Annotated in this window: 37 protein-coding genes, 1 tRNA gene, 2 rRNA genes, 1 other RNA gene and 7 pseudogenes (2 of these 48 only partly in view); 34 read left to right on the top strand and 14 right to left on the bottom strand. The window is 44.3% G+C overall.

Annotated elements, in window-relative coordinates:
• The 3 genes from GT348_RS00935 to GT348_RS00945 form a co-directional block, all read left to right on the top strand.
• Window positions 1–1654, top strand: a 23S ribosomal RNA gene (locus GT348_RS00935); it begins 1086 nt to the left of the window's first position.
• A gap of 85 nt (window positions 1655–1739) precedes the next feature.
• A 5S ribosomal RNA gene (gene rrf / locus GT348_RS00940) occupies window positions 1740–1854 on the top strand.
• 31 nt (window positions 1855–1885) lie between these two features.
• Window positions 1886–1962 (top strand) — tRNA-Met (locus GT348_RS00945).
• Between the two features lie 218 nt (window positions 1963–2180).
• Here the strand turns inward: GT348_RS00945 and GT348_RS09275 are convergent.
• A pseudogene (locus GT348_RS09275) lies at window positions 2181–2345 on the bottom strand (cysteine synthase A); the annotation flags it as partial.
• Between the two features lie 442 nt (window positions 2346–2787).
• On the opposite strand from GT348_RS09275, the gene GT348_RS00955 reads away from it, so the two are divergent.
• On the top strand, window positions 2788–3288 hold the full coding sequence (locus tag GT348_RS00955) for a hypothetical protein (RefSeq protein ID WP_369692607.1): 501 nt from the start codon (window positions 2788–2790) through the stop codon (window positions 3286–3288).
• 20 nt (window positions 3289–3308) lie between these two features.
• Here GT348_RS00955 and clpA read toward each other — a convergent pair whose 3' ends face one another.
• Window positions 3309–5624 carry an ATP-dependent Clp protease ATP-binding subunit ClpA gene (gene clpA / locus GT348_RS00960; protein WP_160618140.1) on the bottom strand — a complete coding sequence of 772 codons (2316 nt, stop codon included), beginning with the start codon at window positions 5622–5624 and terminating at the stop codon, window positions 3309–3311.
• A 52-nt stretch (window positions 5625–5676) separates the two neighbouring features.
• Window positions 5677–5994 carry an ATP-dependent Clp protease adapter ClpS gene (gene clpS / locus GT348_RS00965; protein WP_160618141.1) on the bottom strand — a complete coding sequence of 106 codons (318 nt, stop codon included), beginning with the start codon at window positions 5992–5994 and terminating at the stop codon, window positions 5677–5679.
• Window positions 5995–6273: 279 nt separating this feature from the next.
• Here clpS and GT348_RS00970 point away from each other — a divergent pair, with 279 nt between their 5' ends.
• The 8 genes and pseudogenes from GT348_RS00970 (at window position 6274) to GT348_RS01005 (ending at window position 14061) form a co-directional block, all read left to right on the top strand.
• Window positions 6274–7299 carry a D-alanyl-D-alanine carboxypeptidase family protein gene (locus GT348_RS00970; protein WP_408865154.1) on the top strand — a complete coding sequence of 342 codons (1026 nt, stop codon included), beginning with the start codon at window positions 6274–6276 and terminating at the stop codon, window positions 7297–7299.
• A gap of 93 nt (window positions 7300–7392) precedes the next feature.
• Window positions 7393–8192, top strand: a pseudogene (gene map, locus GT348_RS00975) (type I methionyl aminopeptidase).
• 35 nt (window positions 8193–8227) lie between these two features.
• Window positions 8228–10053 (top strand): annotated as a pseudogene (ggt, locus tag GT348_RS00980) (gamma-glutamyltransferase).
• A 63-nt stretch (window positions 10054–10116) separates the two neighbouring features.
• Window positions 10117–10214: signal recognition particle sRNA small type (gene ffs, locus GT348_RS00985), an RNA gene on the top strand.
• A 110-nt stretch (window positions 10215–10324) separates the two neighbouring features.
• Window positions 10325–12310 carry a DNA polymerase III subunit gamma/tau gene (locus GT348_RS00990; protein ID WP_160618143.1) on the top strand — a complete coding sequence of 662 codons (1986 nt, stop codon included), beginning with the start codon at window positions 10325–10327 and terminating at the stop codon, window positions 12308–12310.
• 18 nt (window positions 12311–12328) lie between these two features.
• A complete protein-coding gene (locus tag GT348_RS00995) occupies window positions 12329–12652 on the top strand; it encodes a YbaB/EbfC family nucleoid-associated protein (RefSeq protein WP_160618144.1) in 324 nt (107 codons plus the stop codon).
• Between the two features lie 30 nt (window positions 12653–12682).
• Window positions 12683–13282: a recombination mediator RecR gene (gene recR, locus GT348_RS01000; protein ID WP_160618145.1), complete on the top strand. Its 600-nt coding sequence runs from the start codon at window positions 12683–12685 to the stop codon at window positions 13280–13282.
• A 5-nt stretch (window positions 13283–13287) separates the two neighbouring features.
• The gene (locus GT348_RS01005) at window positions 13288–14061 is read left to right on the top strand and encodes an SDR family oxidoreductase (RefSeq protein WP_160619381.1); all 774 of its coding nucleotides are present in this window, start codon (window positions 13288–13290) and stop codon (window positions 14059–14061) included.
• Here the strand turns inward: GT348_RS01005 and GT348_RS01010 are convergent.
• Together GT348_RS01010 and GT348_RS01015 are read right to left on the bottom strand one after the other, a co-directional pair.
• Window positions 14040–14558: a hypothetical protein gene (locus GT348_RS01010; protein ID WP_160618146.1), complete on the bottom strand. Its 519-nt coding sequence runs from the start codon at window positions 14556–14558 to the stop codon at window positions 14040–14042. The two genes, GT348_RS01005 and GT348_RS01010, sit on opposite strands and share 22 nt — an antisense overlap.
• A gap of 99 nt (window positions 14559–14657) precedes the next feature.
• Entirely contained in the window at window positions 14658–15053 is a 396-nt protein-coding gene (locus tag GT348_RS01015; protein ID WP_369692609.1) for a TIGR02300 family protein, read from the bottom strand.
• 93 nt (window positions 15054–15146) lie between these two features.
• On the opposite strand from GT348_RS01015, the gene aroA reads away from it, so the two are divergent.
• The 6 genes and pseudogenes from aroA (at window position 15147) to GT348_RS01045 (ending at window position 26774) form a co-directional block, all read left to right on the top strand.
• Window positions 15147–16475 carry a 3-phosphoshikimate 1-carboxyvinyltransferase gene (gene aroA, locus GT348_RS01020; protein ID WP_160618147.1) on the top strand — a complete coding sequence of 443 codons (1329 nt, stop codon included), beginning with the start codon at window positions 15147–15149 and terminating at the stop codon, window positions 16473–16475.
• Window positions 16472–17116 (top strand): (d)CMP kinase, encoded by a 645-nt coding sequence (gene cmk / locus GT348_RS01025; RefSeq protein WP_160618148.1) that lies wholly within the window; start codon window positions 16472–16474, stop codon window positions 17114–17116. The genes aroA and cmk overlap by 4 nt, the downstream gene beginning before the upstream one ends.
• 327 nt (window positions 17117–17443) lie before the next feature.
• Window positions 17444–19150, top strand: coding sequence for a 30S ribosomal protein S1 (gene rpsA, locus GT348_RS01030; RefSeq protein ID WP_160618149.1), 1707 nt, complete (start codon window positions 17444–17446; stop codon window positions 19148–19150).
• A 233-nt stretch (window positions 19151–19383) separates the two neighbouring features.
• Window positions 19384–22725: a glycosyltransferase gene (locus tag GT348_RS01035; RefSeq protein WP_160618150.1), complete on the top strand. Its 3342-nt coding sequence runs from the start codon at window positions 19384–19386 to the stop codon at window positions 22723–22725.
• Between the two features lie 12 nt (window positions 22726–22737).
• Window positions 22738–25716 carry a glycosyltransferase gene (locus GT348_RS01040; RefSeq protein ID WP_160618151.1) on the top strand — a complete coding sequence of 993 codons (2979 nt, stop codon included), beginning with the start codon at window positions 22738–22740 and terminating at the stop codon, window positions 25714–25716.
• Window positions 25717–25788: 72 nt separating this feature from the next.
• Window positions 25789–26774 (top strand): annotated as a pseudogene (locus GT348_RS01045) (CgeB family protein).
• A 101-nt stretch (window positions 26775–26875) separates the two neighbouring features.
• Here the strand turns inward: GT348_RS01045 and GT348_RS01050 are convergent.
• Window positions 26876–29581: a M16 family metallopeptidase gene (locus GT348_RS01050; protein ID WP_160618152.1), complete on the bottom strand. Its 2706-nt coding sequence runs from the start codon at window positions 29579–29581 to the stop codon at window positions 26876–26878.
• A gap of 113 nt (window positions 29582–29694) precedes the next feature.
• On the opposite strand from GT348_RS01050, the gene GT348_RS01055 reads away from it, so the two are divergent.
• From GT348_RS01055 to GT348_RS01070, 4 genes are read left to right on the top strand one after another with little or no spacing between them, the layout of a single operon-like run.
• Window positions 29695–30216, top strand: a complete 522-nt coding sequence (locus GT348_RS01055) for a hypothetical protein (RefSeq protein ID WP_160618153.1) — start codon at window positions 29695–29697, stop codon at window positions 30214–30216.
• Window positions 30217–30272: 56 nt separating this feature from the next.
• The gene (locus tag GT348_RS01060) at window positions 30273–30887 is read left to right on the top strand and encodes a glycosyltransferase family 2 protein (protein ID WP_160618154.1); all 615 of its coding nucleotides are present in this window, start codon (window positions 30273–30275) and stop codon (window positions 30885–30887) included.
• 41 nt (window positions 30888–30928) lie between these two features.
• Complete coding sequence (locus tag GT348_RS01065; protein WP_160618155.1) at window positions 30929–31726, top strand: hypothetical protein; 798 nt, start codon at window positions 30929–30931, stop codon at window positions 31724–31726.
• Window positions 31727–31753: 27 nt separating this feature from the next.
• Entirely contained in the window at window positions 31754–32212 is a 459-nt protein-coding gene (locus tag GT348_RS01070) for an MliC family protein (protein ID WP_236646530.1), read from the top strand.
• A gap of 84 nt (window positions 32213–32296) precedes the next feature.
• On the opposite strand, the gene metE is transcribed toward GT348_RS01070, so the two are convergent.
• Window positions 32297–34630, bottom strand: a complete 2334-nt coding sequence (gene metE / locus GT348_RS01075; RefSeq protein ID WP_160618156.1) for a 5-methyltetrahydropteroyltriglutamate--homocysteine S-methyltransferase — start codon at window positions 34628–34630, stop codon at window positions 32297–32299.
• 317 nt (window positions 34631–34947) lie between these two features.
• Here metE and GT348_RS01080 point away from each other — a divergent pair, with 317 nt between their 5' ends.
• The 3 genes from GT348_RS01080 (at window position 34948) to GT348_RS01090 (ending at window position 37836) form a co-directional block, all read left to right on the top strand.
• A complete protein-coding gene (locus GT348_RS01080) occupies window positions 34948–35928 on the top strand; it encodes an ArsR/SmtB family transcription factor (protein ID WP_160618157.1) in 981 nt (326 codons plus the stop codon).
• A 15-nt stretch (window positions 35929–35943) separates the two neighbouring features.
• Window positions 35944–36822 (top strand): methylenetetrahydrofolate reductase [NAD(P)H], encoded by an 879-nt coding sequence (gene metF / locus GT348_RS01085; RefSeq protein WP_160618158.1) that lies wholly within the window; start codon window positions 35944–35946, stop codon window positions 36820–36822.
• Between the two features lie 84 nt (window positions 36823–36906).
• Window positions 36907–37836, top strand: a complete 930-nt coding sequence (locus GT348_RS01090) for an MBL fold metallo-hydrolase (protein WP_160618159.1) — start codon at window positions 36907–36909, stop codon at window positions 37834–37836.
• Between the two features lie 65 nt (window positions 37837–37901).
• Here the strand turns inward: GT348_RS01090 and infC are convergent, their stop codons facing one another.
• From infC to GT348_RS01110, 4 genes are all read right to left on the bottom strand, one after another.
• Entirely contained in the window at window positions 37902–38438 is a 537-nt protein-coding gene (gene infC / locus GT348_RS01095; protein ID WP_160619384.1) for a translation initiation factor IF-3, read from the bottom strand.
• A 121-nt stretch (window positions 38439–38559) separates the two neighbouring features.
• Window positions 38560–40506, bottom strand: a complete 1947-nt coding sequence (gene thrS, locus GT348_RS01100; protein WP_160618160.1) for a threonine--tRNA ligase — start codon at window positions 40504–40506, stop codon at window positions 38560–38562.
• A 103-nt stretch (window positions 40507–40609) separates the two neighbouring features.
• Window positions 40610–41584 (bottom strand): glycosyltransferase family 9 protein, encoded by a 975-nt coding sequence (locus GT348_RS01105; protein ID WP_160618161.1) that lies wholly within the window; start codon window positions 41582–41584, stop codon window positions 40610–40612.
• A gap of 23 nt (window positions 41585–41607) precedes the next feature.
• Entirely contained in the window at window positions 41608–42225 is a 618-nt protein-coding gene (locus GT348_RS01110) for a nucleotide exchange factor GrpE (protein ID WP_160618162.1), read from the bottom strand.
• Between the two features lie 270 nt (window positions 42226–42495).
• Here GT348_RS01110 and GT348_RS01115 point away from each other — a divergent pair, with 270 nt between their 5' ends.
• The 5 genes and pseudogenes from GT348_RS01115 to GT348_RS01135 all read left to right on the top strand — a co-directional run bounded on the left by GT348_RS01115 (window position 42496) and on the right by GT348_RS01135 (window position 49292).
• Window positions 42496–43275: a response regulator transcription factor gene (locus tag GT348_RS01115; RefSeq protein WP_160618163.1), complete on the top strand. Its 780-nt coding sequence runs from the start codon at window positions 42496–42498 to the stop codon at window positions 43273–43275.
• Window positions 43276–43402: 127 nt separating this feature from the next.
• The gene (locus tag GT348_RS01120; protein ID WP_272915419.1) at window positions 43403–45100 is read left to right on the top strand and encodes a sensor histidine kinase; all 1698 of its coding nucleotides are present in this window, start codon (window positions 43403–43405) and stop codon (window positions 45098–45100) included.
• Window positions 45101–45169: 69 nt separating this feature from the next.
• A pseudogene (gene rapZ / locus GT348_RS01125) lies at window positions 45170–46172 on the top strand (RNase adapter RapZ).
• A gap of 159 nt (window positions 46173–46331) precedes the next feature.
• Window positions 46332–47741: a sugar porter family MFS transporter gene (locus GT348_RS01130; RefSeq protein WP_160618165.1), complete on the top strand. Its 1410-nt coding sequence runs from the start codon at window positions 46332–46334 to the stop codon at window positions 47739–47741.
• A 124-nt stretch (window positions 47742–47865) separates the two neighbouring features.
• Window positions 47866–49292 (top strand): annotated as a pseudogene (locus GT348_RS01135) (sugar porter family MFS transporter).
• Window positions 49293–49356: 64 nt separating this feature from the next.
• Here the strand turns inward: GT348_RS01135 and GT348_RS01140 are convergent.
• From GT348_RS01140 to GT348_RS01150, 3 genes and pseudogenes are all read right to left on the bottom strand, one after another.
• Window positions 49357–50859, bottom strand: a complete 1503-nt coding sequence (locus GT348_RS01140; RefSeq protein ID WP_160618166.1) for a glycosyltransferase family 2 protein — start codon at window positions 50857–50859, stop codon at window positions 49357–49359.
• A 62-nt stretch (window positions 50860–50921) separates the two neighbouring features.
• Window positions 50922–53276 (bottom strand): mechanosensitive ion channel domain-containing protein, encoded by a 2355-nt coding sequence (locus GT348_RS01145; protein ID WP_160618167.1) that lies wholly within the window; start codon window positions 53274–53276, stop codon window positions 50922–50924.
• A gap of 61 nt (window positions 53277–53337) precedes the next feature.
• Window positions 53338–54404: pseudogene (locus GT348_RS01150) on the bottom strand (quinone-dependent dihydroorotate dehydrogenase).
• 117 nt (window positions 54405–54521) lie between these two features.
• Here GT348_RS01150 and GT348_RS01155 point away from each other — a divergent pair.
• The 4 genes from GT348_RS01155 to GT348_RS01170 all read left to right on the top strand — a co-directional run.
• Window positions 54522–54800 (top strand): hypothetical protein, encoded by a 279-nt coding sequence (locus tag GT348_RS01155; protein ID WP_160619385.1) that lies wholly within the window; start codon window positions 54522–54524, stop codon window positions 54798–54800.
• A gap of 114 nt (window positions 54801–54914) precedes the next feature.
• The gene (gene dusB / locus GT348_RS01160; RefSeq protein ID WP_272915424.1) at window positions 54915–55964 is read left to right on the top strand and encodes a tRNA dihydrouridine synthase DusB; all 1050 of its coding nucleotides are present in this window, start codon (window positions 54915–54917) and stop codon (window positions 55962–55964) included.
• An 11-nt stretch (window positions 55965–55975) separates the two neighbouring features.
• Window positions 55976–56749 carry a helix-turn-helix domain-containing protein gene (locus GT348_RS09280; protein WP_236646532.1) on the top strand — a complete coding sequence of 258 codons (774 nt, stop codon included), beginning with the start codon at window positions 55976–55978 and terminating at the stop codon, window positions 56747–56749.
• Window positions 56746–57671, top strand: the 5' portion of a protein-coding gene (locus GT348_RS01170) for a sensor histidine kinase NtrY-like (RefSeq protein WP_236646533.1). 1429 nt of this gene lie beyond the right edge of the window; only the first 926 of its 2355 coding nucleotides appear in the window; its start codon is at window positions 56746–56748; its stop codon lies beyond the right edge, outside the window. The genes GT348_RS09280 and GT348_RS01170 overlap by 4 nt, the downstream gene beginning before the upstream one ends.

Genomic DNA, 57671 nt, shown 5'->3' on the forward strand with positions numbered 1-57671 from the left:
GGTCTAATAGAAACCCTGCGCCGAAAATGTAACGGGGCTCAAGCCACGTGCCGAAGCTGTGGGTGCATATTTAAGATATGCGCGGTAGCGGAGCGTTCTGTAAGCCTGAGAAGGAGACGGGGTGACCCTCTCTGGAGGTATCAGAAGCGAGAATGCTGACATGAGTAGCGACAAACAGTGCGAGAAACACTGTCGCCGAAAGTCCAAGGGTTCCTGCGCAAGGTTAATCCACGCAGGGTGAGCCGGCCCCTAAGGCGAGGGCGAAAGCCGTAGTCGATGGGAACCAGGTAAATATTCCTGGGCCTGCTAGAAGTGACGAATGAGAAATGTTGTCAGGTCTTAATGGATTGACCTGGCTTTTGGACCATTCCGGGAAATAGCTCTAGCGAATAGACCGTACCCGAAACCGACACAGGTGGACTGGTAGAGTATACCAAGGCGCTTGAGAGAACGATGCTGAAGGAACTAGGCAAATTGCTCGTGTAACTTCGGGATAAACGAGACCCATGAGTGGGCAACCATTTATGGGTGGCACAGACCAGGGGGTAGCGACTGTTTAGTAAAAACACAGGGCTCTGCGAAATCGAAAGATGACGTATAGGGCCTGACGCCTGCCCGGTGCCGGAAGGTTAAGAGGAGATGTGAGAGCATTGAATTGAAGCCCCGGTAAACGGCGGCCGTAACTATAACGGTCCTAAGGTAGCGAAATTCCTTGTCGGGTAAGTTCCGACCTGCACGAATGGCGTAACGACTTCCCCGCTGTCTCCAGCATCGGCTCAGCGAAATTGAATTCCCCGTGAAGATGCGGGGTACCCGCGGTCAGACGGAAAGACCCTATGAACCTTTACTGCAGCTTTGCAGTGGCATCAGGAAAATTCTGTGTAGGATAGGTGGGAGGCTATGAAGCATGGGCGCCAGTCTGTGTGGAGCCAATCTTGAAATACCACCCTGACTTTTTCTGATGTCTAACCGCGGCCCATTAGCTGGGTCCGGGACCCTGCATGGCAGGCAGTTTGACTGGGGCGGTCGCCTCCTAAAGGATAACGGAGGCGCGCGATGGTGGGCTCAGGTCGGTCGGAAACCGACTGTCGAGTGCAATGGCATAAGCCCGCCTGACTGCGAGAGTGACAGCTCGAGCAGAGACGAAAGTCGGCCATAGTGATCCGGTGGTTCCACGTGGACGGGCCATCGCTCAACGGATAAAAGGTACTCTAGGGATAACAGGCTGATCTCCCCCAAGAGTCCACATCGACGGGGAGGTTTGGCACCTCGATGTCGGCTCATCACATCCTGGGGCTGGAGCAGGTCCCAAGGGTTCGGCTGTTCGCCGATTAAAGTGGTACGTGAGCTGGGTTTAGAACGTCGTGAGACAGTTCGGTCCCTATCTGCCGTGGGTGTAAGAGACTTGAGAGGATTTGTCCCTAGTACGAGAGGACCGGGATGAACGAACCTCTGGTGCACCGGTTGTCACGCCAGTGGCACAGCCGGGTAGCTAAGTTCGGAATGGATAACCGCTGAAAGCATCTAAGCGGGAAACCAGCCTTAAAACAAGGTCTCATAGAGCCGTCCAAGACCAGGACGTTGATAGGTCAGGTGTGTAAGTGTGGTAACATGCTGAGCTAACTGATCCTAATCGCTCATATCTCTCACACATCAAAACACATGCACAGTCATCTTTTACTCAAAAACACACTAACAACTTCTCCTCAGACCTAACTTTGTTAGGGTGAGCGGGAAGACCTGGTGGCTATGGCAAGGGGATTAGACCCGATCCCATCCCGAACTCGGCCGTAAAAACCCTTAGCGCCTATGATACTGCACCTTAAGGTGCGGAAAAGTCGGTCGCCGCCAGGTCCCCTCGCTCACCCAACTCTTTACCCACCCCCGCGGGGTGGAGCAGCCCGGTAGCTCGTCAGGCTCATAACCTGAAGGTCGTAGGTTCAAATCCTACCCCCGCATCCAATAGCTCTGACAGATTCCTATCTCATATCTATATGATCTGTTACTCTCTCTCTTATTATCAATCTATATATACTTCCAATAAAATACTTCCGTATAAAAATATAAAAATTACACAATACCTCCCATAGCACATATCACTAAAATTATATCTCCGGGTTCGACTATTTTCCTAGATCAAATGTATAAACCCCCCATTCTTACCAGAGGGGTTTATACTCCTAAATCCCATTAAATAAATTCGTCGATAAATAACGCTCAGCAAATGACGGCGCTATCACCACTATCTCCTTATCTCCATAATCTTCCATCCTCGCTAATTCTATCGCAGCATGCAAGGCCGCACCAGATGAAATACCGATAGGTACCCCCTCAGTGCGCGCACAAATATGTTCAGTCTCTATGGTGCAGGATAGCTATCTGCAAAGTAGTATTTTGGATTATTTGAAGTATTTTAGTAATGATAAGACTATATATTAAAGCTTAACTAAAATTGCAGATATGGTTATTATTTAGATTTGATTTACTTTAAAAAAATATTTTATGATATATATTGTTTAATTAAGTAATGTATATATTAATTTATAAAATATATGATGAATTTTTTTATTATAAGTTAAATTAAATAGTTTTTTTAAATATATTACCTTTATTGATAAAAATATCTTTAATAATTTTATTTTAAATATATGAATAATAATATTGCAAAAATCGTAACTTAACTGGTTTGCTAATTGGCTTATTCAAATATAAATAAGAAAGACCAAATATCTTTGAATTAAAGAAAAACATTAAAAAGCTGCCATGCGTCAAATAAGAGAGAGTAAAATGAAAATTTCGTCGTCACTTTCTGTAGGGTTAATGTTAGCTGGATTAATATCTGCGCAGGCCGCTATGGCAAGCTCAAATATTCGGTATGAGCATGATATGCCTGCCAGCTGTGATAACGCCCAATTTCAGCAAGATAGACAGTCATATATGCAGCGTTATAAACACTCTTCAGTATCTTATGGTCGGCATATAGAACTACCTGAACATGTTTGCGGTAAAGTTGTAAGAGTTTTTCGGGCTAGAAAAAGTCGTAGTGGATGGCACGGCTATTTTCTTTTATCGGTAGGGGAAGGCAAGCCCTTACGTATTGTTTCTAATCTTGATGAGATGAATGCGCCTCAGTGGCCATGGGTCAAAGAGGGTGATGAAATTGAAACAAGAGGTCGATTTTATTTTGATAGTCCCCGCCGTCAGGGATTAGATTGGACTCATCATGGTACAAGCCGCAAGTGGCCATGGGGCGGGTTTGTTAATGTTAACGGCGAACATTACGAATAAGGCGTTTTTTCTTGGGTCATTTATATAAGGGCTTTGCTCCTTTTCTTGAGAGGAGAAGGAGCCGGCTGCTTTTCAGTAATCGTAAAAGTAAGCTGGTTTTTTTGCACACCAACGGTAACTTTTCCACCTTTGGCAAGTTTACCAAAAAGAAGCTCTTCAGCTAAAGGCTTTTTGATTTGTTCTTGAATAAGTCGCGCCAAAGGACGAGCTCCATGAAGAGGGTCGTAACCCTCAAGGGTTAACCACTCATAGGCTTTTGGTGTGAGGTTAAGCTGAACATGCTTTGAGATGAGCAGGTCTTGTAACTGAGCTATAAATTTTTTGACAATATGACGCATAATCTCGGTTGAGAGCGGAGCAAAGGGAATAATGGCGTCAAGACGGTTACGAAATTCAGGTGTAAAAAGCCTTTTAATAGCTTCTTCATCTTCACCTGAGCGGCTATGACGTGCAAAACCTACAGCTTCTCTTGAAAGCTCCGCAGCTCCGGCATTTGTGGTCATAATTAAAATTACATTGCGGAAATCAACAACTTTACCATTATGATCGGTTAGTTTGCCGTGATCCATGACTTGAAGCAGCAGATTATAAAGGTCTGGATGGGCCTTTTCTATTTCATCAAGTAGTAAAACGCTATGCGGTGCCTGATCTATTGCGTCCGTCAGTAAGCCACCTTGCTCAAATCCTACGTAACCAGGAGGTGTTCCTATCAAACGTGATACCGAATGTGCCTCCATATATTCGGACATGTCAAAACGAATAAGTGGAATATCAAGAGTGAGGGCTAATTGTCGTGCGGCTTCGGTTTTGCCTACTCCTGTCGGACCTGAAAACAGGTAACTGCCTATGGGCTTATTATTGTCGCGTAGCCCTGCACGAGAGAGCATAATAGCCGAAGACAACATGTCTAAAGCTTTATCTTGCCCAAAAACTGCCTTGCGTAAATCTTGTGGCAAGTGACGCAGAGATTCTCTATCATCATTTGAAACACGTCTAGGCGGAATGAGAGCTATTTTCGAAACTGTTGCTTCTATTTCTGGAACACCAACAATAGAGCGCTTTTTCTTGGAGCTTGGCTGTAATTGCAGTGCTGCTCCGGCTTCATCTATAACATCAATGGCTTTATCTGGGAGCTTGCGCTCATGTAGATAACGCGTCGATAGCTCAACGGCCGCTTTGAGAGCTGCTTCGGTATAATGTACGTTGTGATGTGTTTCGTAACGTGATTTTAGACCGTGTAAAATACGAACTGTATCTGCCGAAGAAGGTTCTGTGACATCAATTTTTTGGAATCTGCGCGTTAAAGCATGATCCTTTTCAAAATATTGACGGTACTCCCTATAGGTTGTGGCGCCCATACAGCGCAATTTGCCCGATGCTAGTGCAGGTTTAAGTAAATTAGAGGCATCCATAGCCCCGCCTGTTGTCGCACCAGCTCCAATAAGGGTGTGAATTTCATCAATAAATAAAATTGCCTCAGGTTGGGCTTCTAGTTCCTGTATAATCGCCTTAAGGCGTTCTTCAAAATCACCACGATAGCGTGTGCCTGCAAGTAAACTACCCAAATCCAAATTATAGACAATTGAATTTTTTAATATGGAAGGAATAGTTTTTTCCACAATACGATAGGCTAAACCCTCTGCAATAGCAGTTTTCCCCACGCCAGGGTCACCGACGAGAAGTGGATTATTTTTTGTTCGGCGACATAAAACCTGAATAACGCGTTTCAGTTCTTTATCGCGCCCGATGAGAGGGTCAATTTGCTTGCTTTCTGCTCTTTCATTCAAATTGGCGCAATATGTTTTAAGAGCAGAATTTTCTTTTGCACTGGATGCGTGGGGTTCTTTTCCTCCCGAACTGGACTGAGGAGCAGAACGAGGTAAGCCACTAAAACCAAAAGCTGCGGCAGTGCCGTGAGAAAATGCGTGAATGGCATCAAGGCGATTCATACCTGACTGGAGAAGATAATAAACAGCATGGCTTTCTTGCTCGGTATAAAGAGCAATAAGGACATTTGCCCCCGTTATTACAGATTGGCCGGCACTTTCAATATGAATGGCAGCACGTTGAATAACACGTTGAAAAGCGGCTGTTGGTTGGGGTATTTCATCTTCTTTTAGCAAAGAAATCGTAGCAAAATTATCAGTTATGAATGTCTGTAATTCAGTTTTCAGATGCTCAGGGTTAACCTGACAGATTTCCATGACAGAGAGGGCATCTTTATCTTCGCATAAAGCGAAAAGTAGGTGTTCAAGTGTAATAAGCTCATGCTGGTGCTTCCCAGCAAGAGCGGCCGCACGTTTCAGTGTTTGCTCTAAAGTGGAAGACAACTGCATGAAACCCTCCTTAATAAAATAATAGGTTTGGCATATAGAAATAGTAAGCCGGTCAGGCTTTTTCCATGATGCCCTGTAAAGGATGATGATGACCACGCGCGCAATCATTAACCTGATTAACTTTGGTTTCAGCTATCTCCCGAGTAAAAATGCCGCAAACGCCACTGCCATTATGGTGAATATTCCAAGTAATTTGTTGAGCCTCTTCAGAAGATTTAGAAAAAAATCGTTCCAAAACGTAAATGACAAAATCAATTGGTGTAAAATCATCATTTAAAATAATGACTTTATACATTGAGGGATAGGCAATACGCGTTTTTGACTGCGTAAGGGTCTCACCGTGGGTAGAACTACTTGTAGCTTTTGGCATGAGAAACTCCTAAAGAGGCAAAAGCCTAAACCCTGAATAATAACCTTCTAGCTATAATATATGAGAGCCTATTAAGGGTTTGAGAAGAGGGCAATAAAAGGAAATTAAGAAAGAAAATAAGTCAATTTTCAAGAAGAAACAGATCCCAATTTAAGGAAGGTTTTAATATTATCTCATTTAGGGTAGATATAACAAACTTCATAAGACAGGCAGAATGGATTCTCGCACATAGCTAACATTTCTGCTTTCAAATGTTTCTTTTAATCTGGGTTGGGCATGATGCGTCTATCACATCGTTTTTTCCTCATGATGGTCCTTACTTTTGTTTTAGGCCTAACCAATGGGGCAGAAGCGCAATATGCAGGGCATATTTCCAGTTTTGTGATGAATGCTAAATCAGGAAAAGTGTTGCTCGCTTCTGATGCTGATTTACAACGTTATCCAGCATCTTTAACTAAGTTAATGACACTTTATATCACCTTCCGTGCTCTCTCAGAAGGAAATATAACCCTTGATCAGAAAATGCCTGTTTCGATCCATGCTTCTGTTCAGGAACCTTCCAAATTAGGAATGCGTCCTGGGAGCTATTTGATGGTTAAAAGCGCAATTTTGGCGCTTGTAACAAAATCTGCAAATGATGCAGCCTGTGCTTTAGGGGAGTATCAGGCTGGAGGGGACGAAGCTAAATTTGCCGTCGAAATGACACGTACAGCACGCCGGCTTGGGATGTCTAACACGACTTTTAGAAATGCTTCTGGTCTGCCTGATCCTAATCAGGTGACGACGGCGAGAGACATGGCTTTGTTAGCACGCCATCTCATGACAGATTTTCCGCAATATTATAAATATTTTAATGTAGCAAGTTTCCGCTTTGGTCGTCGTGTCATTCGTAACCATGATCCATTACTTGGTGTATATGCAGGGGCGGACGGTCTTAAAACAGGTTATACTAGTTTAGCAGGACATAATTTGGTTAGTTCTGCATGGCAAAATAACACGCGCCTTATTGGTGTTGTTTTAGGAGCACCAAGTAACTTTAGCCGTAATCATGCTATGATTGCCCTTTTAGATAAAGGGTTTATCGCAGAAGGTCAGATTCCGCTTCCTCTTATAAAATCTAAGAAACCGGTAAAAGCGAAAATTGCAAGGCGTGGCAAGGGCAAACGTGCTGTCATCAAAAGAGGGCATCGTCGTAAAGGTGTGCTGTTAGTTTCATATAAACCGCATAAAAAAGTAAAACCACGTAAACGACACGCTTTAGTGCATAAAACGCGTGTTTCTAAACGTGGGCACCATCGTTCTTAAGCTTTATTTGGTTAAAGAATTGAAGTTGTGCTCTTGCACTTCAAGCGCTGGGGCCGCATCTTAAGAGCCTTTTAGGCGACTAAGGTAGGCATTATGGGTTCGCAAACCAAACATGGCATAACAATATATACTCCCGAAGATTTTAAAAATCTGCATGTGGTAGGTAAGCTTGCAGCTGAAACACTTGATATGATTTCGGATCATGTTCGGCCAGGTGTTACCACGGAAGAACTTAACCAAATTATTCATAATTTTACGATAGAACGTGGAGCTGTTCCGGCACCACTTAATTATAAAGGCTACCCGAAATCATGTTGCATTTCGGTTAATCATGTCGTGTGCCATGGTATCCCTGGTGAAAAGAGACTTGAAGAAGGTGATATCGTTAATATAGATGTCACCTCCATTTTAGATGGCTGGTATGGTGATTCATCAAGAATGTATATCGTAGGCAAAGCGCCACGTAAGGCTGAAAAACTCGTTGAAGTCACCTATGAATGCCTTATGCGCGGGATTGAAGTTGTGAAGCCGGGGGCAACATTGGGCGATATCGGCCATGCTATCCAAACCCATGCTGAAAAAAACCGGTTTTCTATTGTAAGGGATTTCTGCGGTCATGGTATTGGCCGGACTTTTCACGAAGCCCAAATGTTTTGCATTACGGCCAACCAGGAAAAGGGACTATCCTCAAAGCCGGGATGGTTTTTACAATCGAGCCTATGCTTAATATTGGGAAGCCAGACGTAAAAATTTTAGCTGATGGTTGGACGGCAGTAACGCGTGATCGTACACTTTCGGCGCAATTTGAGCATATGTTAGGTGTTACTGAAGAAGGGTACGAAATTTTCACCCTTTCGCCACGTGGTTATACGAAACCGCCATATCAGTCTTAAAACAAGCCTAAATTAAGTCACAAAAAGAGTATTTTATGAAATTATTTTCTACGTCCTGCCTCGTAGCAGTGCTCTTTGCGGGGTCTGCTATGGCTGCTCCTTTGAGTGCAGCATCCGACCCTTTAGCCTTTGGCCCAGAAAATGTAAAACCTAGCATTTTAGTATCAGCGCCGCATGGTATGGTTGTCTCTGCCCAGCATCTGGCCTCGCAAGTGGGTGCAGATATTCTTAAGCAGGGGGGGAATGCCGTCGATGCTGCTGTAGCGGTTGGGTATGCTATGGCGGTAGTCTATCCTGCTGCTGGGAGTTTAGGCGGCGGCGGGTTTATGACCCTTTATTTGGGCCATAGAAATAATAATCCCGGTCCAGGCTTGTTAAGACATCATCGTACAGTTTTTGTCGATTTTCGCGAGCGTGCTCCTTTAAATGCGCGGCCTGATATGTTTGTCACTAAAGAGGGGCAGCTTGATAAAGAGGCTTCTGTAAAAGGATGGAAAGCTGTTGCGGTACCTGGCACTGTTGCTGGTCTTGAGGGGGTTCGTGCGCGCTGGGGGCGCCTAAGCCGCGCCAAGGATATGGCACCTGCCATTAAATTAGCGCGTGAAGGCTTTATTTTGGAAAAGGGAGATGTTGAGCTCTTACGCACTGGTACGTCCTATTTCCATCAAGATCCTTATGCGCGTTCCATATTTTTGCGTCCCGATGGCCAGGATTTGCAAGTTGGAGATCGCCTCGTACAAACTAATCTTGCCAATAGTTTGGGGCTGATTTCCCGTTATGGGCAGGATGCTTTTTATAATGGACTTCTTGCGGGTGAGATTTTAAAGGCCAGTAGCGAAAATGGGGGCATTTTAACTGGGGCTGACTTCTCATCTTACCAGATGCATTTACAGCCCTCTCTAAAATGCACCTATCGTGGATATGACATCCATACTGCCCCCCTCCGAGTGGAGGCGGTGTCGCGCTCTGTGAAATGCTGAATATCCTTCAGGGTTATAACCTTTCTGTCCTGGGTTTAAGATCTGTTCCAGCGATTCAGCATGAACTCGAAGCGATGCGTCATGCTTATTCTGATCGTCGTGATCTTGGCGATCCCTCTTTTGTTAAAAACCCTGTCGGTCATTTAACTGATATTCATTATGCTGATGAGGTTCGCCGTTATATCCCTGATAATAGAGCTATAGACTCAACGAGTTTAAAGCCTGGGCAGGCAGAAGCAGCGGCAAGTCAAGTGGTTGTTCCCCAATCATCAGAGAAAAAAGAAACGACACATTTCTCTGTCATTGATAAGCACGGAATGGCAGTTTCTGTGACTTATACGTTAAATGGCTGGTTTGGTGCTGGTGTTATGGCCGGCAATACAGGCATTTGGATGAATGACGAAATGGATGATTTTGCTGCCAAACCAGGCGAGGCCAATATGTTTGGCATTGTTGGGTCTCAGGCAAATGCCATAGCTCCTGGAAAAGCCCCCCTTTCTTCAATGAGTCCAACAATCATTACAAAGGGTAAAAAGGTAGTTGCTGTTTTAGGAAGCCCTGGGGGTTCACGCATACCTACGATTTTGCTGCATAATATTTTAGGTCTGGTGGATTATAATCTTGATTTGCGCCAGGCTGTTGATCTTCCACGTTTTCATGAACAGTGGCTTCCTTCTGTTGTCGAAATGGAACCAGGAGCTTTTCCTCTTACAGTGCAACAGGAGCTTGAGCGTGAAGGATATCAGTTCGTGCGTCGAAGCCCCTGGGGTATGATGGAAGGAATAATCGTTGGGGCACCTGCTCTTAATACGCCTCAAACAGGGTTAGTTTACGGTGTTGCTGATCCGCGGCACCCAGGTGGTGCGGCAATAGGAGAATAAATCTCGTATCTAAGTAGGTTAAGGGCTTGCCTTTAACCCCCTAATATGTGCTAGAAGCACATTGGAAGGTCAGCGCTGGACGGTTGGCTCGCGAACCCGGTCAGGTCCGGAAGGAAGCAGCCGCAGTGATTTCCAGTCGGGTCAGATGTTGGCCTTCCACCCTTATGAAGATTATTTTGTAAAATATTTCTGAAGGGGAAAAGGGGGGTCTTCATCCCGTTTCGTTGGCTCCTGCCTGGTTAGTCTGTACCGGAGGAGGGGTGTTTCAGTCATGATAGATGAGAATTTGCCTTTGCCCCAAGAAGGGGGAGATGGTTTATTCCCTGCTGCAGAAAATACAAACAGCATTGACCAGACAGCGGATAAATCAAAACTTTACAAAGTTTTAGCCAGAAAATACCGGCCTCAAAATTTTGATGACCTTATTGGTCAGGATACGCTTGTTCATATTGTGCGTAGGGCATTTGAGATAGGGCGTGTTGCTCATGCCTTTATGCTTACAGGTGTTCGTGGGGTTGGAAAAACAACAACAGCACGCATTATCGCGCGTGCGTTAAATTGTACTGGCATTGACGGAAAGGGTGGTCCTACCGCTAATCCTTGCGGGGTGTGCCCAAATTGCGTGGCGATTTTATCTGATCGCCACCCTGACGTTTTAGAAATGGATGCCGCGTCACGCACAGGTGTTGATGATGTGCGTGAGATTATTGAGGCTTCGCGTTTCCGTCCCATGCAAGGGCGTATGAAAGTCTTTATTATAGACGAAGTTCATATGCTGTCGCGTAATGCATTTAACGCTCTTTTAAAAACCCTTGAAGAACCACCTGCGCAAGTTACCTTTATTTTTGCAACAACAGAATTACGCAAAGTTCCTGTAACAGTGCTTTCGCGTTGCCAGCGTTTTGACCTGCAACGTGTCCCACAAAATCAGTTGGCGGATCATTTTAAGAAAATTGCTGAAAAAGAAGGGGCATATTTTGCGCCTGAAGCTTTAGCTCTTATTGCACGTGCTGCTGATGGTTCTGTGCGTGATGGTTTATCGTTACTTGATCAGGCTATTGCACAAGGCGCCGAAGATGCAGGGGCAGTAGCTTCAATGCTTGGTCTGGCAGATCGTGGTCTGATCTTTGATATGCTTGATGCTATCATGGAGGGCAGAGCTGATCAGGTTCTTTCTCTTATTGAGGATGTTTACGCGCAGGGTGCAGATTTACGCACTGTTCTGACTGATCTCATGGAAGGGGTGCATCTTCTTTCGAGATTTAAAATTGTTCCTCAGTTGCGTGATAGTCTGGATTTGCCGGAAATGGAGCGTATGCGAGGCGGCGCATTGAGCGATCGGCTTTCTATGAGCGTGCTCAGTCGTGCTTGGCAAATTTTGCTGAAAGGTGTTGCCGAAGTTGATACAGCACCTGACTGTCGTCAGGCTGTTGAGATGGTACTTATTCGCCTTTGCTATGGTAGTTTATTACCAACGCCTGATGAGCTAATTCGCCGTATAAATAATGATCCGCTCCCTTCTGTAGATGATCCTTCTTCTCCTGCATCTCGTCAATCAGGCCACAATAAAACCGGGTTAACGCCCCAGTCCGCTTTACCTCAGTCTTTTTCTCAGGAAGGTGAGCGCCACGGGGGGGCGCCTTCATCGGGAGCACCGCCACGGGCTGCTTTGAAATTAGTGGCTAATGGTGGAGCTGTTATTGACCAGGGGCAGCCGGACCATATTGTTGAAAAAGAAGAGCCCACTCATCTAACAGAGGTGCTCTCAGAGAGGCATTGGCCTGCAAGCTGGCGGGAAATGGTTGCTCTTATAGGGCAAGAAAAAGAAGCCTGGCTCCATGCTATTTTGCGTCATGAAGCCCATATTGTGCGTTATGAGCCGGGTTCTTTGTTGCTGCGGATTGATGATGCGGACGTGCGTTCACGTGTATTGCGTATTTTTTCAGCTTTATTAGAGCGTCTTTATCCGGGACGATGGGCATTAAATTTCTCAGATGAGAAGGGGGAGCCAACTCTTGATGAACAAGGAGCCCAAGTGGTGGCTCTGCATCAAAATGAAGCTCAGAACCATCCTCTTGTAAAAGCAATTTTGCAACGTTTTCCCGGGGCAAAGATTGCCTCTGTCCATGATCGTACATTAGATGATTATGGTCTTCCTCCCGAAGACGTCATGCCCTCTCTCGGGGAAGATATGCCACTTGATTTGGAATTTGCACCTTATGATGCCGATTCCATTGATGAGAATGATCTCGACTGACAGATAGGAAAGAAATTTATGAAAAATCTTGCTGGAATGATGAAGCAGGCAAGTCAGATGCAAGCACGCATGAAGGAAGCGCAAGATAATCTCACCAAGTTGGTTGTTGAAGGCGAATCGGGCGCAGGTCTAGTTAAGTTAACTTTGACAGGTAAAGGCGAAATGAAATCGCTGACTGTTGACCCTAAAATTGTGGATCCTGAAGAAGTTGAGATGCTGCAGGACCTTATTTTAGCGGCTTTTTCTGATGCAAAAAAGAAAGCCGAAGCTCTTAGTGCCGAGGAAATGAAAAAAGTAACAGGGGGCCTTACATTACCCCCTGGTTTGGATCTTCCTTTCTAACTCCATCACCCGCTTTTAGGGAAAAAGAACGTGCGTGCTAGTCCGGAAATTGAGGCGTTAATGTCTCGCTTGGCAAAACTACCCGGTTTAGGGCCACGTTCAGCCCGGCGTGCGACTCTGGCTTTGTTGCAGCAGCCAGAGACACGCCTTCAGCCTTTGGTAGAGGCGTTGCAAAATGCTGCCAGAACGGTGCAAACCTGCGAGTTATGCGGCAATTTAGATAGTCAAAATCCTTGCCTTATATGTCGTGATCAAACGCGTGATCAGAGCGTTATATGTGTTGTAGAGCATGTAGGTGATTTATGGGCTCTTGAGCGCTCCTCTGTGCATCGTGGTCTTTATCATGTGTTAGGAGGGACCCTGTCAGCATTGAATGGAACAGGGCCTCAGGACTTGAATGTGAGCCCTCTTTTACAACGTGCTGAGAAAGGCGATCTAAAAGAAGTTATCCTGGCCCTGGGAGCAACTGTTGAGGGTGCAACAACTGCTCATTGGTTAAATGAGCAATTGGCACCTTTAGGGGTAAAAGTAAGCCGTCTTGGTCATGGTATGCCAATGGGTGGTGCTCTTGAAGGTTTGGATGACGGTACTTTAGCAGCTGCTCTTATGGGTAGGCGGGAGCTTTCTTAGTGACGATTTTATCTTCAGAAATTCCAAAGGTTGCTCTTGTTACGGGGGGCGCCTTACGCTTAGGGCGCGCCATGGTTCAGGCGCTGGCGGCTCAAAATTTTTTAGTGGCCATCCATTGTAATCGCAATGTTGAAGCAGCTCATGAGCTATTAGCTAAAATAGATCATAAAGGCTGTGTTGTTCAGGCCGATTTATCTAAAGAAGAAAACCTTCTTCCTTTAATGCAGGAGGTAAAAGAAAAACTCGGTCCGGTTGGTGTGTTAATCAATAATGCGTCTGTATTTGAAAGAGATGAATTCGGGACTGTTAGTCGTGAAAGTTGGGATCGCCATTTAGAACCAAATCTTCGTGCGCCGTTTGTTTTATCGCAAGAGATGGTCAGAGCCTTACCTAAGGGAGCGAAGGGCTTTATTTTGCACATGCTTGATCAGCGAGTGTGGAACTTAACCCCTCATTTTGTGAGCTATACAATTTCGCGTTCTGCCCTATGGAGTCTTACACGCACAATGGCACTTGCCTTTGCACCGCAAGTGCGTGTGAATGCAATTGGTCCGGGGCCAGTGTTGCCAGCCGAGGGACAGTCCCGGGAGCATTTTGACCAAATGTGTCAGCAAACTCCTCTACAACATGGCTCAAGCCCTGAAGAAGTTGCTCAGGCTATTATTATGTTATTGGCCCTACCCTCAGTTACAGGACAGATGCTTGCCCTTGATAGCGGGCAGCATTTAAACTGGGGTCCCTCAAGTTCTGTAAAAGACTATGTGCTGGAAGCTCTATAACAAAGATGAGCGGCTTCGGCACTGTAACGCTCCAAAACGATAGAAAAGATTTTGTGATCTTGTTGCCGGCGTAATAGAGCGTGATGTTCTAAAACAAAATTCTCACTATGCCCGGTAGAATGAGGGTTATCGTTAAGGTAACGAGATTTTAAGGGTTGTCTCCTGAAAAAATCTTTTCCGATAGCGGCCCCAAAGGGGATCGTGCTTTTTTCCAAAAGACTTTGCGCTTCTGGGGCTAAATAGTCAGCTCTGTAAACGTTCCATGCTTCTGACAATAAAATATTTTCATCAAAAAGTCGGATATGTCGAAAATATAAGGGTGTTTTTTCAGTACTATTTGGCTCTAAATAATGAAGATAGTCTTTTAAGGGAAAAGGGGTTGGTGTGAGAAATTCTACACGCAATGATCTCGCACAAAAGCTCTGCAACATGGCCGTTGCGCTTATGCCCGTTTCTAAAAGCGTATTTAAAGATATTACAGCTTTTTGAAGAGTCATCTCACCTTATAACGATCGCAATGACAGGAGACGACAAACGCAGAACAATCTACCTCTAAAAGAGTGAAGATATGCCCTGCGTCTTATCAATAATATAATTTAGTTATCGTCTTGATCGTCTTTATCTGTGGTGACTTCGATATCACTACTGATGTCATCATCAAGATCATCATCAGTGATAACATCGTCATCATCATCGTCGCCTGTGTCTAGATCAACATCAAGATCATTCTCATGCTCATCTTGCGTCAATTTTCTCTCTTTGTCATCAGAGAGATCATCGTCGCGGTTTTTAAGGCGCGAATTATTTACCGGTTGCGTAGCGCCACATTTGGGGCATACGGGCGGTACGCGGTTAAGATCGTAAAAGCGCGAATTGCACTCAACGCAAGTTCGTTTCAGACCGAGTTCAGCTTTTGCCATAGTGTGGAAGCCTACCAATACCATCAGGAGGAAATGAAAGGGGCCATGCCATGTTAACGCCCGCTCTGTCAAATTTTTATGCTTAAGAAAATAAAATTTTTCAAACAAAATGCTTTTTATTTCGTAATATCTTCAAAGTTGGACCTTTTTTTGCAAAGACTGAATATGACCCAATCACGTCCTTTAACCGTTTCTGCTGCACAGACTGGCCTGAAGGGACAGGTTACCGTCCCTGGTGATAAATCAATTAGCCACCGTGCTCTTATGCTCGCTGCTTTGGCACAAGGTACGACTAAAATTTATGGCCTTTTAGAAGGCGAAGATGTCATTTGCACCTCTAAAGCTGTTGAGGCACTAGGTGCTAAATTACAAAGAAACAAAGATTTCTGGCTCGTTGAGGGATGCGGGGTCGGTCATTTAAAAGAGCCAGGTGACGTGCTCAATATGGGCAACTCAGGCACAGCAGCCCGCCTTCTTGCAGGTGTTCTGGCTACTCATCCTATTGTGAGCATGATGACCGGTGATGGGTCTTTACGGACACGCCCGATGGGGCGCGTTAGTGATCCTTTATCGGAGACAGGAGCAAAATTTGTCACGCGTGACGGCAAACGCTTACCCATGACGATTATTGGCACGGGAGATGGAAAGCCATTACACTATAAATTGCCGGTTGCATCAGCTCAGGTGAAGTCAGCCATCATGCTGGCAGGGCTTAACTGCACAGGACAAACATGTGTCGAAGAGCCTGTTGCTACCCGTGATCATACAGAAAATATGCTGCGTCATTTTGGCCTGGATGTCTCTGTAACGGAATCTGATAATGGGGGGCGTTTTATCAGGTTTGAAGGGCCAGCTTCGTTAAAGGCGCGTGATATTATTGTGCCGGGAGATCCGTCTTCGGCGGCTTTTCCAGTTGTTGCAGCCCTGCTGATTCCCAATTCAGAAGTTGTGATTGAAAATATAGGTTTAAATCTTTTGCGAACGGGGATTTTTACCACGCTTCTTGAGATGGGTGCGTCTATCGAAATTAAAAATGAACGCATTGAAGGCGGCGAAAAGGTTGGTGATCTTCATGTTAAAGCCAGTACGCTGCATGGCGTGACTGTTCCTGCTGAACGGGCACCTTCCATGATTGACGAATATCCGATTCTCTCTGTTGCCTGCGCTTTGGCTCAAGGGACGTCACGTTTGCAGGGTCTGGCAGAGTTGCGTGTCAAAGAAAGCGACCGTTTGGCTTCTACAGTGGCACTTTTAGAGAGTAATGGTGCAACGGTTTCTGTTGAAAATGATGATATTATTATCCAAGGACAAACCCATCTGGCAGGGGGTGGCCTAGTCAAAACACATATGGATCATCGTTTAGCTATGAGTGGTATCATATTGGGATTAGTGGCCCAAAAAGCGGTAAAAATTGATGATACGGCCTTTATCGAAACAAGCTTTCCTGGTTTTGTGACGTTGATGAATAACTTGGGAGCAGGGATTAAGGTATGAAGCGCCCCTCAAAACTTGTCATTGCTGTTGATGGGCCAGCGGCAGCCGGTAAAGGTACCCTTGCAAAAGCGCTCGCGCAGGCTCTAGGGCTTCCTTATTTGGATACAGGCCTGCTTTATCGTGCCGTGGCGCGCCGCACGCTTGATGCAGGGGCTGATCCTCGTGAGGATGCGACCTCTTTTGCAAAAGCGCTAGAGCCACGTGATTTGGAACGCAAAGATTTACGTGAGGCTGAAATTGACCAGGCAGCTTCTCTCGTCGCAAAACAGCCTGGTGTACGGGCCGCTTTATTAGAAAGGCAGCGTCATTTTGGGCAGGTCAGTGGGGCCGTTATCGATGGGCGCGATATTGGCACGGTTGTGTTTCCTCAGGCTGATATGAAGTTTTTTATTACGGCGTCTCCCGAGATCAGAGCTCAAAGGCGCTATTTGCAACGTTTTGGATCTTTGGCAGTAAGCCATGAAGGGCTCCAGAAAGAAATAGATGCCATTATTAAGCGTGACCAACAGGATGCTTCTCGTGATGTGGCGCCTTTAAAGCCGGCTCAGGATGCTGTTGAAATCCTGACAGATCAATTAAGCGCAGAAGACGTTCTGCAAAAAGCTCTTGAGATTATGCGTAAGCGTGGTTTTGTGGAGTGATTTAGGAGCTATAATTTCAGTCTGGCCTGTCTTGATCTCTCTCTTAAGGCAGGCTAGAAGCCTGAATTTTTTTGGCACAGCCTATAAAAATTTTCCGAGATAGGTTGACATCATCTGTCGGCGCGCTATTGGTGCAGGTAGTCGAGATAGTCAGTCATATCTTTCGACCGAGGCTGCTTATTCATTCTGCAACCTTATTTTATCTTTTAATAACTCTCTTTAAGACTGTTAAAAGAGAGGAGTCGTCGGCTCAGATATTTGAGAGCGGCGCATAACGCGGACTAAAATCATTATCAAGAATGATTGGTCCTGGAATGCTGGAATTACATGGCTTCTGCCACACAGACATCTCAACATGAAATTGAAGATTTTGCGGCTCTACTTGATGAGACCCTAGGTACTGATAGCGGTTTCGAAGGTTCTGTCGTTACAGGTCGTATTTTACGTCTTACCAATGATTATGCGATCGTTGATGTAGGCCTAAAGAGTGAAGGCCGGGTTGCCCTTCGCGAATTTGGTCCTCCAGGTGTTGCTCCTGACGTAAAGCCGGGCGATGTTTTAGAGCTTTATGTTGAGCGCTATGAAGACCGCGATGGCGCTATCGTTCTCTCTCGTGAGAAAGCACGTCGCGAAGAGGCATGGACAGCTCTTGAGCGCGCTTTTGCTAATAATCAGCGTGTTAACGGCACAATTTACGGGCGTGTTAAAGGCGGCTTCACAGTTGATCTTGGTGGCGCAATGGCGTTCTTGCCTGGCAGCCAGGTTGATATCCGTCCGGTGCGTGATGTTGGCCCACTTATGGGACAGCCCCAGCCTTTCCAAATTCTGAAAATGGATCGTGCACGCGGCAATATCGTTGTATCACGTCGTGCAGTTCTTGAAGAAACACGCGCTGAGCAACGTTCTGAGCTGATTCAGGGTCTTAAAGAAGGCATGATTCTTGATGGTGTTGTCAAAAACATCACAGATTATGGTGCATTCGTTGATCTTGGCGGTGTTGACGGGCTTCTGCATGTTACTGACATTGCTTGGAAGCGTATCAATCATCCTTCAGAAGCATTGCAAATCGGTCAGCCTGTTCGTGTTCAGGTCATCCGCTTTAACTCTGATACACAGCGTATCTCCCTTGGTATGAAGCAGCTTGAAGCTGATCCTTGGGAAAATGTTGCGATTAAATATCCAGTTAATGCCCGCTTCAGTGGTCGCGTTACCAACATTACAGACTATGGTGCATTTGTGGAGCTTGAGCCAGGCGTTGAAGGTCTTGTTCACGTTTCAGAAATGTCCTGGACGAAAAAGAACGTACACCCAGGCAAAATTGTGGCTACTTCTCAGGAAGTTGAAGTCATGGTTCTGGATGTTGACAGCTCCAAACGTCGTATCTCCCTCGGTCTGAAACAGGTTCAGCGTAATCCTTGGGAGCAATTTGCTGAAGAGCACAAAGTTGGCTCTATCATCGAAGGCGAAATCCGTAACATCACTGAATTTGGTCTCTTCATTGGCCTTTCTGCTGATATTGACGGCATGGTGCACATGTCTGACCTTTCATGGGATGAAGCTGGCGAAGCTGTCATGTCCCGTTACGAAAAGGGTCAGGTTGTCAAAGCTAAAGTTCTTGATGTTGATGCTGAGAAAGAGCGTATCTCTCTTGGTATTAAGCAACTTCAGGAAGACCCAGCTGCTGATACATTGGCACGCATCAATAAAGGTGACGTGGTAACATGTATCGTTACAGCTGTGCAGACAAACGGCATTGAAGTTAAAGTTGACGACGTTCTCACCGGCTTTATCCGCCGCAGCGAACTGGCTCGTGACAAAGCAGAACAACGTCCAGAGCGCTTTGCTGTGGGTGAGAAAGTTGATGCTAAAATCGTTGCTGTTGACCGTGCATCTCGCAAATTGGCTCTTACAATCCGTGGCCGTGAGGTCGAGGAAGACAAACAGGCAATTAGCGAATATGGTTCTTCCGATTCAGGTGCGTCTTTAGGTGATATTCTTGGTGCAGCGATCCGCCGCCGTAACACCGAAAGCTAAAATTTAAAGTCTTATAGTTGGTTTTTCCTACCGTAAGATTTGCTACATTGAAGGATGTCCTCATATAGAGGGCATCCTTTTTTGTCTTCAGGGGAGGACTTGTTTAGCGCCCCCAAATCTGATACATACGGTCCTAATTAATAAATAATATTTTGGTTAGAACATATAATTGTCTAATTAAGATTATTAATGCAGTAAGATGGGGAGTATGAGCACCAGGCTCAGAAAAACGAATGGCTGTTATTTACAATACGAATTACACGCACAATTCTAACTCTTATCTTACTCTGGCGATAAGTCGGGCAGCCGAAGTCATTTTTGGCAAAGAAAATATTGTCGTTGCTGATAATATGAATTTAGCGGCTTTGGCGGCGTCTGGTGAGCATGACACATTATTATGTATTGATGGTCAACGTTTGAACCTAGCGTTGATGCGGCGCGTGCGTCCTGCTTTTAAAACAATGATTTTATGGACGTTTGAAGATCCCTTTATGCAGGAATTCAACGTCGAAAACGGTCTTTTATTCGACCATATTTTTACAAATGATCCTTCGAGCGTAAGTGCTTATTTCGGGAAAGGGCATTATTTGCCCTTAGCCGCAAGTAAATGGCTTCATGAACGTCCTGTCCGCACGGCGAATGAGTGCGATTATGACATCTTCTTTGCGGGTACGATGTGGCCTAACCGTGTTGATGTCGTACGTCGTGTGATCACGGCCTTTCCTAAGGCAAGGCTTAAATTAGTTTGTCCAAGCAATGAATATCTTCCTCCTTTACCAGAAGATATTGCCGCTCTGTCTATACAATGGCCCACAAGTCATGAGTCATTCATAGATTTTGCTAATGCGAGTACAGTCACATTAACCATGTTTCGCAATTATGCGAGTCATGGCACTGTCAGCCAAGCCACTGCGCCTGGGCCGCGCTTTTTCGAGCTTGCACTTGCTGGTACTGCTCAGGTTGTTGAAGTGGCTGACGGCATGGCAAGCGAATATTGCGATGTTGTTGAAGGGGTTTCTCTTGCACGTAATGCAGATGAAATTGTGGAAGCCATTGCCCAGCTTTTAAACAATAAATCAGCAAGGCGTCGTGCCGCTCAAGCGGCGCAGAAGTCTGTTTTGCAAATGCATCTTTATGAGCATCGTCTTGAGCAAATTCGTGATATTACGCAGGCGAATTTTGGCAAACGTCCTGTAAAATCTGTAGAAAAAATTGAGCGCCGCCGTCGCTTGCGTGTTTTATTATGCACACATTCCACACTGCATGAACAAGAGTGGGGTGGAGTAGAAGTTTATCAGCAAGTGCTCTGTTCACTCTTAGGGCGTGATGTCGAATTTTTCTTCTGGCTTCGTAGAGGAGGCTTTTGCCGTTTACTTAGTGCTTCTGGCCAGGAGTTGGAATGTTACGATATTGCTGAAAGAGACTGGCAGGACATTCTTTGCGATGCATCTGAGGAAACTTTATTTTCAGGTGTTATCAGTCAGTACAATATAGATATCGTACATTTTCAGCATTTGGGCCACCATGCTTTATCTCTTCCCTTTATTGCCAAGGCAAATGGAGCAGGTGTACTTTTTTCAGCACATGATTTCTGGCTAGTTTCAACGCGGTATAATTTGCTGAATCGTGATATGCGCTATGATGAAAGCGAATTTACGACAGTTTTAGCGATGGATGTTACCCTTAAGGTTGCTGAGGGTGTGGAATATGGCGGAGAGCAGACACGGCGTGCCTTTATTGATCGTATGCTTCATCACGTTGATGGCATGATCTTCGGTACAGCCCATTCAAAAAATCTGTTCCATAAAATTTACCCAATTCTGGATAGTAAAATCAGCCTTGTTAATGGTGTTCCAAGTCCAGACACAACTGTTCCAGTTGTTCCTAAGCAATATGCGCCTTTAAAAGGCCGCCCCTTAAATGTGGCTATTATTGGGAATTTTTTGCGAACAAAAGGTGCTGATGCTGTTTTAGCTCTGATAGAGCTTGCGCATGAACGCCATTTTCACTTCCATATTCTTGGGTACGTTCATCAGGACTATAAAGATGTTCTAGATAGGATGGACCGCTCTAACGTCACAGTGCATGGGCGTTATAATGTTGGCAATACTGAACTGCTTCAGCAGGCAGATGTAGCGCTCATTCTCTCTATTTGGCCCGAAACATATTGTATTTCTCTCTCTGAAGTATGGCAAAATGGGCTTGTGCCTATTGTAACTGATGTAGGGGCATTACATGATCGCGTTAGTGACGGTGTGAATGGCTTTAAAGTCCCTATTAATCGCCCTGATATTGTATTAGAACGGCTTGAAATTCTGCGCTCTTCTGAGAGATTACGTGAGCGAATGATGAAGGCCATTACACCTGATTTATGGACTCACGAAGGTGAATATGGGCAGCAGCTTTTAGATCTTTACAAAACTGTTGCTCCTAACCGTGATATGGGAGTGGCGGAATTACAGTTTGATATGGGGCAGTTACATTACTTGCCTCACGATTCCTGGCGTCATCAGGCGCCCCCACGTCATATTTTTGATCCACCGATCCACCGTGATCTTTCTATTTGCCTGCCGGCCCATATTACGGACTGGTTCGCAATTCAGGGTGCAGAATGTTACGTTGATGATATATGTCACTATGTCCTTGGTAGCGGGGTAGAAACTCTTTTTAAATCTGCTGATGAGTTCCATATTCGTGGCTGGATGTTCCTGCCCGAAATTACCACTGCTGGCCAAATGTACGTTGTGCTGATAGGTGAGCAGGAGCAGGCGCCGCTCATCTTTATAGAATGTAAGCGCGAAATTCGTGTTGATATTTCGCGTCTATTTGGTGGTGTGCCTCGTCGTTCTGGTTTTTCGGCACAGGCAGGATTAAGGGGAAAATGGTGCGAAGGACGTTATCGCATTGGCCTGATTAATGTCATTAATAATCGCGGTGCTTTCCAGCTATTGTCTCCTGGAATGGAGGTCAAGGAAGGTAAAATTGCAAACATATTTACCTCAACTCCGTCAAATGCCCTTATTTTAGAGTCATTTAGGCGCGTTCTTTTGAGTGATGGCCTGTTGAGAGGCATTCATCTGTCACATATCTCAGATGAAAAACTCTTTTTGAAAGAGCAGCAAAGACTTCCTTATTTTGTAGATTCTTTTGAACCGCTTGATACTGAATTGGCCTTTGAGGAAAATAAAGGGGCTCTCAATGTAAGAGGGTGGGCCTTCCTTGAGGATATGACACGCTCGGGTCAGCTTTATATTGGCTTTATTAACGAAGAAAAAGAGGAAGTTGCTTATTTTGCGACGGAGCGATTTGCACGTGATGATGTGCAGGTTGTTCATAGGGAAGCTCCACTTTGCTCTGGTTTTAAAGAAGTGCTTCGTCCTTGGAAGGGGCAAGTTAACAAGCAAAATGGTCAGTGGAATGTCGTGCTTATCAATGTTGTTGATGGAACATATGGTTTCGCATTAACTGACTTTGTTGTAAGTTTTAAAGAAGGCCGTGTTGAAGCTGTTGATCGCAGCGCTATGACGGATAAGAAGAGTGAGCGTTTAAGGTCGTTATTGCTTCAAAAATTGTGACACGGGTAGGACATGACAAAACGGGCTTGCCTTTTCACGGATCTGCAAAAAACTCGTCGGCCGCGTTGGCTGGAGTTTGAGCCCGACCTATATGTCCTCCGTTATCCTGATGTAACTGACCTTATGAGAGAAAAGGGTTATGACGATTCCTCTCTCTTTTATAAAGAAATCGGTTGTTATTTAGGCCATTCTCCCAACCGTTATTTTGATGAGCTTTGGTATAGAGAGGTTCATCAGGATGTTAAAAAAGATCTTATTGCTGGTAAGTGGGCTAGTGGGTTTGAGCACTATTGTTCAATAGGGTTTTTGACCCATGCACCGCATTGGCTTTTTAATGAAGAAGACTATCTGCGCAAAAATTTTTGGCTAACTGTAACCCAAATTCGTAGTGAGGGTTATTGGAATGGCTATGATCATTATTTGGAAGTAGGTGAAAAGGCTGGCCTTGCAGCAAGTTCTTTTTTCGACTTGCATTTAACACGTAATTTAAAAGCACAATATCCTGAATGGTTTGGAGAAGAAGGTCTTTTAGCATCATGGCTGGTTTTACCACCTGATATAGCAGAATCTTATCCTGTATCATGGTATTTCGATCCTAACTGGTATCAGCAAACTTATCCTCATGTAAAAAATTCTATTAGCCAGGGTCGGCATTTAAATGCACTGCATCATTATTTAACAAACGAGACTCCGGGGAAATTTGATCCTTCTCCCTTTTTCTCAGAAGAATTTTATCTCGCACAATCACCTGACATATTACCTGCGATACAATCTGGTGCTTTTAGAAATGGCTATGAGCATTTTGTGAGATTTGGCGCTTTTGAAGGGCGCGTGCCTTCAGAGGGTATAGATCTTAAACATTATTCCCTGAATCCGTTGGTTCGGGCTCAATGTGAAAGTGGTTTATTTCACAGTCCCTTTGCCCGCTTTGTTGCAGAAAGAATCGGAAAAGCGGGTGTAACAGGTGCTTTGGTGCCTGAAATGTCAGAAGAGCAGTCACGTAGTCTTTTTCGGCAGGAAGCTGATAGTTTTATACCACTTCTGGCGCATAAGCCTTTAGATTTTACGCTGGGCAGCTTGGCCGAAATTAGCGTGATTATGGTTGTGCATAATCAAATCGCGCTTACTTTGCAGACTCTTGCGTCTTTAAGGGCCAATTATCAAGGTAACTTAGAGGTTATTTTAGTCGATTCAGGCTCAAAAGATGAAACCTGTATTATAGAAAGATTGGTGCATGGCGTAACGTTGTTACGCTTTGAGACTAATATTGGCTATCTTGAAGGCTGTAATGCTGCCCTACAATATGTAACAGCACCTGTCATTCTTTTTCTGAATAATGATCTTCGGCTTTTTCCTGGCGCTGTCACTCATGCTTTGACGCGCCTATTTAAGGAACCGACTACAGGAGCTGTAACCGCCAAGCTTGTGCGGTCAAATATGCGCTTGCAAGAGGCTGGTTCGATTATTTGGCGAGACGGGGCAACTTATGGTTATAGACGTGAGGATGATCCCAATATACCGGAAGCGAATTATGTTCGTGAGGTAGATTATGGTTCGGCTGCATTTTTGATGGTTCACACGGGTTTGGCGCTGCGTTTAGGGGGATATGACCCTAAATATAAACCCGCTTATTTTGAGGATACTGACTTTTGCGTGCGTTTGACCAAGGCGGGTGCAAAAATAATTTACGAGCCTCTCTCTGTTGTGGAACATTTAGAGTTTGGCACATCGGGTCACGCAGGGTCTCACGCACTTATTCAAAAGCATCTCAAGTTATTTAGCCAAACTCATCAGGATTTTTTACGCCACCAGCAGCCACCCCATATTCGTAATGCAATTTTGGGTCGTGAGACGCGCCGCAAAAATAGAAAAAACGTTCTTTTTATAGAAGATCGTATGCCTGTTAAGGCACTAGGCTCGGGTTATGTGCGGTCAAATGAGATTATTTGTACATTCGTAAAACTGGGCTATCATGTCACGGTTTTTCCCGTACAGATTGTGACTGAGCAATCTTATTTTCTCTATAAAGAATTTCCTGATGATGTGGAACTTGCTTTAGATCAAAGTAAGTTTACGCTGGCTTCATTTTTAGAAGAACGCGTAGGGTATTACGATATTTTATGGGTTGCACGGACACATAATCTTAATCAGCTTCTGCCTATTTTGAGTGAAGCAAGCCGTTTTCTTGTTGGATGCAAGGCTGTTTTGGATACAGAGGTTGTTGCTGCACCGCGTACATTACTTCAGAAAGATATTCTCGGTGATGCTTCTTCTAAGTCTCTGGATGTTTTGTTAAAAGAAGAGCTGAGTGGTGCTTCCTATTGCCAGCAGATTGTAGCTGTAACAAAGCAGGATGCGGCGCTTATAGAACAGGCTGGCTATAGTAATGTCTCAATATTAGGGCATTCTTTGACACCACGTCCGACAATGCGGCGCTTTCATGATAGACGCGATATTCTCTTTTTAGGCGCGTTTCATGACGATCAGTCGCCTAATTTCGATAGCATGGTCTGGTTCGTCAATGAGGTTTTGCCGCTTATTCAAAATCTCCCAGCTAAAACGATGTTAAGAATCGCCGGCTATATTGCTCCTTCTGTTAACTTAAATGCTATCGCAAATCATCCTTTGGTAGATATTCTTGGCCCTGTTGAGGATTTGGAACCGATTTATGATCAGCATCGTATTTTTATAGCGCCTACGCGTTTTGCCGGAGGTTTGCCTTATAAAATCCATGAAGCTGCTTCATATGGTTTACCTATTGTTGCAACGTCTTTGTTAAGAGAGCAGGTCGGTTGGTCAGAAGGAAAAGCTTTGCTGAGTGCGTCTGCAACCGATCCTCGAGGTTTCGCGGCGGCGATAGAAAAACTTTATAATAACCAGGATATATGGACCAAGTTGCGAGAGAATGCTTTAGAGGCAGTAAAGAGGGACACAGATCCAGGGCAGTTTTTAAAAGCACTTGCATCTATTATGTCCTTAGTAAATGAATAGACCACAGTGAGAGCAATATCGCCGGCTAAACAGACCAACATTGTGTAAATTAAAGGGAAGTGAACGAAAACGATGGAGAAGGGCAAGGCTTTAAAAGGGCACGTTCTATTATGCGGTGGTGGTCGTTACGAGAGCCAGGCTAATGCTCAAGTCAGACAGACCATTATGGATGGTCTGGTTGGCGTTTTTGGCGAAGGAAATGTGACATCAGTTAATATTTCTGCGGCCTCCTGGGCTATAAATTATTTAAAACCCAGTTTCGTTTTTGCTACAGGCTCTTATTTGCCAGAAAGTACTTACTTTGGTGAAGTCTCGCGTGAAGCCAGAAAAATTGGTGCTGCGACAGCTTTTTGGGCAACCGAAGATCCTTATGAGCAAGATGCTCATTATCAGATTGCCAATGATTTTGATGTGCTCTTTTCCTGTGATCACTGGGGCATAATTTCTATCAGCGTGATAAAGTTTATCACCTGCCTTTAGCGGCGTGTCCAAACCTGCATTACATGCCCATTGATGAGGCAGTGGAAAAACCAATAGATATTTTATTTTGTGGCGTTGCTTTCAGCTCTCGTAAAGAGATAGCGCGTATGTTGATGCCAGCTCTGCAAAAACTCAATATCCGCTTTATTGGGCCAGGTTGGGGCGAGTTAGGAATTGGTTTTTCTGACGCCCGTATTGAAAAGTCACAACTCATTGAGCTTTATAGCCGTTCTAAAATCGTGCTTAATCTTGGACGGTCACTCCATTTTGAGAATAAGCGCTTTATGATTGTGCCCTCTACGCCAGGGCCCCGGACTTTTGAAGCCGCTCTTTCTGGAGCGTTCCAGCTTTTTCATGAAGATACATATGAGTTGCGGCGCTATTATAGCGCAGATGAAATTCCTGTTTTTTCAAACCGAAGAGATTTTGAGAGATTGCTGGACATTTATCTCAATGATGACAAAGCGCGTCTAGCAACAGCGCGCAAAGCTCAGGAACGCACACAAAAAGAACATCTCTATGTTCATCGCATTCAAAAAGTTATTGAAGTCATGCAGTCAGAAGGTTTTTTAAAGTAGGATTTCGTAACTAAGGAAGGCAAGATTTAAGGTCGGTAATGCGCCATAAATCTGAGTAATAAAGGGGGGACCATCAAATCTGGTCTCCCCCTTTTTTAGATCTATTTCGGTGCAGGACCAAAAACAATGCGGGCCATATCTTCGGGACGGATCCAGTGCTTGAAAGCCTTTTGAACCTGATCAGCGGTCATGGCATAGATTGCTTTTGCTGATTGGTCAGGGGTTTCGAGGGGGAGATCCAAATCTATAAGCGTGAGCCATGTGCTTGCTAGATCGCTAAAGCTTGCACGCCCCATAAGCTGGCTTCGTAATAAAGTGGCTTTGGCGAGATCAAGTGTTTCTTCTGAAACGGGCTTTTCTCTCAAAGATTCTATATCTTTCAAAGCAAGAGCCTGGGCAGCTTTTACCTTGGCTGGATCAGCCCCAAAACTTACTGCAAAACTTGAACGTGTGCGAGAATAATTGATACCGCTCCCAACACCATAAACATAACCTGTTCTCACGCGTAAATCACGCATGAGGAGGGATGAAAAACCATCACCTAATATTTCATTCCCTACAGCCAGGGCATGACGGTCAGGGTTTTTGACATTGATGCCTAGAGTTTCAACAAGCTTGACCTGGTCTTGCGAGCGTCCGGGATCACTCACCACAGCTTCTGATTTTTTACTCAGAGGGATAGCGGGGAGATCAAGTTTAGGTTTTTCACCCTTAGCCTGCCAGGAAGAGAAAGCGTCTTCTATATCTTTGCGTGCTTGTTCAGGTTCGATATCACCAATCACGACAATTGTTGTTAAGTCGGAACGATAGGCACTGTGGTAATAATTGCGAACATCCTGAAGCGTAATTTTACGAATATTTTCAGCTTTTGCCTCACGTAAGCTTGGATCTTGTGCCGGAAGCAGTGCTTTTTTGACAGCACGTCCATAATGATAGGCTGGTGATTGCAATATGCCTTTTTGTGCTTGAGCTGCCTGTTCTCGTGTGATGAGAAAAGCCTTTTCGGGGAAAGCTGGCTGAAGTTCATTTTCAGCCAATAATGCCAAGCCAGCTTTAAAGTCCTTTGTTAATGTGCTGAGATTAAAGCTGCTTCCGGCTGATTCATCAGCTGTAATATCGTCAAGCGCACGTGAGAGGGCGAGACGATCATGTTTTGTTGAGCCATAAAGAAAGAGGGAATCCGTAAGACTTGCGAGACCTTCTTTATCCTTAGGTTGCTGTAAAGCAGGGGTACTGCGGATTGTACCATAAAGCTCGACTGTATGGCTTACATGCTCAGGCTTAACAAGTAATCTTATGCCATTTGAAAGGACAAAGCTTGTTGGTTGGGGGGCTGCAGGAGGGAGGCTCAATTTTGACAAAGCCCGTTCTGCCCAGTCAGGTAGGGTAACTTTATCTTTTGGTGGTGTCGTAAAGCTTTCTGCACCACCAAACCCTTTATCAGCAGTGGGTTTACCTGAATCACTCGGGGTCAAAATAGCTGAAATAGCTTTTTGGGGGTCAAGCCATTCTTTAGCCAAGTCATCAATTTGCTTTTTCGTGACAGATCGAAAAGAAGCAATCATATCTTCTGGGCTTGAAAGATGCTGGATAGCGACAGCTTGTGACCAGCTATTAGACAGGCCAGAAATACTATTAGCATTAAACTCTAAAGCTGCAATTTCGCGCTGGCGGGCCGCTTCAATCAGGTCAGAAGGAATGCCATTCTTGCGGTAATCTTCCAATATTTTAGCGACCGCTTTTTTGAGCGCTGTAGGATTTGTATTTTTGGGGAAGCCCGCTAGTGCAATTCCAATGCCACCAAGGGCTTCTGGCTGATAAATAAAGTCAGTTTGAAGCGCTTTTCCGTCTGGTACCAAGCCAAATAAATTTGCTCGATCACTGCTTAAAGCATCAATTAAGAGTGTCATGGCCGCGTAATTGGGATCGCGTTGTCCCGGTAGCCGCCAGGCCATAGTGACCAAACCGATAGGAAGATCAGTAGGTAGTGACAAAGTACGGGCACGAACAGGACCAGGTTTGACTGAAGAGCGCGCGGGAAGAGTGCGTGCTGGAAGATCTCCAAATATTTTCTTTACGTGCTCTAAAGTTTCGGGGCCGTTAACATCACCTACAATGACTAAAATAGCATTATTAGGGGCGTACCAGTCATGATAAAAATTTCTCAGCTGGGCCGTACTTGTTGCATCAAAAGAAGGACGTGTACCCAGAGCATCATATTCATAAGGCGTATCTTTATAGAGTATGGATCTGACCTGACTCATATAACGATAAAGTGGGCTCGAAAGATCACGTGATACTTCCTGCTCTATAGCCCCTTTTTCATGGGCCCAATCTTTGTCTGAAAGTGTGAGGCCTGTCATTCTGCCTGCTTCTATGCGAAGAAGAAGCTCAAGGTCAGAGGCTGGTGCCGTAAAATAATATTGCGTAACATCAGAGGTAGTGTCGGCATTAACATTATTTCCCAGTCTTGCGCTTAATGTGGCTAACTGGTCGCGGCTTAAATTATCGGCACCATTGAACATCATATGTTCTAATGCATGGGCCGTTCCTGGAAATTTTGCTGGTGCATTAACTGAGCCAACTTCATAATTGACCATCGTTTGCACGACAGGGGCCAGGCGATCTTCGACGATAATGACACGTAACCCATTAGATAATGTGGCTTTTGTAACCGGGTTAGTGCTTTTTTGAGATGTGGAAATGGTCGGTGTAAATTGGGGTGCATTTGCGGCTAAACCGGGTGTTGCAAGAAAAGATGCGGCCAGTAAAGCCATGCGTGATACATGAGATAGTGATAAAGACATAAAACCTCACCGCAATTAGGGTAGAGAAAATTGTTAAAAGCGAGCAATAAAGACGATAAACTATCCCAACCAACAATCTACGTACGGTTAATAGGTTAATATGGAGGAACAGCGTGACGCTTTCGGAAATCATTAAGCGTATAGATGATGTAATAATCGAAGGTTTGTTTCAACCTATTGCTAATCATCTTCCTGAAAACAGCACGCCAATGGGGTTAGGGCTTAGCTTCGAGCTGGGATCGGTTATTTTACAGGCAGCCTGTGCAGTTGCTCCGTCTCTCCTGTTTGGCCTTCCCTTAGGATCTATTCCTTCAGCGATTTTCGGATTTCTGGTGAGTCTTGTTTTCTTTTTAGTCTGCCAGAAATTATCGTCTTTAGTGCGACCAGGATATATGAATCCTTTAAGGCCGCAATTAAGAGCGTTGCGTCTAATTGGGATTTTGTTTCTGCTTTATGATTTATGGCGTGCCCATCCTGGCGGTCAGGGTTATGTATTATGGTGGCGGCTGGATGAATTATCTCAGCTTACTTTTATTATAGGCCTTTATTTTATGGCTTGTGAAACTCGTCCGCCCAAAAAACATCGTGAATCACAAAAAACGTCCTTTATGAAAACAGGTAGCGTATTTGAGTGAACGTGCTATTGCACTTGAATATGAGTCATAAAGAAATGCCAATACGGGGATAGAGCGTGGCTATTAGATTAGGTATTGGGGTTATCACCTATAACCGCAAAGATATTCTGCGCCAATGCGTTGAGAATATTCGTATGCTTACACGTCATCCTTTTGAACTAATCGTCGCTGATGACGGCTCACAGGATGGGACGATTGCGTATTTAGAACGATTCAATATTCCTTATGTTACAGGTGAAAATAGGGGTATCGCCTGGAACCGGAATCGTGCCTTATGGTGGCTGAAGGAAGAAAAAAATTGCGATGTCATCCTTATTTTTGAAGATGACTGCCATCCGTGCGTTTATGGTTGGGAAGAAGAGTGGATTAAAGCTGTCGAAGCTTATGGCCATATTAATCACATGCCAGAAATCACTTTGGAAATTGATAATGACGTTTCCTCAGGATCTGGTACGGCTGCTGATCCCTTTATTGCGCCAATGCATCAGGCTTTTTGTGTTGGTTATCATGCCCGTGCCCTTGAATATGTTGGCTATCTTGATGTGCGTTTTCTTAAATATGGAGAAGAGCACGTAGAGCATACTCACCGTTTTTTAAGAGCAGGTTATGGGGGGCTGGCTCAATATTACACCCCAGAGCGTGGTCAGGTTTTTTATATACGGGGGGATTAACCACCCTTCCTTCAGAAACACATGGCACATCTGAAATTGTTTTGAGGAATGTAAGGCTTCATAAAGAAATTCAACGTGATCCGCTTTATCGAGCACCATGGCGCACTGATGAGCAATTATTTTTATTTCGCGAAGAAATGGAAGCTGCGCGCAGACGTCCCTCTTTAGCAGCAGTTGCACAGGACAACGCGTTTGATGTGCTTATTTCTCTTGGAGGAGATGAAAAAACAAGCTCTCTTATTCAAGAAACATTCGGCCAGGTAGGGCCGCGTTTTTTCGACGGCTTCATTACGCCGTTCCATGCATTAATTAAACTGTTTGAGACTAATTTCAGAGATCTCTTTTCGACAACCTGTCTCTATGGTTATCACGAGGCTTTGCGGTGCCGTGATACACTTCTGATTTATCATAATTGTCTTAAGTTAGCAGAAGGTGAGTCAGCTTCTGTTGAGATTTTTCGTGCGCAACATGAGCGTATGAAGCAGGAATATAACGCACTTTTACAAGAAATTGACAAAATCTGTCGCGGTAAAAGTCGTGTTTTATTTGTAAGAGACTGGCGTGAAACTTTACATTATGAGGGCTCACATCGTCCACTTCATAGTGTAGCGCCTGATTTCAAGCGTTTAGCAAATGCGATAGCACAGCGTTATCCCGGGCTTGATTTTAAAATCCTGTTTACAAATTACGGTGATGCCTGCGTTGATGACCCTCGTCTCATTTTCTTTAATTTGCGCACACCAGATGTTTGCGATGACTTAAAGAAATTAAATGCCTGGAAAGATATGGCAATGCATTTAGGGCTATACATAAAAAACGAAAATATGTGGAATAATTAAGTTCTGTCATATGAAAGGGAGAGAGACATGTTTGCCTTAAAGCCTATCATGAAATTATGCGGAATTGCGTGTTTCTTTGCCGCAACGGTGACGATTGCTCATGCTGAAGAGACAAAAGAAAACACAGCGACGAGTAATCAGGTGAGCCTAACTTTTTCTAAAGGTGAAGTGGTTTCACAACAAACAGAACAATATAAATGCACCATTAATACCAAAAAGCAGAGCGAGGAGCAGAAAACTCTTCTTAATGCCCTTCCAGAGGGAGGGGATGTGAGTGTCACCTATATCAGTGCTGACCTGTCATCTTTAGCCATATTGCCCATAGATGGTAAGACGCTTATTTTCTCCAACGTTATTGCCGCATCTGGCGCTAAATATAGTGCTGATCGTTATATTTGGTGGAGCCAGGGTGATCAGGCTTTTTTCTCACGTGCTGATGGAAGCGAAAAAAACCAGGTTTTTTGTAAAGTGCAGTCTTCAAACTAAATTTTGAAGTTGGTGTAATTAATTATAAAAAGGCGGAAGAGACTATTCTCTTCCGCCTTTTTGAAAAATGCCAGTTGCTTTATTTTAACCGCGCAAGCGGTGGGCTGCTTCGACCATATTAACAATAGCTGGCTTCACTTCTTCCCAACGGCGTGTTTTCAAACCGCAGTCAGGATTAACCCAAAGCTGCCGGCGGTTAACCTTTTTCTCGGCCTCTTTAAGTAGATCAACCATCTCTTCAATGCTTGGAACACGAGGTGAATGGATGTCATATACCCCAGGACCAATTTCTGATGGATAATGATGGTGTGTAAACGCTCCTAAAAGCTCCATTTTCGAACGTGCCGTCTCAATAGAGATGACATCGGTATCCATGGCACTAATGGCATCAATAATGTCATTAAATTCAGAATAACACATATGAGTGTGAATCTGGGTCTTATCTTCGACACCGCTTGATGTAACGCGGAAGCTTTCGACAGCCCAATTGAGATAATGCTCCCAATCTTTACGGCGTAGGGGAAGACCTTCGCGTAATGCTGCTTCATCAATTTGAATGACCTGGCAACCTGCTTTTTCCAGATCTTGTACTTCATCGCGAATAGCAAAAGCAATTTGGCGGCACGTGACGGAGCGAGGCTGATCATCACGAACAAAAGACCAGTTGAGGATGGTAACAGGGCCTGTTAACATTCCTTTTACGGGTTTTTTCGTGCATGACTGTGCAAAACGCCACCATTCCAATGTCATGGGTGATGGGCGTGTTACATCACCAAAAATGATGGGAGGGCGTACATAGCGTGACCCGTAAGATTGGACCCAGGCATGTTTGGTGAAGACAAAACCCGATAGCTTTTCACCAAAATACTGCACCATGTCATTGCGCTCAAACTCACCATGAACGAGCACATCAAGCCCAACCTCTTCTTGCCAAGAAATGGCATCGGACGTTTGCTTTTCAAGAAAAGCATTATAATCAGCCGTGCTCAGTTCACCTTTAGCATGTTGCGCACGCGCTTTTCTGACATCTGCCGTCTGAGGGAAAGAACCAATAGTGGTCGTCGGGAAAAGAGGTAAATGAAGTGTCTCTTCCTGGGCTTTCTGGCGAGTAGGGAAAGGTGATTTCCGCTTTGCCAAATTGGGGTCTTTTTGAGCGATACGCTCTTTTACCGCGGGATTATGAATTTTTTTGGAACTTTTGCGGCTTTTAATGGCTGATTCATTTTCCGCAAGTTTATCGCGGACACTATCAGCTCCCTGGTTAAGGGCCTTTGCCAGAGTTGCTAATTCAGCAATTTTTTGCACTGCAAAAGCAAGCCAGGATTTCACATCCGGGTCTAAGGCGGTTTCGCGTTCGAGATCAATAGGTGTATGAAGGAGCGAACAGGAAGGGGCTAAAATAAGATCACGCTTTGCAGCAACAGGCTCTAATTTCTTAAGAAGCGTGTTTAAATCAGCTTTCCAGATGTTGCGTCCGTCAATAACACCAAGAGAAAGCAGTAAATCAGGCCGTGCTTTAGCGAGAATCTCATCTAACTGTTCTGGCGCCCGTACAAGATCAACGTGAAGTCCATGTACAGGGAGAGAGAGAGCTGTTTCAAGATTATCGCCCAAAGCCCCAAAATAGGTGGTTAGCATCAATTTGAGGGATGGGACGCTGCTTGTGAGTGTTTGATATGCCTGACGGAAGGCCGTTTTGGCAGATTCGTCGAGATCTAAAACAAGAACAGGCTCGTCAATCTGAACCCAATCAGCTCCTTCTTTATGGAGATCATTTAGAACTTGGGTATAAACGGGTAGAATTTTACCAAGGAGCTCCAGACGGTCGAATGTTTCACCGTGTGATTTTCCAAGGAGCAAAAAGCTTAGAGGGCCCAATAAAACCGGGCGTGTCTCAAAGCCTTTTGCCCGAGCTTCTCGGTATTCATCAAGAACTTTGGTAGATGTGAGTTTAAAGGTTTGATCTTTTGTAAATTCTGGCACGAGAAAATGGTAGTTCGTGTCAAACCATTTTGTCATTTCGGCGGCAGGAACATCTATTCCTTTGCCATGATCACCATGGCCGCAAGAGCAGCTTTCTTCAGAGCTTTTGCTAGCGCCGTTTGTTTGGCGTCCGCGTGCTATAGCAAAATATGTTGTCAGATCAATTTTATCGGCAACAGGACCATAAATTTTTGGAATGGCACCAACCATAGCGCTCGTATCAAGCACATGGTCGTAAAAAGAAAAATCATTAGAAGGGAGGATATCGGCTCCCTCAGCTTTCTGCTTGGCCCATGCTTCATTACGGAGATGAGCCGCTATGTGTTGCAGTTCAGATTCAGCACTGGTTCCTGCCCAAAAACTCTCCAAAGCTTTTTTGAGTTCTCGGCGGGCTCCAATGCGAGGAAAGCCCAATGTGGCGACGCGTACAGTCATTCTTTGCCTCGTGACATATTGACGGGATTAATGGAGGAAAAAAAATCTAGAGAGCCAAAAACTCAATTCTTCTGCTTTTCTTCTTCCTGGTCATCCAGCCAAGGTTACCTATCTGTTGTAAAAGTAGTTCGTTAACAAAAAACAAACCCTTTTATCACTGTCGTGAAAAGGGGAAGGCTTAAGTTACTGCCACTTTTTGCATGAGCACCGGAGATGAATCTCTCCAATGCATCACGTCATGTAAGTGTGAGTGGCAGGAGTTTCAAAAAGTGTCAATAGCTATTGCACATATAAATAAGTCGTTATATAGGATTTTTATGGATCAAGCGATCACCATCTTTCAAGCTCTTTCGGAGCCTACGCGCCTAAGGATGTTACAGCTCCTCCGGGAGATGGAATTATCTGTGGGCGAGCTTGCTCAGGTTCTGGGGCAGAGTCAGCCACGTGTTTCACGTCATGTGAGAATATTGGTCGAGTCTGGCCTTGTATGCCGCCGCAAAGAGGGGAGTTGGGTCTTTTTGACACTCGGCTCAGAAGAGATTCTAGCGCCAATTTTTGCCGCTCTTGATCAATGGCATCCCCCTGCCGAACAGGATAAGGGAGATATTTTGGCTGATCGTCAGCGTTTGCAGGCAATTCGTAATTTGCGAGTGGATGCGGCGCAGGACTGGTTTGAAGATCATGCTGCCGAGTGGGATGCCATCCGCTCACTTTATGTTTCTGAACGTGACGTCGAAGCGGCTATTTTAAGCCTGGTAGGCTCTGCTCCTTTGGGTCAGCTTGTTGATATCGGGACTGGCACAGGGCGGATGCTTGAGCTGTTAGCCCCACAAGCTGAAAGCGCTATAGGTTTTGATCGTAGTCCATCCATGCTGCGCCTTGCACGGTCTAAACTTGAAAATGTGCAAACGCGCCTTGGTACACGTGCAGAATTACGCCAGGGCGATTTTTATGCGCTTCCTTTAGCTAATGAGGCGGTTGATTTAGCCATTATGCACCAGGTTTTGCGTTACGCGCAGCACCCGGCCTCAGTTTTGGCAGAAGCAGCTCGACTCCTTGCGCCGGGGGGACGCCTTCTGGTTGTCGATTTTGCCACACATAATCGAGAGGACTTACGCACGCGTGACGCGCATGCCTCTCTTGGGTTTAGCGACCAGCATATGGATGAATGGTTCAAACAGGCTGGTTTAAAAACAACACCGCCATTGGCCTTAGAGGGCGAACTGACGGTGAAACTTTGGCTTGGGCAACTTCTTTCAAAAACAGAAAGTACTAAAGCCTTATATCCGCGAGAATAAAGGATTTGACGTTAAATGCCTGCTTATCATAACGCCGGGCATCGGCCCGAAATTTCTTTTGAATTTTTTCCAGCTAAAACTAAAGAGGGCCATGTGGCCCTCTTAGAAACAGCTCGAAATCTTGCTTCTTTAAGTCCAAGCTTTATGTCTGTGACTTATGGAGCAGGAGGCTCTACCCAGGAGCGGACATTAGAAACGCTAAGCGATATGGCAAGTGAGCTCAGCGTGCCACTTGCCGGGCATTTAACGTGCGTTGGGGCTTCTAAAGATGAAGTGCATAAAGTAGCGCAGGCTTATTGGGATGCAGGAATAAAGCATATTCTCGCCCTAAGGGGTGATCCGCCACCTGTAAATGGTAAACCCACCGCCTTTCAGCCGCACCCTCAAGGTTATAAGTCTGCGTGCGAGCTTGTTAAGGGCTTAAAAAAACTTGCCCCTTTTAAAATTTCTGTTGCGGCTTATCCCGAAACACATCCGCAGGCCATTAGCTCAGAAGCAGATATTGATAATTTAAAACGTAAATTTGATGCTGGGGCTGATCAGGCCATAACGCAGTTTTTTTTCTCTCCTGAAGCCTTTTTAAAATTTCGTGATAAATTATCAAAAATAGGTGTAGATAAAGCCGTTATTCCTGGGATTTTACCTATTAGTAATGCTGAGCAGGCATGGAAGTTTGCAACAATATGTGGTGCAGCCGTGCCAAAAGAGTTACGTGATTTGTTTGAAGGGGTGGATGAATATCCTGCCGTGCGGACTCGTCTTGCTGCTGCTATTGCAGACCGGATATGCCAAACTTTGCGTTCTGAAGGGGTGGAGCATTTCCATTTCTATACCCTAAATAAAAGTGCTGCTTCTACGAGTTTGTCTCTCTTGTTAGGGCGGCATTTATCTTAAAAATTAAATAGATTAAGCTCCCTTTTTTCTGCTATCTCCCTATAATAAATAGTGTAATAATATATTGGTTATAGGGAGACTGATATGACCAAAGACCTGGCCCTCAAGGAAGCTTCTGCGCAGATTAGGAGAGTGCTGGCTGGCTCAGCAATTTCTCCCATAATTCGTACTTTTTTCGATGAGGCGACTTTTACAGCAAGTCACGTTGTGTCCTGCCCCAAAACGCGCTGTGCTGCCGTGATCGATAGTGTGTTGGATTATGACCCTGCTTCGGGCCGCACTTCTTTTGCCTCTGCTGAGCAAATTGTTGCCTATGTCAAAAAAGAAGGCCTCAAAGTTGAATGGCAGCTAGAGACACATGCACATGCGGACCATCTTTCGGCTGCACCCTGGCTGCAAGAGCAAGTGGGTGGCAAATTAGCAATCGGTAAAGAAATCCTCAAAGTACAAGAGGTTTTTGGCAAAATCTTTAATGAAAATACCGATTTTGCACGTGATGGCTCGCAGTTTGACCATCTTTTCACTGATGGTGAGCAATTTAAAATTGGTCAGCTTGATGTAACAGTGATGCATGTACCGGGCCATACCCCGGCTGATATGGCTTTTATTATCGGCGATGCCGCTTTTGTTGGCGATACGATATTTATGCCAGATTTTGGTACAGCACGAGCTGATTTTCCTGGAGGCGATGCCCGTGAACTTTATCGCTCCATTAAAAGATTACTGACTTTGCCCTCTGAAACGCGTTTATTTCTTTGCCATGATTATTTGCCCGCAGGGCGTAATCAATATCTCTGGATGACCAGCGTTGCTGAACAAAGAGAGAATAATATTCATGTTCGTGATGGCGTAAGCGAAGAAGATTTTGTCAAAATGCGGAGTACGCGTGACAAAACACTTTCAATGCCGACTCTTATTATGCCGTCAGTGCAGGTCAATATGAGAGGTGGGAATTTACCAGCGCCAGAAGAAAATGGCGTGAGCTATATCCGCATTCCTATTAACCATCTCTAAAAAAGAAAACCCCTATCACTTTAGCGTGATAGGGGCTGTAAAAAAGTTCCTGAAGCTTAGCTGCCTTACCTGGGAGCGAGAATCATCACCATTTGTCGATTCTCTAAGCGGGGCATCTGCTCGGGCTTTGCAAGTTCTTCAACATCAACCCGCAAGCGTTCAAGCATCTTAAAACCAAGATCTTGGTGAGCCATTTCGCGCCCTTTAAAGCGGAGAGAAACCTTTACTTTATCACCACCTTCAAGGAAGGAAAGAACGGCTTTACGTTTGGTCTGATAGTCATGTTCACCCGTTCCCGGGCGAATTTTGACCTCTTTAATTTCAATGACCTTTTGCTTTTTACGAGCTTCATTGCGTTTCTTTTGCTGCTCGTATTTAAACTTGCCGTAATCAAGGATCTTCGCAACGGGGGGTTCTGCGGTCGGGCTGATTTCTAATAAATCCAGCCCAGCTGCGAAAGCTCGCGCAAGAGCATCTCGCGTCTGCATTATCCCAACCATCTCGCCATCAGCATCGATAACACGGACTTGTGGCACACGGATCTCATCATTGACGCGCGGCCCCTCACGGCCAGGGGTGGCGTTTAACGGCGGTCTAGCTATGGTCAACTCCTGTCTCTGTTCAAAATTTGCCCCTTGATAGTGAGGCAGAGAAAATAGCTCTCTTTAATTCTACTCTTGCCAAAGGACCGACGCAAGAGGGCGGTCCTTGGTAGAGTCACCTTTACGATAAAGTTTCGCCTCTTTCTCTTTTAACATCGGGAGGCGTTGCTTCATTGGCAAGAGTTAAAACGGCTTCGTCAAGACTCATAATGTCCTGATTTTTGCCGCCCAAGCGGCGCATGGCAACGGTTTTTTCTTCTGCTTCCCGTCGTCCCACAACCAAAATTACAGGAACACGCGCTAAGCTATGCTCACGAATTTTTGCATTAATTTTCTCGTTCCGTGTATCAACCTCAACCTGTATTCCAGCTTTACGTAACGAGGTTGCAACCTCCTGAGCATAATCTGCGGCATCAGTTACGATACTGGTTACAACAACTTGTGTTGGTGCTAGCCAGAGTGGGAACTTGCCTGAATATTGTTCGATTAAAATACCAAGGAAACGCTCGAAACTGCCCAAAATGGCGCGGTGCAACATAACGGGGCGATGTCTTGCACTATCCTCGCCAATATAAGTCGCATCTAACCTTTCGGGAAGAACGTAATCGACCTGCAATGTACCACATTGCCATTCACGCCCAATGGCATCGGTAAGAACGAACTCGAGTTTGGGGCCGTAAAAAGCACCCTCACCAGGGTTAAGCTCAAAACCCACCCCGGCCATTTCACAAGCTTTTTTCAAAGAATTTTCGGCGCGGTCCCATACATCGTCAGAGCCAGCTCTTACATCAGGACGGTCAGAGAATTTGACTTGAAAATTTTCAAATCCCAAATCTTTATAAACTTCAGCCAGCATAGATACAAAACGCGCTGTTTCGTCAGCAATTTGATCTTCAGTGCAGAAAATATGCGCGTCATCTTGAGTAAAGCCCCTCACGCGCATAATGCCGTGAAGTGAGCCGGAGGGTTCATAACGATGGCAGGCACCAAATTCTGCCATACGGAGTGGCAATTCACGATATGAACGCAGACCATGGCGAAAGATTTGCACATGGCACGGACAATTCATGGGCTTTAAGGCAAGCGTCGTGTTTTCATCTTCGATGCTCGCAATGAACATATTTTCACGATATTTGTCCCAATGCCCCGAAGCTTCCCATAAATTACGATCCACTAATTGGGGGGTGCGTACTTCCTGGTAATCATGGCGTTCCTGGGCACGTCGCATAAAATCCTGCAAGGTGGAATAAAGACGCCAGCCTTTTTTGTGCCAGAAAATCTGCCCTACAGCCTCTTCCTGAATATGAAAGAGATCCATTTCCCGCCCAATACGGCGATGGTCGCGCTTTTCAGCCTCTTCCAAACGTAAAAGATGGGCATTAAGCTCTTTTTTATCGCGCCAGGCCGTGCCGTAAATACGTGTCAGCATAGGGTTGCGATGATCCCCACGCCAGTAAGCTCCAGCCACACGCATGAGTTTGAAAGCTGTTCCTACTTCAGCTGTGCTGGGGAGATGTGGCCCACGGCACAGATCAAGCCATTCGCCCTGACGATAAATTGAAATTTCTTCTGTTTCAGGCAGGTCACGAATAAGCTCAGCTTTAAAATGTTCACCACGAGCTTCGAAAAACTTTATAGCCTCATTGCGATCCCATACTTCACGCTGAAATGGTGTCCCGCGTTTAATGATTTCGTGCATTTTCTTTTCGATAGCGTCGAAATCTTCTGGCGTAAAAGGTTTGTCGCGTGCGAAGTCGTAATAAAAACCATCTTTAATGCTTGGGCCAATTGTAACCTGGGTACCTGGCCACAATTCCTGCACAGCTTCTGCCAGAACATGGGCTGTGTCATGTCGGATGAGATCCAGAGATTCTTCATCTTTACGTGTGATAAAGCGTATTTTTGCATCTTGGGTGATGGTTGCAGATAAATCGCAAATTTTGCCATCAACCTCCATAGCCAAAGCGGCACGTGCTAAAGCTGGGCCAATTGATTGAGCGATTACTGTGCCAGTCACTGCCCCATCGAAAGTGCGAAGACTACCATCGGGTAGGGTAATGGCGGGCATAGGGAGCGCTCCTTATCGTAAAACTAAAATTAAAAGACAGCGGTAAAAATGGCCCTGAAGCGCAGTCTCTGCAAGCCCATTCTATAAAGAAAGAATAAAGAGATTAATTTTTTTGAGAAATGCGCTCTATAAACCACTCATTTAAAAACGCGATTACCCTTTGTACTGTAAGAAATGACAGATCTGAAACAGCCATAACCTGGCTATAATCTGGTGTAATCGCAAGAGGAGAGCAGCGGCGAGGATCGCTTTCTTTTGAAAAAAGCGTAAGATTAGGTCTGTCCATTGTGGCTGCTACATGAAGTGCCCCTGTGTCATTGCCAATGACAAGAGCTGCCCTGCTAATGAGTCCGGCAAGCTCGAATAATGTTGTTTTACCAATAAGGTTAATAAGGGGACGCTTTAAAAAGTCTTGGCATCTTTCTTCCAAAACCTGTCCAAGAGTTATGTTGTCTTCGCCTCCAACAATAACACATTGGTAATTTAATTTTTCAAAATATGAGGCCAAAGAAATAAAGTTATTTATCGGCCAGCATTTAGCCGGACGGTGCATTGAGGCACCAGGAACAATCACAATATAAGGTTTTGGCAAAACAGGGCCATGAGGGCTTAGCCAGTGAGGTATTTGTCTTTTTACCGGATTAATGCCGAGTGCTTTTAAAAAAATCTCCTGCCGGTACATGCCATGCATTTCGCGGGCGTGATGCAGCTTTTTACACGATGCTTTAGGGCCCAAATGATCAAGACTGGCCCATGAAGAATGCCACAGCATTTTAGCATAGAGACGTGTTCTGCCAGAATTTTGCAAATCAATTATGTGATTGAATTTACGCAGGGTCAGCCACAGCCTTTTTGCCTCTCGCCAGTTTGATAAGGGCGCACGATCATCAATTATGACAGTCTCAAACCAGGGAGAAGCACGGAGAAGGGGCGCATAGGGCGTGGAGGTGAGAATCGATAGCCTACCATGAGGATAAGCAGCTCTGATGGCATCAAAAGCGCTGAAAGCCTGAAAGACATCTCCCAGAGCGCCATGTTTAATAACAAGAATATGTTTTTGACGCCTGGGAGTTTTCATATCAAAAGGCCCAAAGGCCTATTTTATTCAGGTTTTTGGCCTGTAGATGAGCTATTGGCAACGATGACCATAGCAGGTTTTAGTAGTCTGTCTTTTAAAGTCCAAGCGGGAGTCCATGCTTGGATGACATAACCTGGTGCATGTTCACTTGATTGCTGCTCTTGCATAGCTTGATGGAGGTTTGCATCAAATGCTTGCCCTGTAGGATCTTGGCGATTAATGCCGTGACGCTCTAATATTGATAAGAATGAACGCTCTGTTGTTTCAAGCCCTTCGCGCATCTTTTTAATAATATCACTTTCATCCTCCTGAGCAGGAGGGAGAGCAGCAAGGCCACGTTGTAAATTCTCAGCAGCTTCTACAACGTCACGGGCGAATTTCTGAACAGCATATTGGCGCGCATCATCCAGGTCACGTTTTGAACGTGAGCGAAGATTTTGCAACTCAGCTTCGGAACGCAGCCAGCGATCTTTCATTTCAGAAACTTCTGATCTGAGAGCTTCGATTGTTTCTTCTGGAGTAGCAGCAGTTTCAGCTTTTTGTTCTGTTTCTGAAGATGCGGGAGCCTCTGTTGCATTTTCAGCAATGGAGTCTGCATGAGCAGGCTGCTCGTGTTCGGGATGATGGTTCTGTTGTTCCATATTATGACCCTGCTTTCTAACTCTTTCTTATGGGCCTACTACATGACCCTCTTTATCTCAACCAGATAGTAATAATTGTTTTTAAAGCAAGAGGTTGTAAGCCTTAAAATTGGTTACATAGGTCCAGGCGTTTTAATGGCAAGAATTATCTATGTCACTCATATAGTTAGGACTGAATGAAATTATGTGCTAGTGAAAAGATTAAAGAAAATAAAAGCGTAATATTGCGGTCAAACCTTCCTAAACTCAGGTGGATATTAGGAGCTTTGTATGGACATAACTGGTCTTACCCCAGCCGGTAATAGTGTTACTGAGGACCTTCAGAATACTCAGGCGGAAAATGTGCCAGTCATTGCCCTTGTTGATGATGATCGTCACATATTAGCATCGATTCAGCTTACTTTAGAGGCTGAGGGTTTTAGTGTGAGTACTTATACTGATGGTAAAAGTGCCCTACAGGGTTTGCTGACTCGTCCCGTATCTCTGGCCGTGCTGGACATACATATGCCTCAAATGGATGGTTTGGAATTATTACGGCGTTTAAGAACGCGCTCTAACATGCCGGTAATTTTTCTGACATCGAAAGATGATGAGGTTGACCAGTTAATGGGGCTGCGCCTGGGTGCCGATGATTATATTACAAAGCCTTTTTCCCTGCGACTTTTGGTCGAGCGTATTCGTGCCTTGCTGCGTCGGCAGGAGATAAGCCAGGCTGAAATAACAGGTGAGACGATTGGTACCCAATCTGTGCTCATGAGGGGGCCGCTGGCTTTAGATGAAGCGCGCCACCAATGTTTATGGAATGGCCAAGAAGTTTCTTTAACCGTGACAGAGTTTTTGCTTGTTAGGGCATTGGCTGTAAGGCCAGGTCTGGTCAAATCACGAGATCAGCTTATTGATGCGGCTTATGGTGATAATGTTTATGTTGATGATCGTACAATTGATAGTCACATCAAGCGCGTGAGAAAAAAATTTCGTAGGGTTGATGATAGTTTTAGCCAAATTGAGACATTATACGGTATTGGCTATAGGTATAAAGAGATAGTTTGATAATCACTATGTAGTAATAGACTTTTGGTTATAAAATGAATCAATCATAATTTTCAGAAATTACATATTAGATATTGGGAAGATGAACAGTTCTCCTTTTTCGTTTCGAAATATAAGCAAATTTCAGTTGCCCCTATCTGTTAAATACTGGATATCTCCCTTTCTAGGGCGGATTTTGCTTCTCAATATTGTGCCATTGCTGTTTTTGGCGGGATTGCTGCTCTATCTTAACCAATATCAGAGAGGGTTGCTTAATGCAGATGTCATGGCTCTGCGTGAGGAAGCTCGTATTTATGCCAGAGCATTAGAAATTTTTGCAGGTCAGGATTTATCTAGTGACAAAGCGGCTCTTAATGCCAAGGAAGCTCGAGTCATTTTAGATAAATTGATGGAATTTAGCTTTAATTCTCATATCAAATTATATGGTCCTAATGGTGAGCTTATAACAAATATCCGGCACGATGTACCTCGCGAGCATGAGTCCCCGACATTTGACGATGAAGCCTGGTCGCATTCGCACGTTGGAACGTGGCGTTCACCACAACATAATTTTATTGATACAATTTATGACTGGATTTTATTAGGGTCTTTTAAGACCATGGAAAGAGAGGTCATTAATTTTAACGGTGGCCTTAAATATGATGATCAGAAAGACAAAGAGTTTCAGATAAAGCCAATGCGTGCTGAGATGCCGCCTTATATAAGGCGCAACTCTGCAAATGAACTCATCATAACAATAGCTGAGCCTGTGGTTTGTAGGGGTATTACTATGGGCGAGCTTCAGCTTACACGCCGGGCGCCCGAAGTTGACCGTGCTCTTTATGCTGTCCGTTCATCAATTCTGACATTAATGCTCCTTGCGATTGGTGTGACAATCCTGCTTTCTTGGTATTTTTCTCTCACAATTGCCCGCCCGTTATTGCAGTTGGTACAATCATCTCGGGAATTGCGTAATTCTGGGAAGGGGCGCAATGATGCCGTGCCACGTAAGCTTTTAGAACGTAAAGATGAGGTTGGGTCGCTAGCACGTGCTCTTCGTACAAGTACTTTGGCTCTCTGGTCACGCATAGATGGGACGGAGCGCTTTGCTGCCGAAGTAGCTCACGAGGTTAAAAATCCTCTCGCATCTTTGAGTTCAGCGCTTGAGATTTTGCCGCGTATTAACAAACCCGAAGAGCGAGATCGTCTTATCAAAATTTTGCGTGATGATGTGAGGCGGTTGGAGCGACTGGTAAGAGATGTAGCTGATGCAAGCCGTATTGAAGGTGAATTATCGCGCGGTTTGAGAGAATCTGTGTATTTAAAGCCACTTTTATCAATTTTAGTGGAAATGCATCAGGCAACCCGAAAGGAAAATGACCCTGTATTAATATTAAATATGGATAGCGAAAATTTCTGGGTTTATGCTGTAGAAGACAGGCTTGTTCAGGTCATAAGAAATTTGGTTGGTAACGCTGTTTCTTTTTCACCGCCTAACGGCAAGGTGACAATTGGGATTAAGCAGGGTGTAACCAAAAAGTCGTCTAAATATGTTCAGATTATTATTGAAGATGAGGGGCCGGGTATAGAAGAAGATAAACTTGAACTCATTTTTGAACGTTTTTATTCGGAGCGACCTGTAAAGGAATGCTTTGGACAGCATTCTGGGTTAGGATTAGCAATAAGCCGTCAAATTATACAAACTTTGGACGGAGATCTTTATGCAGAAAATCGTGTCGAATTTGATTCAGAGACAGGTAAAAACAAAGTTCTGGGGGCGCGATTTATCATTTGTTTGCCGGGAAATTCACAAAAGACAAAGAAATATCGTATAGATCACATGTAAAATGAGTCTTTGACTCGATACAAGCTAAGGTAATTAAATATCGTGACTGAGGCTGGGTCTGATAAAGTGATAGAGTCCTCTTCTTATCGCAGCGTTGAGACAGAAGAACATCCTACGCGCCAGATTTTACTTGTTACAGGATTATCGGGGCGGGTAAGGCTTCAATCTTGCGTATATTAGAAGATCTTGATTTTGAGGTTGTCGATAATCCGCCTTTAGATTTATTTGAAGCCCTTATTGCTCGTTCTGGAGAACGTTTAGCTATAGGTATCGATGTACGTAGTCGTGGTTTTAAAACAGAGCTGGCTTTAAAACATTTTGTTCATTTACGTAATTTGCCTGATTGTGCAGTACAACTTATTTATGCGACGGCCGAAGAGGACGTATTATTACGGCGTTTTACAGCAACGCGCCGGCGGCACCCTCTTGTATCCTCAGGGGGTATATTACCTGGCATAGAGCGAGAAATTAAGCTTTTGGCGCCTCTTAAGGCCGAAGCCGATCTCGTAATTGATACGTCTGATTTGCCCTTGCCTGAATTAAGGCATCTTATTGAGGCGCGCTTTGGTGTCTCATCGGAGCAGGGGCTGTCAGTTGTTCTAATGTCTTTTGCTTACCCTGCTGGATTGCCGCGTGAGGCCGATATGGTTTTTGATGTGCGTTTTCTTAAAAACCCGCATTATGATGAGCGTTTACGCCCTTATACAGGGTTAGAAGAGTCCGTTGCTTCTTATGTGAAAAAAGACCCTTTTTACGATAAATTCTACGAACATCTTTCAGCACTCATCAATCTTGTTCTTCCACGTTTTATGGAGGAAGGGAAAAAATATGTGACGATTGCTATTGGATGTAGTGGGGGCGGCACAGATCGGTTACTGTTGTAGAGGCACTGGCAAAAGATCTTGCAGAGCATATTACACAAAATCAGTCAGTTAAAGGCCCGGTCATGATCGTGCATCGTGAATTAGCCCGTCAGGGACTTACATCGTGGCAGTGGGCTGTTCCCCCCTGGAAAAAGACAAGATTACTTATAAGAACTCGCAAGATAAGATATCGTAAAATATTGTACTAATTTCGTCTTATAAAAAATATTTTAATACTACAAATTATATCCGAGGACTATTTCTTTATTAAAAAAACTGGTCATATAATCGTTTTTTAGACTTCATGTTCTTAATGTTTATTTCTGCATTAAGATATAATCTCTGCCCTTTTGAAAAGGTGCCATTTTATGATCAGTTCTACAGAACAAGAAGACATTCCCAATAATGAAATTGATTTTACGTCACGCAAGCGCGTTTTTTTAATTTGTATTTTAGCCTCTCTCGCTGGCTTAATGACAGGGTTAGATATTGGTATTATTTCGGGTGTATTAGAACCTTTTGGTGCCCAATTTCATGCAAGTACTGTCCAGCTTGAATGGGTCGTGGGTGGTATGCTTGTTGGAGATGCGATCGGGGCGACCGGTGGCGGTATTTTTACACAAAAATTAGGGCGAAAAGCGACACTTATATTAGCGGCGGCTTTGTTTTTTATCGGGGCTGGTGGATGTGCTTTAAGTTGGTCTATTCCCGTAATGATTGGCTTTCGTGTTCTTGTGGGGTTAGGTATTGGTCTTTCTGACCTCACAACACCTCTTTATCTCTCCGAAATAGCCAGAACAGAACAACGAGGCGCTATGGTCTCGCTTTACCAGCTTTTAAAAACGGCTGGTATTTTTATGGCTTTTTTCTCTAATAGCTGGTTAGCGCCTTCTGGCTCATGGCGTGCGATGTTGGTTGTGGAAGCTGTGCCTGCTTTGCTCTTTTTGTGCGGTTTTCTTTTCCTGCCTCAAAGCCCGCGATGGTTAATGATCCAGGGTCGTAAAAAAGAAGCCCTAGAAGCTCTTTTTCCTTTACGTGATACGAAAGACGATGCGCATAGTGAGCTATCTGCTATTACGGAGCAGCTAAAAATTAAGCAAGAAGGATGGACTCTTCTTAAACGTAATGGGAATTTCCGTCGTTCAGTAAGTTTAGGTATGTTGTTGCAAATTATGCAGCAATTCGCGGGCATTAATATTATCATGTATTATGCGCCCAAGATTTTAGCCGCAGCACAATTTTCACCTAAAGCACAAATGTGGTGCACAGCGTTGATCGGTTTTATTAACCTACTTATGACATTAGTCGCTGTGCGTTATGCTGATCGGTGGGGGCGTAAGCCTATTCTTTATGCCGGCTATGCAAGCATGGCCCTTACAATGGGTATTTTGGCGGTTATTTTAAGGATCGGGCCAGACACAATAGGGCTACAGATTGCAGCATTATGCCTTATTCTGATTTTTGTCGGGGGATTTGCAATGTCAGCGGGGCCTCTGATGTGGGTTATATGCTCAGAAATTCAGCCTTTGGCAGGGCGTAATTTAGGCCTTTCCATTTCTACTGGCACAAATGCATTAAGTAACCTTCTTGTAGGAACAACGTTCTTATCAATGATGGAAGGGTTGGGAAGTTCCACCACTTTCTGGATTTTCGCTTTTTTTAACGCTTTAGCTATTATTTTTCTATATGTCTTCGTGCCAGAGACAAAAGATATTTCGCTTGAAACAATAGAAAAACGTCTCATGAGTGGGGTAAGATTGCGCGATTTGGGGCAATAACATCCCGCAAAGCAAAATTAAACAATTACGACATTCATAAAGCTGCTTTTTTTGATATCTGTTTTGAAATAGAACTTAAAAAAAGTGGCTTTAAGCTCCCAATTTTGAAAAGGCCGTTGCATATATGTCTTCAGACCTTAATCCCTCTCCTGCAGATGAGGAAGAAAATACCTCTATCATCGGAGCATTTGATCCGACACGCTTTAAAATCGTGGCTATTGGCGTGGTAGCAGCCCTTGCAGGGCTTATGTCCGGTCTTGATATCGGAGTTGTTGCCGGAGCGCTGGATTTTTTTGGTAAGCGATATCAGGCTTCTACAATTGAACTTGAGTGGGTCGTTAGTGCGATGATGGCGGGGGCGGCCGTAGGAGCTGTTCTTGCAGGATGGATGTCGCATCATTTGGGGCGTAAACGGTCTCTATTAGTGGGGGCTACTGTTTTTGTTGTTGGAACGGTAGGCTGTGCACTAAGCTGGTCAGTCGCTTCTATGATTTCATTTCGTGTGGTTATGGGGCTTGCTGTGGGCCTGTCAGCTTTTACCGCACCGCTTTATCTTTCTGAAATTGCCAGTGCAGAATCCCGCGGGGCCATGGTTTCGACATACCAGTTGATGGTGACAGTCGGTATTTTTATAGCTTTTTTGTCGGATACCTTTTTCTCTTATAGTGGTAACTGGCGTGCCATGTTTGCTGTGGCTGCTGTCCCTGCCGTGCTGTTCTTAATTGGCGTCATATTTCTTCCTTACAGCCCTCGCTGGCTTATTATGCAGGGGCGTCGTAAAGAAGCACGCCAGATTTTGCTTGATCTTCGTGATGATCCTTTAGAAGCAGCAAAAGAAATTCATGCCATTCGAGAACAGCTTGAAACCAAACAGGAAGGGTGGAAACTTTTTAGAACCAATTCAAATTTCAGACGCTCTGTTGCATTGGGAATTACGTTGCAGGCAATGCAACAATTAGCGGGTATTAATATCGTTATGTATTACGCCCCAAAAATTCTTGAATCCGCGAATTTTGACCAGCAATCACAAATGTGGTGTACAGCCATTATTGGCATGGTTAATATGTTAGCCACCTTTGTGGCCGTTGGTCTGGTAGATCGTTGGGGTCGTAAACCAATTTTATATACCGGTTTTACTGTCATGGCTCTGGGAATGGCCTGCCTGGCGATCCTGCTTCATACAGGTATGCACACAGAGGGGTCTCAATTAGCTGCTGTATTCCTGCTTATGATTTTTTGTGCTGGTTTTGCCATGTCAGCTGGCCCTCTTATGTGGGTGCTCTGTGCCGAAATTCAGCCTTTGGCTGGACGTGATTTTGGCCTGTCACTTTCAACTTTGACCAACTGGCTGACGAACCTAGTTGTTGGTGTTAGCTTCCTGACGCTCATGCACTGGTTAGGGACGGGGGCACTTTTTGGTTATTTGCCGCTTTGAATGCAAGTTTCATTATTTTGACCTATCTCTTTGTGCCAGAAACAAAGGGCATATCATTAGGCAAAATTGAGAAAAAACTTATGAGTGGCGCTAAATTGCGTGATATTGGTCGCTAAGTTGCCTGATATAAAAAGGGGCTCTGAGTATTTAAAACTCAAAGCCCCTTTTTTATGGGTGAAGTCAGAACAGAAAAGGCTGTACAGCCATTAACTGGGCTTCTAGAAAAAGTTTTTCATCTAAAGGTAAATAATCCAGAAAAAATGGCAAAAGACGGACTGAAAGTGCCCGATCAAGTTTTGCTAAATATAAAATGACCTTTATATTGCGAGTACTTGATAAAAAGGCTTTGATTAAGCGGATAAAAGGAAATTCTTCCCAAGGTTTACTATCGAGTGCAGTTGGGCATTCCTGTAATTCAAATGTTTCCCACAAAGCTGTGTTAGGGCGGTCAGAGACGAGAGGCTCATTGGGCACAGTTGTTAAAAAATTACGCTTTTGACTAAGGCCACCCTTTTTACGGAGAAATACCCGTCCATCTGTTTGGGCAGGTAATAAATCATAGGGCAAAAAACCTAACAGACGACTATCTGCATGGATTGAAAAATCAAGAGGGTTGTTCGTGTTATTAAGGGCGAAGAGAAGGGCTGTTCCAGGAATTTTGGTTTTATCATAAAGAATGAAAAGTGTTGATCGGTTCTGGGTGCGTTCCTGGGCACAAACCAAACCACCGTGAATTTCAAGTCTTTGTTGATTCCAGGGGATTACACGAGCAATTTTGAAATTCGTTTTCCAAAGATTTTGATTTTCAGTAGTAAGGGTTTCTTCATGCTGTAGAGGGAAGAGCCTTTGAATTTTTGTTAATGTTAGGGCTACTCCTTGCATGATGATGGGGCGCATCCATTCTTTTATGGCCTTAACTTGCCCTTGGGGACGGCTATCATGAATTTTGGTCATGAGCTCGGAATAAAGATCTTCCAGCCTTATGGTAGAAGCATGACCTCGTCTTTCCCGCTCTACTAGTTGCTCCAGACTTCCACCAGGATAGTACATGATACGTGCTGTTTTCCATTCAGCCGGTGTACTTGTTTCTCCTGGCTGAACCCACTGAACATCTTTTCCTTCGGGAGAGACATATCGCCCTTTAACTAAGGGGAAGTAATGGTTATTTTCCCACACACCATTAAAATAAGAAGGCCGAATAAAAGATTTTATCCAACGATTATAGCGGTGGTTTGGGGCGCTGTGATGCGTGAAGGCATAAGGGTTTGGGTGTTCAGGCCGAAGTATTTCTCTGTTTGCACCATAAGTACAGCGATTAACAGCTATAGCACCAACCTTTTCATCAAATTCTGCAAGAAAATTGTGAACATGGTTATGTCTGTAAAGATTTAAATATTCATCAGTATCTAAAAAGAGCACCCATTCTGCAGATTTCTTTAGCCCTGCTATAGCATCAAGATAAACGATACGTTTGCGTTCAGAAAAAGAATTACTCGCTTTCTCTATTCGAAAGAGGCGTATATCCAGCGACAGGCTGGCTGCTTTTAAAAGTAGATCTGTCCCATCATCAGAATTATCATCAAATATTATGAAACTATCTATGCCCAGCTTGGCATGCCATCCTAGCCAATGCAGGATGTCTTTACGTTCATTACGGACAATTCCAACAAGAGCTACCTTCATGTAAATTCATTCCTCTATGTTGGAAGATTATTTTATAATAATTCTCAGCTTCACAATAACGCTTAACTCATTGTGAGGGTCATATGAGCTTCTCGGAAGATATGAAACAAATCAAAAAGAAGTGCATTTTTAACACTTCCCATTTTTCCTGGTCTGTCAACATAAGCGGATAAAGAAAGATTGAATGTTGTATCGTCTGTGGCTGAAAGTGTGATGGATGGAGCAGGGCTCTGCAAAATGTCCTCCTGCTTTTTAGCAGCTTCCAAAATCAAAGTACGTGCTTTATCTAAATCACTATTTATGGGCAATGTAAAAGTTAAAGTGATTTTAGCCGGAATATTACCAAAGCTGGCATTTTTGACATTTGTGGTAATAAATTGAGAATTTGGCACAATTAAGGTACTGCCATCTCCAAGTCTAATATCCGTTGTCCGAACATTAACCCGTTTAATTTCACCTCTATTGCCAGAAACTTCGATTATATCGCCAGCTTCTATTGGACGTTCTGCCAATAAGATTATTCCAGAAATAAAGTCTTTAACAATTGATTGCAGGCCAAAACCAACACCTACAGAGAGAGCACTAACAACCCAGGTCAGATTTTGGACAGATAATCCTACGAGAGAAAGAAGTAACAGCCCCACCAGGATCCAGGCACAATAAGTAAAGATACTTAAAATAGAGGTTTGAACACCAGAATTTAGCGTTGTTGTAGGAAAAAAGCGTTTATCGAGCCATATATGTATAAGTTTGATAAGATAATGAGACCCGATAATAAGAGCAAAACAGCCAAAGAGTTTTTCTGGTGAGAGAAAAATACCATGGATCGTACTACCTGTGAAAACTTGTCTTATGCGGTCGATGATGCCAGCGACAGTGAAGTCTCCTTCATTTGTCAGAAGGGCAATAAACACGACCAGAAATAGGATTGAACCAATTGCTGAAATGAGCACATTTAAAAATTCTAAGCGACGTTTGCTTACGCCCAATTTTAACAGATGTTTACCGCTAATAGTGTGTGGAGAAAAAACAATATTCATACAAGCTTGCCATGCCCCAACTAAACAACCTGTAAGGCTTAGGGCATAAATAACACTTATAATGGCGGTATTGATGGTAAAGGCAAAAGCGCTATATCCGCTTAAAATCAATCCAAGATTTAAGAGTGCATAAAGAAAAATTACGGCTCTCAAAGGCTTGCTGTAATTGACAAATATAGATTTATAAAAAGAGTCTTCAGTAGATTCAGTTTCGGGCTCAGTTGAAGGAGTTTGTTGCTGTGCATGAGGGATTATCATGAAAAGACAAATAATTCCGACGCAGGAAAAAAGGCCCTCTAAAAAGGCATTTAGGGTGGGGCCTAATAATTCTTGATCTTTAAGAGTTTTGATGAGCGCATAAAAAAGAACAGCCAGCGTTAAAGACAAAGAGCTACGGTGATTTGTTTTTCCATGATACCAATGACGCAAAGGGAGGCCAGCCCCCAGGATAAAGGCACAAATTGGGAGGGTTTGACCAATAATCTGCTCTGTTTGCGTAATTTTCGAATAGAAGAAGCCAGACCACCCAATCCAGCTTAAAAAAGCTATTCCACCCCACATTAAACCACACAAAAAGCGGACGAGCCTATCGGTAGAGCTTGTTTTTATGGCTTCATGATTAAGCCATTTAATAAAAGATGCAGTAAAACGCCGCCTCAGGAAAGTACCACCAATATAAGCAACGCATAATATGGCGATAGCGCTTATAAATAAGAAAGAATTTTGTCCTAATTTGCTATTTTTCGTTAAAGAAAAAGACCCTGAAGGTAGCTCGGCAGGCAGGCTTTCCCAATATGAAAATGTGAGAGGAGACGCACTGCGCTTTGATAAAGTATCATGTTGAATTTTGCTACGAAGTTTTTCTAAATCAGATAATAGATTACGTGCTTGAAGATCATAGAGCCGGGCTTGCACAGTTGTAGCTTTGATAAGCCGTGTAGCCTTTTGGGCATCTGTTCTTTGCCGGGTGACAGAGCTGTCTTCACCCGCGACAGCATCCTGTCCTAAAACTTCCAGGACAGAGGCTATTGCTCCATCATAAGCTTGCAGCTGTGAAAGAGTGTTCTTTGTATCCTGTTTAACAGCCTTAACATTAGTAATGAGATTTTGGAGCGTGATTTGGCTTAGAGGGTTTGTATCAGAGTGTATTTGCGTAAAAGCAGCTCGTAGGCTCTTACTATCTTCTTTGAGGCGTTTATTGATTTTTTGCGCAAATTCTTGCCAGTCCAGGCGGGGCATTGCTTCTAAAAAGGCAGCATTCGTATCTTCTAAAGTTGCATTTACTGATTGTGCCCTCGCTTCCGGTAGAAAAGAGTAAGAGGCCATTCCGCCAAAGAGTAAGGTGCTTAATATGATAAGCGTAAAACGCAAAGCCATGGTCTTTATTACCTCTCCAAAACCGGAGTCATCGCAACGTGAAAATCAGCAAATGCTGATTTTAAGATAAGTGAGAGAGATCTTTTAGGGAGTTTACTGCCGCATCATCCATCGCTCTCAGAAGTTCTTTTTTTAATCTGATCAAAAGGGATGATCCTTCATAAATGAAACTTGTATAAATTTGTACTAAATGTGCGCCCATGGCGAGACGTTCAAAAACGTCACGTCCTGACTCAATCCCGCCAGATGAAATGAGGGTAAGCTGGCCCCCTTATTCAGTTCAGAAACAATTTTCAGCACATCGCGTGCCCTTTGAGAGAGAGGCCTGCCTGAAAGGCCACCAGTTTCAAATGCTCTAGCATTTCTGAGGCTATCAGGGCGTGCCAGGGTCGTATTTGTTAAAATAAGGCCGTTAGCCCCTCCATTAAGAGCTGCCTGAAAAATGGGCCTGTATGATTCATCGTCTAGATCAGGGGCAAGTTTAACTAATAAGGGAGGGTGGTAAGGAGCATTCTTTTTGATGGCTTCTAGAATTTGGCTCAGTGTTTCTGGTCCCTGAAGATCACGAAGGCCAGGTGTGTTGGGTGATGAAAGATTAATTGTAATATAGTCTGCGTAACTATGAACGCGCTCCACAAGGTAAGGATAGTCTTTTAGAGGGTGGGCTCCAACTTTGTTAATGCCCAAATTTATGCCTAAAGGGGCAGAAGCACCTTCTGCATGGCCAGCGCGGTTAGCCTTGTATAATTGTGCAAGATTTTGGCAAAAAATATCAATACCGCAGCTATTAAATCCCATACGGTTAATAATGGCACGGTCCTCACTTAAGCGAAACAGGCGCGGCTTTGGGTTGCCTGGTTGGGGTCGGGGCGTTACGGTTCCTGCTTCGACAAAGCCAAAACCTATTTTTGCCAACCCTTGTAGGGCACGGGCATTTTTGTCAAAACCAGCTGCTAAACCGATGGGATTTGCAAAATCTTTTCCCCATAAAGTAGTGGAAAGTCTAGAGTCGTCTAAAGGAGCGGAACCTGTCAGACCAAGAGAAAATGAGCGAATAGCCAGCTCATGGGCACGTTCAGGGTCGAGTCGTTGTAAAGCCCATATCGCTGTTTTCTCAAATTTTAACATAAGACTATTCCTCTGACTTTCCCCTATAAGTAGGGTTACAAAATATGTTGAGCTCTTTTTTACAACGAAAAATGATCTATTTCTCTTTTTAAAATATAAATAGACTGAGATAAAATGATGTGGAACGAACCTTACCTTGAAACTTGTTGTCGTTCTGCCTTACACAGGCTTTTCTTAAGCGGTGAAAATGGCCGTCCTGCTCTGGCAATTACAGAGGGTGAATTTCCTGATTTTAGAGCGCCCCTTAAAGATCGCGCCTGCTTAGAGCGCCTGGTTCAGATGAAGCTGGCATTTCAGGACGGAAAAGGCAGATTTTATATAACCTTTCAGGGTAAACAACGACATCAATTAGAGATTTTATCAATGAAGCATCGAAAAGCACGACCTATATTGTAAAACTTAAGTGAAACAAAACAGAGTGCTTTATGCTTTAAAAGCTCCAAGAAATGGGGCAGTAGATAAATTTCTAAGCAATTTTTCTTTTCTCTTTTTTCGGACCCGAATATCTCAGTGGCTTATCACTCTCCTCTTAGGCCTATAAAGCTTGGCAATAATATAATTTTGGAAGATCCGGTTATTTTGGCACCCATGTCAGGTGTTACCGACCTTCCCTTTCGCCGCCTGGCACGTGAACTTGGTGCTGGTTTAGTTGTTTCTGAGATGATCGCCTCTTGGGCGATGGTACGTGAAAACGAAACAACATTACGAATGGCAAAAACAGCCGGGGCTGGCGGGGTCAATGCTACACAACTTACAGGTTGTGACCCAGACGCCATGGCCGAGGCTGCCAAAATAGCAGTCGATGGCGGGGCTGATCTTATTGATATTAATTTTGGCTGTCCTGCGCGTAAGGTTGCTATCGGGCAGATGGCAGGCTCTTTTTTAATGCGTGATGAAATTTTGGCAGCTAAAATATTGCAGGCAACAGTAGAGGCTGTTTCTGTCCCAGTCACACTAAAAATGCGTATGGGGTGGGATCATGAAAACCTAAACGCCCCACGGCTGGCACAAATCGCAGAAGACGTTGGTATTCAGCTTGTTACTGTGCATGGTCGTACGCGCCAGATGTTTTATAATGGCAAGGCCGATTGGGCGTTTGTTCGCACAGTAAAAGAAGCGGTGAAAATTCCTGTTTTGGTTAATGGCGATATTGTGACTATTGCTGATGCACGAGAAGCCCTTGCCGTTTCAGGGGCAGATGGAGTCATGATTGGGCGTGGTTGTTATGGAAGACCCTGGTTTCCTGCCCAGGTTGCAGCGTCTTTACGTCAAAATACCGATATTGCAGATCCTTCAATCGAAGACGAAAAAGCAATAGTTCTTAAGCATTATCATATGATGCTTGATCATTTTGGTGAGAGGCCAGGTTTAAGACTCGCACGCAAACATGTTTCTTGGTACTCTGTTGGGCTGCCAGGGTCAGCGTCATTTCGTGCTGAAATTAACCGACTAGATAAGGCTGAAGAGGTTATTGAAACTATAGAGCGCTTTTATGACACTCAGATAATGGCTGGGATACATCGCGACCGTGAATCAATGCATGCAAAGATAGTGGCTTGAGAATAGAGACGATGACAAAAAAATCTTCTGCCTCTTCTGAGCAGTTTCTAGCTTTAGAAAATGACTTGACTCACAATGATGCTCTCAGCGTATTGCAGCCCTTATTTTTATATGGAGCAAGCTGTGAAGAGCGCCTGACTTTTGCACAACGTGTCCATAATTACAGCACAAAAGCTCACAAGCCTTTTGTTATTGCTCAGCTTACTACAATCCCGCGTATTTTGCAGGAAGAAGCTTTCTTTGGAAATAACGGACAATCCTGGATTAATCAGGCCCAGGGAGGGACTTTAGTTGTTAGCGAGATCGACGGCTTACTACCAACAGTGCAGCAGGAATTAGCAAAAATTCTGACAAGCAAATCGCCTTCTGTACGCTTGATTATGGCAAGCTGTCATGATCGTTCTTTGTTATTGAAGCATTCTGCTCTGCAAAGTGAACTCCATTTTTGGCTCGAAACACTTGAGATGCGTTATTGTGTTGGTTCAGAACGTATAAAAGCAGCCCGCTATTTGCCGGCTGGTTTGCAGGATTCTGGGTTAACAGGATTTTCCGCCATATTAGAACCTATTATGCGGGACTATGTCGAAACGTGGCTGAAAGCAGAAATTAGTGGCCTTCATGCTCATCTTGTTGCTGAAATAGAACGGCCTTTAATTATGATGACATTGAATCACACTCGCGGTAATCAGCTAAAAGCCGCTGCGCTATTAGGTCTTAACCGCAATACATTGCGTAAAAAAATGCAGGATCTCAATATTATGTCAGGTCGTGGAGAGAAAAGGTGAAAGCCCTTTCTCGAAAGGAGTTTCGCTTTTTAACACGCTTAACCAGTGCTCATGGAATAGTCTGGTTGACAGTTATTGCACTCCTTTTGACCTTTATAACTTTTGTCGTTTTGGCTGGAGGGGTGTCGTTTATGCACCTTCCTCAATTACAAGCGGCACTTTTTCTTTTAGATTTTGTTATAATTTTACTTATTGGGGCGGCGTCCGTCAGGCAAATCGGTCATATGTTGGCCGAAAGGCGAATGGGGTTAGCCGGCGCCAGGTTACATACACGTCTAGTTACACTTTTTGGTGTGGTAGCTGTTGCTCCCACCCTCATGTTAGGAGCCTTTGCAGCGCTTTTTTTCCATTATGGTGTCGAAATTTGGTTTTCTAATCGTGTTAACACAGCCCTTAGCGAAGCACGATCGGTAGCAGCTGGTTATTTGCGTGAGCATAATGATAATACAAGGACAGAAGCTTTTGCGCTCGCCAATACTCTTTTAACGATTCAAAATGATGAGTTTTTAGCGCAGGGATCAGATATTTTTCATGATCCTACCCGCTTGCAAACTTTACTTGAAGATGAAGTTACCGAGCGTGGTTTAACAGATGCTGTCATATTTGACCCTTTAAGTGATCAAATTATCGCGACTGGTGGGTTATTAATTAATCGTGACAAACATGCTTTTATCACCTCGCTTCCACCTAAATCTATGGTGGAAATGGCTCGGACAGGAGATGTAGCGATCTTGGATCAGCCCGATTCTCGTGTGATTCGGGCTGTTATTTCACTGGGTGGTAATAGTGGGCTAATGCTCGTTATTACGCGCCAGGTCGATCCGGAGATCTTGCAGCATGTAAAACGTACAAGCAGCCTCGTGCATGATTATGAGCGTATGATCAATAACAGGGGCAAGACACAAATTGCTCTGGTCGGTAT

Origin of the sequence: Aristophania vespae (genome assembly GCF_009906835.1) — a bacterium.
Taxonomy (GTDB): Bacteria; Pseudomonadota; Alphaproteobacteria; order Acetobacterales; family Acetobacteraceae; genus Aristophania; species Aristophania vespae.

What these genes read in the sequence shown, in the direction of transcription:
- GT348_RS00955 (WP_369692607.1), top strand. Translation starts at nt 2,788, where the DNA reads ATGAAAATTTCGTCGTCACTTTCTGTAGGGTTAATGTTAGCTGGATTA.
- clpA (WP_160618140.1), bottom strand. Translation starts at nt 5,624, where the DNA reads ATGCAGTTGTCTTCCACTTTAGAGCAAACACTGAAACGTGCGGCCGCT.
- clpS (WP_160618141.1), bottom strand. Translation starts at nt 5,994, where the DNA reads ATGCCAAAAGCTACAAGTAGTTCTACCCACGGTGAGACCCTTACGCAG.
- GT348_RS00970 (WP_408865154.1), top strand. Translation starts at nt 6,274, where the DNA reads ATGCGTCTATCACATCGTTTTTTCCTCATGATGGTCCTTACTTTTGTT.
- GT348_RS00990 (WP_160618143.1), top strand. Translation starts at nt 10,325, where the DNA reads ATGATAGATGAGAATTTGCCTTTGCCCCAAGAAGGGGGAGATGGTTTA.
- GT348_RS00995 (WP_160618144.1), top strand. Translation starts at nt 12,329, where the DNA reads ATGAAAAATCTTGCTGGAATGATGAAGCAGGCAAGTCAGATGCAAGCA.
- GT348_RS01010 (WP_160618146.1), bottom strand. Translation starts at nt 14,558, where the DNA reads ATGACTCTTCAAAAAGCTGTAATATCTTTAAATACGCTTTTAGAAACG.
- aroA (WP_160618147.1), top strand. Translation starts at nt 15,147, where the DNA reads ATGACCCAATCACGTCCTTTAACCGTTTCTGCTGCACAGACTGGCCTG.
- cmk (WP_160618148.1), top strand. Translation starts at nt 16,472, where the DNA reads ATGAAGCGCCCCTCAAAACTTGTCATTGCTGTTGATGGGCCAGCGGCA.
- rpsA (WP_160618149.1), top strand. Translation starts at nt 17,444, where the DNA reads ATGGCTTCTGCCACACAGACATCTCAACATGAAATTGAAGATTTTGCG.
- GT348_RS01035 (WP_160618150.1), top strand. Translation starts at nt 19,384, where the DNA reads ATGGCTGTTATTTACAATACGAATTACACGCACAATTCTAACTCTTAT.
- GT348_RS01040 (WP_160618151.1), top strand. Translation starts at nt 22,738, where the DNA reads ATGACAAAACGGGCTTGCCTTTTCACGGATCTGCAAAAAACTCGTCGG.
- GT348_RS01050 (WP_160618152.1), bottom strand. Translation starts at nt 29,581, where the DNA reads ATGTCTTTATCACTATCTCATGTATCACGCATGGCTTTACTGGCCGCA.
- GT348_RS01070 (WP_236646530.1), top strand. Translation starts at nt 31,754, where the DNA reads ATGTTTGCCTTAAAGCCTATCATGAAATTATGCGGAATTGCGTGTTTC.
- metE (WP_160618156.1), bottom strand. Translation starts at nt 34,630, where the DNA reads ATGACTGTACGCGTCGCCACATTGGGCTTTCCTCGCATTGGAGCCCGC.
- GT348_RS01080 (WP_160618157.1), top strand. Translation starts at nt 34,948, where the DNA reads ATGGATCAAGCGATCACCATCTTTCAAGCTCTTTCGGAGCCTACGCGC.
- metF (WP_160618158.1), top strand. Translation starts at nt 35,944, where the DNA reads ATGCCTGCTTATCATAACGCCGGGCATCGGCCCGAAATTTCTTTTGAA.
- GT348_RS01090 (WP_160618159.1), top strand. Translation starts at nt 36,907, where the DNA reads ATGACCAAAGACCTGGCCCTCAAGGAAGCTTCTGCGCAGATTAGGAGA.
- thrS (WP_160618160.1), bottom strand. Translation starts at nt 40,506, where the DNA reads ATGCCCGCCATTACCCTACCCGATGGTAGTCTTCGCACTTTCGATGGG.
- GT348_RS01105 (WP_160618161.1), bottom strand. Translation starts at nt 41,584, where the DNA reads ATGAAAACTCCCAGGCGTCAAAAACATATTCTTGTTATTAAACATGGC.
- GT348_RS01110 (WP_160618162.1), bottom strand. Translation starts at nt 42,225, where the DNA reads ATGGAACAACAGAACCATCATCCCGAACACGAGCAGCCTGCTCATGCA.
- GT348_RS01115 (WP_160618163.1), top strand. Translation starts at nt 42,496, where the DNA reads ATGGACATAACTGGTCTTACCCCAGCCGGTAATAGTGTTACTGAGGAC.
- GT348_RS01130 (WP_160618165.1), top strand. Translation starts at nt 46,332, where the DNA reads ATGATCAGTTCTACAGAACAAGAAGACATTCCCAATAATGAAATTGAT.
- GT348_RS01140 (WP_160618166.1), bottom strand. Translation starts at nt 50,859, where the DNA reads ATGAAGGTAGCTCTTGTTGGAATTGTCCGTAATGAACGTAAAGACATC.
- GT348_RS01145 (WP_160618167.1), bottom strand. Translation starts at nt 53,276, where the DNA reads ATGGCTTTGCGTTTTACGCTTATCATATTAAGCACCTTACTCTTTGGC.
- GT348_RS01155 (WP_160619385.1), top strand. Translation starts at nt 54,522, where the DNA reads ATGTGGAACGAACCTTACCTTGAAACTTGTTGTCGTTCTGCCTTACAC.
- GT348_RS09280 (WP_236646532.1), top strand. Translation starts at nt 55,976, where the DNA reads ATGACAAAAAAATCTTCTGCCTCTTCTGAGCAGTTTCTAGCTTTAGAA.